The organism is Actinopolymorpha sp. NPDC004070 (assembly GCF_040610475.1).
GTDB lineage: Bacteria > Actinomycetota > Actinomycetes > Propionibacteriales > Actinopolymorphaceae > Actinopolymorpha.
This window is the reverse complement of sequence record NZ_JBEXMJ010000007.1, coordinates 286,544-341,754: the sequence shown is the minus strand read 5'-3', so window position 1 is coordinate 341,754 and position 55,211 is coordinate 286,544. Positions and strand designations below refer to the sequence as shown.

The window sequence follows — 55,211 nt, the reverse complement described above, 5'->3', positions numbered from 1 at the left end:
CTGCAGCTTCAGCGCGTCGAAGCGGGAGTCCTCGACCCCGAGTTCGCCGATCAGCGCCCCCATCTGGGCGGCTTCCACCGAGGTGGTCGGGGTGGCCAGGGCCTCGTCGAGTCCGGCGCGGATGGTGGCGACCGCAGCCGTCAACCGGGCGACGGCGCCATTGCCGCCTGCGCCGGGAAGATCCTGCGTCATCGAATACATGTTCGAACTCTACAGGCTGCCACCGACAGGTAACCCGTTGTCCACAACGCGACCCCGAAAACACGCCGATCCGCTACCTGTGGACAAAAACCCGGCAGAGGCTCAAGGGGTCTCCCGCGCCAGATCGAGGAGCCGCCCGAAGACACCCCCCAACCGCAGGCCGTCGTGCTCGTGCTCGTTGGTGATCCACGGGGTGAGGCGGGCGACCGTGTTGGCGGTGGCCAGCGAATGCTCGCGGGCGACGTACATGTCCTCGTAGTACACCGCGGCGTACGTCGGAACCTCGTTGTGAGCAAGGCGATCCAGGTCGTACAGCGCCGACCAGTCGTCCTTGGCCGCGAGCAGGTCGGCGGCCTCCCTCAGCGGAACGAGCGCCGGATCGGCGTCGAACACGAACGGGTAGATCATCTCGCCGGTGAACAGGAACGGCGTGTCCGCGTCGAGGGCGAACTCCGGCCGCTGCGCGTACAGGCGTTCGGCCGACCAGTCCGAAGCCTCGCCCTGGCAGTAGATCGACTCGTGCAGCACCGCGTACAGCGGGTTGGTCACAAAGCTCACCCCACCCGCAACTCCTGTCAGAAACGTGTCGGACAGCTCGGGCCCACGGACGCCGTCGACGAACGCCTCCTCAAGCAGGTAGTGCAGGCCGTCGAAGTTTCCACGCATGCCCAGCCCCATGCCCGCCGTCTGGAACCGTCGGGCGGTGAGGCGTTCACCGGTCGGCAGGTGAACCTCGTTGTTGCACAGGTGTTCCACGATCCGCGCACACAGGTCGCGGTCGCCGGGATGGCGGTCGAAGTAGCGTGCGTTCTTCTCCGCCGTGCGCTCGTAAGTGAGCGCGTACACGTCGTCCGCTCCCCCGTACAGGGGCGGCAGGCCGCCGGTGACGAACACCTCCTTGAGTCCTTCCGGCGCGAAGGAGAGGTAGGTGAGGGCGCAGAAGCCGCCGTAGCTTTGACCGAGCGCGCTCCACGGCTGGTCTCCCTGGAGTTCGCGGCGCAGGACTTCGGCGTCGGCGACGATGGAGTCAGCGCGGAAGTGGGTGAGGTAGTCCGCCTGGGCGCGGGCGTCGCCCCGTCGTGGCAGGGTCTGCCGGTTGGCCGGGGTGGACAGGCCGGTCCCCCGCTGGTCGAGGAGGACCACACGGTAGTCGCGCAGCGCGCGGTCGAGCCATCCGCTCCGGCCGGTCGGGCGCTGTGCCTTGCCGCCGGGTCCTCCCTGCAGATACACCAGCCGCGGCAGGTCGGCGTGGACCTTCGCCGCGTCCACGACCTCGCGCGCGTAGACCTCGATCCGCTCGCCGTCGGGTCGGGTGTGGTCCAGCGGTACGTCGAGGAAGTACTCGGTGCACGCAAGGTCTCGTTGACGGTAGGTCCGCGACCGCACGGACGCCTCCTTCGCTAGGTGGCCGGCAGCACCCGGCCGCCGGAGGTCGTCGACCGGCCCGGCGGGGCGCGCAGCACCCGGCCCCTCCGATCGCTCCCCGTCAAGATAGAGGGGCGCGCCGACGACGCACGGCCGGTAGGAACCCGCCCAGCCCGCCGACGGGTACGTTTCCCGGGCATCGCTCACCTCGGCCGTCGCACCAGCGCGTTCCGGTGCCGCTCCTGCCAGTGGCCAAAAGCGGTGGTCAGGCGGGGAAGGCGTGGCGAAAGATCGCCGGTCCGCTTACATATGCGGCATGACCATTCGGTGGGAGCGCCCCGGACCTGTGCGCGGCCGGATTCTGTTGGTGCACGGAGAGCTGTCCCAGTCCTCCACGTGGTGGTGGGTCGGCCCCGCACTGGCCGACCGGGGATGGCAGGTGAGCACGGTCGAACTGCCCGGCCACGGCGACAGTCCGCACGACGGGCGCCCACTGGACCTGCCGACGCTGGTGCAGGGCGTCGCCGAACGCCTGCCCGGCCGGGTCGACGTCATCGCGGGCCACGGGCTCGGCGCCGTCGTCGCCCTGGCCCTGGCGAACCGGTTCGTCGACCTCGCCCAGGCGGTCGTTCTGGAGGAGCCGCTCAGCTCCCGGGAGGAGGACCGCGGCGCCCTCGTCGAGGCGGTCGTCGCGGCGACCACGGTCGCGCGTTCGGACCCCGAACATCTAGAACTCCAGCTCCGCAGCAACCATCCCCAGTGGCGTCCGGAGGACATCGCGCACGCGACCGAGGCGATCGCCGCCGCCGACGCCGAGCAGCTCCTCGCCGGTCTGCGTCAGCCGCGTCCGTGGGACCTGCCGGCCCTGGTGGGTACGCTGCGTGTCCCCGCGCTGTTCCTCGTCGCGCCCGACGAACCCCACCCGTCCGGTACCGGCCGCCTGAGCACGTTGCGCGGCCTGGACCGGCTGGCAGCGGAGCGGTGCGTACCCGCCGACCGCTTCGTCGTCCTCTCCGGCGGACACCACCTGCACCGCGACGTCCCCGAGCAGTGGCTGCGTGCGGTGACGAGCTTCACCGACGAGGTGTGCCCGCCCCGGGAGCGCTGAGTTCCTGAGCCGTCCGAGACGGTGTCATTCGGGCGGTCGGTCCCAAGGGCGGTCGGTCGTACGGGCCGGTCGGTCGTACGGGCCGGTCAGTCGTACGGGCCGGTCAGTCGTGCGGGTCGTTGGCGCGCAGCCGTAGCGCGGTCACCGCGGCCGACCGCCCGGTCTCGCTCAACAGGTGAACACCCTTGTCCTCGGCACCGTCATCGTCGTCACTGCCATCGGTGTCACTGCCATCGGTGTCATCGGCGTCATCGGCGTCGGCTTCGTAGGCGTCGTCGAGGTCGGAGCCGCTCCGGACGGAGCCGCCGCAGTCCGGGCAGATCTCGTCCTCCGCGGTGTCCTCCCCCAGGTCGCCTCCCCAGCCCTCCGGGTCGTACGTCACGAAACCGAACATCGCCCCGCGCCGAAGCCAGATCCAGATCGCCGCCTGGGTCAGCCGCCAGTGGACCGGCTCCCCCTCGAGGGTGCGGAACATCGGTGAGACCATCTCGTGCGCCGCCGCAGCCATCTGCACCCAGTACGTGGGCTTGGTCAGCAGCATCGCTGCGGCGACCTCGTTCACCGCCTGGTCGTACGGCGAGTCGCCGAGCCAGGCCCGCGCCGCGAGCTCCCACAGCTTGACCGGCTCCTCCAGCGCGGCCCGGCCCCGCGCCGACAGGCGGAGCATGCCCTGCCGCTTGACCACCAGCTTGTGGCGGCGGACCAGAAGGTGGAGGTCACGCAACTGCGGCAGGTCCAGCTCACGGCTCACCCGGCCGGGCGTCGGCTTCCAGCCGAACAGCTCGTCGGCCTCGCGCGCGATCTCCGGCGGGATGTACCCGCGCTGGGTGAGGCGCACGCCGTCGCCGATCCGGGAGAGCAGCCACACCAGCGGCTCGGGCTCGGCGGAGGGCACCGTCACCGGGCGGTGGATCAGCGGCTCGACCAGACCGAGGACACGACCGCGGATCTGCGGGCCCGCGTCGATCCAGGTCTGCCGGCGGTCCTTGTGGATGACGTCGAGGGGACGCTCGTTGTGGAAGTACCGCGACGGCGTGGTGAGCCAGCGTTCGGTCAGCGCCTGCTGCCGGCGCCGCCAGCCCGGCCGGCCGGGTTCGTACTCCCCGGCGATGATGGCCGTCTCCAGCACCCGCTGCAGTTCGTCGTAGGCGCTCGCCTCGGCGCTGCTGACACTCCGGCGCCAGGTCAGCAGGTCGGTGTCGGGTGGGTTGGTGCCCGTGCGCTCGATCGCGGCGTTGGCGGCCTCGATCCCTTCCTCGCGCGACCGGGCGTACGCCGCGAACACCTGCCGGGTCTCCTCCGAGCGGGCGTGCCCGGCGAGGGTGGGCCGGCTGGCGAGGTCCAGGAGCTGGGCGGCCGCCTCGGCGACCCGGGGCCACTCCTGCGAGGGCAGGCCCCACGTGACCGGAAGCAGGATCCAGAGGAACCGCTGGATCTCGATCTGGCCGACCTCGCTGAAGTCCCGGAGATCGCCCACGAGGAGGTCGACGACGTTGCGGGCGTCGTCGACGAGGTCCTCGGGCATCCGCGCCAGCAGCATGTCGTGGCGACCCATCCGGCAACACCCTCTCCAGCTGATGATCACTGGCGTCTCCAGGATCACACAAGGCGCCGAGCGAGGACGAGACGATCTCGGGCAGTTCCCCAGGTCGATACTGGACCATGTCGCGGACCCGTCACGAGATCGACCCGAGCACGTTGACGACCGGCGCCCTGTCGGCCGGCCGACCCAAGGGCCACCAGTTGCGCAAGATACTGGAGGACCTGGCCGGACGCTTGCCGCCGGGCGCGCTGTTGCCGTCCGAACGCGTCCTCGCCGATCACTTCGAGATCTCCCGAACGACCGTACGCCAGGAAATCCAACGACTCGTGACGGACGGTGTCCTGTTCCGGCGGCACGGGCACGGGACCGTCGTCGCCGAACCCCGGCCCGCGCACACCGACCTGCTCACGTCGTTCAGCCGGGACATGCGGGCCCGCGGGCTGTCCCCCGGCTCCCGGGTGCTGTCCTCGTCGGTGGAGCCGGCCGGCCCACGGGTGGCCGCACGGCTGGAGGTCGAGCCGGGTTCGCCCGTCCTGCACCTCGTACGACTGCGGACGGCGGACGGGGACCCCATGGCCCGAGAGAGTACGGACGTGTCCCTCGCCAGGTTTCCGGGCCTGGACGAGGTGGCGTGGGAGCACCAGTCGCTGTTCGACACGCTGGAGGAACGCTTCGGCGTACGACCGGCCACCAGCGAGGCCCGCATCCTCGCGGTGCTGCCGGAGCCGCACGACGCCGAACTGCTGGAGGTCGCCATCGGCCAGCCCTGCCTGCTGATCGAGGCGGTGACCCGGGACGGCGCCGGCCGGGCGCTGGAGGCCGAACGCTCCCTCTACCGCGGCGACAGGTACGACGTCCTGGCCCGCGCCAGGCGCGGTGCCGACCACCACGACCACGCCGACCACCACGACCACGCCGACCACGCCGACCCGGCGGCCGGGAACGGTCGCCGGGTACGACAGAAAGCAACATGAAGATATCCACCTGTGGAAAACGACTCACCTGGGTGGTGAAAATGGCGCACTATCAGGTATGGCCACTTCCAGGTCGGACCTTCGCGATCCGGCCGCGGCTCTCGCCGGGATCGCCCGGCGCCACCAGCTGCGGCCCGGCATGGTCATCATCGGGCTGGTCGAGCACCCCAGCACGATCCAGCACCTGCTCGACACGACCGTCCTCTACGACGCCGCGCAGGCGCCGGAGCAGGCCCGCCACTGCGGCGTCCTGATCCAGCGGGCGGCGGAGCGGCTGTTCGGGCCGCGGCTGATCCTCGGGCAGCCACGACATACCTTCCTGACCGTCGTCGTACGCCGGGGTCCGCTGGTCGTCACCAGCGAGGACCAGCGATGGTTCGACGGCTGGCGAGAAGCCGAGCACCGGCTTCCGGTGCTCGACGGAACGCTGGTGCTGCTGACCGACCAGGGCTGGATGTGCGCCGGCAACAAGCGCGTTGGGTTCCTTCCCGCGTTGGTGGCCTGAGCTCCGTAACGCCGGGAGATCTGATCCGGGCATCCATCATGTGACCGATGGCCTGCGGCCGGCCGCGCGAGGCTCTATGCTCGCGATCGGTTTGGTCGGAGGAGTACGTCATGCCCGCACGGTTCAACGCGCCGCCCAACTGGCCGGTCCCGGCAGGCTGGACTCCGCCTCCCCACTGGAAGCCGGACCCCGCATGGGGACCACCGCCCTACGGCTGGCAGGTGTGGGTCGAGGAGTCGCCGTCGCGCTCGGCGTGCCGACGTCGTCAGGTGCTGGTCGCGTTCGGGGTGGTCGCCGGTCTCGGCAGCGTGCTCGGCTACGTCCAGGCCTTCTCCGCTCCCGAGCCCCAGCCGGCGACGACGTTCACCACCAACACCGAGGACGCGGGGAGTCCGGCCGCCGAGCGCCCGGCGCCACCCTCCCGTAACGGCGTCGGTCCGGCTGCTCCCGGCGCCGAGGTCGACATCTCCCGCCGGGACCCGGCGCCCTACACCGTCTCACCGCCGGACGTCGACACCCCGCCGCCTGCCCGGAAGCCTCGGACGCCGGCCTCGCAGGGACGGCGCCCCGGAGGAGCCCCGGACGAGCCGACGGCGTCCCCGACCGTGACGCCCCCGGCCGACACGGCGGACGGGCCGGCCAGTCGGTCCCCCGGCAAGCGACCGCCCCACACGCCCGATCCGCAGACCGGGCCCGGCTACGAGGCGGACAGGCACCCGCACCGTCTCGGCGACGACCGGACGCCTGGCCAGGACAGCTCGCGCCAGCGCCCGCGCTCCGAGCCTCCCGTGGAAGCCCTCCAGCCCATCCGGTCCGCGACGCCGGCCACGCCGGCACCAGCCACGCCGGCACCAGCCACGCCGGCACCGGCCACGCCGGCACCGGCCATGGCCACACCACCACCGGCTCCGGCACACAGGTCGTCGCCGAAGTCCCCACCGCTGTCGGCGGCGGGCTCCACTGTCGGCGGTCGCAGCCGCGGTCACGGCCAGGGTCACGGCGGGGGTCATGCCTCATGACGGCCGGCTCCGGAGCGCCAACGCCCGGGATCGACCTCGCGGGTGAGTGGACGCGGGACCGCATCCTGGCCGCCGCCGCGGACTGGGTGTGGGTGCCCGACGGCGCCATGGAAGTACGCACCGACGACTACCACCTGATCGGCTACCCCGAGTGGTTCTCCTCCGGCACCCAGGTCGCCTGGTGCCGCTCCGATCGGCCCGCGGACGCCCTCGTCCAGGAGGTCGCCGGTCAGGTACGCAGGTGGGGCCGGGACCAGGTGAGCTGGTGGCTGTCGTCCGCGAGCCGGCCCACGGAGCTGGAGCCCTGGCTGCGCACGGCCGGTGCGGCGCTCAGCGAAACCGTGGACGTCCTCGCGTACGACCTGACCGGCCCGCTGCCCGACGTCGGCGCGGTCGACATCCGGTGCGTGCCCGTCGACGACGCCCAGACCCTGGCCGACGCGCACCTGGTGTCGCGGGAGGTGTGGGGAGGCGAACCGCCGCCGGCCGACCAGCTCGACCACGAACTCGCCGACTGCGCGCGGCCGATCAAGGAGCGCGGGGAGTTCCGCGTGGTGGCGTACGCCGGGAACGAGCCCGCCGCCACGGGCGACTGCACCCTCGCCGAAGGGGTGGCCCAGTTGTGGGGTGCGGCGACCCGGACCGCGCTACGTGGCGGCGGCGCCTACCGCGCGGTCCTGGCGACCAGACTGGCGATCGCCCGCGACCACGGCGCGACCCTGGGCCTGGTGAAGGGCCGGGTGGCGACGTCGGGTCCCATCCTGCGCCGGGCCGGCTTCACCGCGTACGGACGCGAACGCAGGTACCTCCTGCCGGTGTGACCCGTGGGCTACCGCCCTCGCGGGCCGTCGGCGCACCCCCCAGGGTCAGGACTCCGCCTGCTCGGCGAACTCCGCCCGCACTCCCAGCAGCCGGACCGCCCGGTCACCGCCGTGCCGGTTCGTGCGCTCCTCTACCGAGAACCTGTCCAGCGCCGCCAGCGCGCCCGCCTCGATCGCGGCCGGGTCACTGGTCGGCGCGGGCAACCGCACGCTGCGGGTCAGCGTCACGAACGGCGCGAAGCGCACCTTGATTCCCACCCGCGCCGCCGGCCGGCCCTCAGCCCGTACGTCCTCCGACACCCGCGCGGCGAGCAGGACGACCTGGGCGTGAACGGCGGCCCAGTCGGTGAGGTTCTCCTGGAACGTCGTCTCCCGGCTGCGTGAGCGTGGCACGTACGGCGTACCGACCACCGGCGAGGTGTCCGCACCACGGGCGAGCCGGCGATACCACGGGCCCATCGTCGGCCCCAGCCGGTCCGCGAGCAGGTGTGGATCCGCGGCCGCCAGCCCGCGCACACTGCCGATCCCGAGGTCGGCGAGCTTGCGGGCGGTCTTCGTCCCGATCCCCCACAGCGCCTCGGTGGGCAGGTCGCCCATCACCGGCCACCAGTTGTCCTCGGTGAGCCGGAACACCCCGGCTGGCTTGCCGAAACCGGTGGCCAGCTTCGCGCGAAGCTTGTTGTCCCCGACGCCGACCGAGCAGTTCAGCCGGGTTCGTTCGCGTACCGCCTGCTGAATCTCGCGGGCCACCGATTCGGGATCCTCGGTGTGCACCTCCAGGAACGCCTCGTCCCAGCCCATCACCTCGACCACGGCGGGAAACTCCCGCAGGGTGTCCATCACCCGCGCCGATGCCTCTTCGTACGCCGGGTGGTCGGCGGCCAGGAACACCGCGTCCGGGCACCGCTTCGCGGCCGTGCGCAGCGGCATCCCCGACCGCACCCCGAACTCGCGGGCCTCGTACGACGCGGTGGCCACCACCCCGCGCTGGGTCGGGTCGCCGGAACCACCGACCACTACCGGACGGCCGGTGAGTTCAGGACGGCGAAGCACCTCGACGGCGGCGATGAACTGGTCGAGGTCGACGTGCAGGACCCAGCGCCGGATGGTCACGGCCCTCAGTCTGCCCGCCTGGCCGCCGGTCAGTGCGGGAGCGGCGCCGCCTGCTCGCGCTCCATCGTCGTGGCGATCCCCTCGTCCACGACCGTCGCGCCGTCGGTGGATCCCCCGCCGGACCCGCGGGTGCGGGGCTCGGACGGAGCGAGCACGAGCGCGATCGCGAGGACGCCGAGCACGCCGGCCGCGATCACCCCGGCCATCGGGACCGCGGTGTCGGAACCGAGCGAGCCGATGAACGGGCCGGCCGCCGCGCCCACGATGAACTGCGTCATCCCGACCATGGCCGCGGCGGTGCCCGCCGACTCCGGGTGCCGGTTCAGAGCGAGCGCACCGGCGTTCGGCAGCACCAGGCCGATACTCGACATCAGCGCGAACAGCGGCACCGCCAGCCCGGCCAGCCCGAACGCGCCGGTCGTCGCGGTGAACACCAGCGCCATCGCCGCGGCGACGCTGAGCCACAGCGCCCTCCGCAGGATCTGGAACGGCGGGATCCGCAGCACCAGGCGCGCGTTCCATTGGCTGGCGGCGACCATGCCGATGGAGTTCATGCCGAAGAGCAGGCCGTACGTCTGCGGGGACACCCCGTGTACCACCTGGTAGGCGAACGGCGAGCCGGACACGTACCCGAAGATGGCGAGGAAGCCGAAGGCCGACATCCCGGCGTACCCCACGTAGCGCCGGTCGCGCAGCAGCCTGCGGTAGGTCCGAAGCGTCCCCACGACCCCGCCCGAGCGGCGGCGTTCGGCGGTCAGCGTCTCGCGCACGAACAGCGCGACGACACCGGTCATCACCAGTCCGAACACCGCGAGCAACCAGAACAGCCCGCGCCATCCGGTGAGGCCGAGCAACTGGCCGCCCAGGGTCGGCGCGATCACCGGCGCCACGCCCATCACCAGCATCAGCCGGCTCAGGATGCTGGCGACCATCGGGCCGTCCACCAGGTCACGCACCAGCGCCTGGGCGAGCACCGCGCCGGCGGAGCCCGCCAGGCCCTGCAGGAAGCGGCCGGCGGCCAGCGCCTCCACGTTGGGCGCGAGTGCGCAGAGCACCGAGGCGACGGCGTACCCGGCCATACCGATCAGCAGCGGCCGGCGGCGGCCGATCGCGTCCGACAGTGGGCCGATCAGCGCCTGGCCGACCGCCAGACCCACCAGGCAGGCGGTGAGGGTGAGCTGCACCAGGGGCTCGGTGGTGTGCAGGGAGCGGGCGAGCTCGGGAAACGCGGGGAGGTACAGGTCGATCGACATCGGGCCGATCGCGGTGATCGAGCCGAGCAGCAGGACCAGCACAGGCATCCGGGGCACGCCGGCAGTGCCGGCGGAGGTACGCACAGTGGACTCCGAAGCAGTTCGTGGGTGGTACGGGCGAGCGGGTGCACGCAGGCCGAGCGTCGGGTCACGGCACGCCATCCGAACGAGAAGCGCGGGGCGTGGTCGACGACGGGACGATCGGCGAAGTGGAAGGCGAGGCGGATCGGCCGGGCGACGCTGCCCTACATCGTGCCTCAGCTACATCGATACCCGCAGCATTCCACGTCGTCGAAGTGACTCACGTCACAAACGAGTGGCTCAGGCGTAGCGGGTCGGAAGTTTTCACATCGCGTTCACCGGAGTTGACGCCGGACGCGGGATTCCAGCGGACCGGACTCGGCCGGAGTGAGCGCGACGCACGGTCCGGTGTCGGTCACTGGTGTCGGCGGGAGCCCTCTCGGGCCACTCGCGCCACCGCGTCCTCGATGGGCTCCTCACCGCTGACGAGTTCCAGCACCATACCGGCGGTCGCCGGGCTGTCCAGCAACGCGGCGAGGACGGCGGCCACGTCGTCGCGGCTGACCGACCCGCGGTCGACCCGTGGCGCGAGCCGGACCAGGCCGGTACCCGGGTCGTCGGTGAGGATCCCGGGTCGCAGGATCGTCCAGTCCAGGTCGCGGTGGCGCAGGTCCTCCTCCGCGGCGAGCTTGGCCCGCAGATAGGCGACGAACACCTCGTCCACGCCTTCGGGAGTGGCCCCGTCGCGGACGGACTCCACTCCCATCGACGACACCTGGAGGAATCGCCGCACCCTGGCCTGCTCGGCCGCAGTGGCCAGCAGGACTGCCGCGCCCCGGTCGACGGTGTCCTTGCGGGCGATCCCGCTACCGGGCCCGGCCCCCGCGCTGAAGACGGCGGCGTCGGAGTCGGCCAGGAGGTCGGACACCTCGTCGGCGTCGGCGTGCTCCAGGTCGAGCACGGCCGGCCGAACGCCGATGGCCTCCAGGTCGGCGGCGTGAGCGGGGTTGCGGATGATCCCCACCACCTCGTCCCCGCGCCGGGCCAGCAGGGTCCCGAGCCGAATCCCGACCTTGCCGTGGGCACCAGCCACTACGACGCGCATCGCCGCCGCCTCCTCGTGTGTCGTCGTATCGTCGGTCAGCTCTGCTGCTGGTCGCGCACCTCGGTGGCGATGTTGCTCAGCGTCTCGGTAAGCCCGGTGTCGATCGCCGGGTCGTCGGCCCGCTCGGTGTGCAGTGTCATCCACCCCCACCTTGTTGCCGCCCTCGACCTCGGCGCGGGTCATCGAGTGGAAGTACCGCGGCAGGTGCGAGACGTCGGAGAAGTAGCCGAAGGCCACATCGGAGGCGGCATGGACGGTCGTGCTGGCCTGGTGGGTTCCCAGGTCGCCCACCTGACCACGGCCTGGAACTACCCGCAACCGGGCGTCCCCGAAACCGGAGTTTCGGGGACGCCCGGTGCTACCGATGGCTGGTGCGCGGACTCAGCTGCAGCCGCTGGTGCTGCCGCACCCCTCGCAGACGAAGCAGCTTCCGGCCGGGCGCATCTTCGTACCGCAGGTGAAGCACAGCGGCGCGTCGGCGGTGGTGCCCTGGATCGCCTCCAGCAGCTCGGTCGAAGTGTGCGCCTCGACCGGCGCCGGCTTGGCGGCCGGTTCGGACACCGCAGCCTTCTCGGCCTCCTCGACCCGGCGGAGCGAGGACGCGTCACCGGTGTCCGTGGGCACCTCGGCCGGCTCGTACGATCCCGTTTCGAGCTGGCGCTGGCGCTCGTCGGCGGAGTAGATCCCGAGTGCGGACCGCTTCTCGAACGGCAGGTAGTCCAGGGCCAGCCGGCGGAAGATGTAGTCCATCATCGACTGCGCCATCCGGACGTCGGGGTCGTCGGTCATCCCGGCCGGCTCGAAGCGCAGGTTGGTGAACTTCTGGACGAACGTCTCCAGCGGAACGCCGTACTGCAGCGCGATCGAGATCGCGATCGAGAAGGCGTCCATCACCCCGGCCAGGGTCGAACCCTGCTTGCCGAGCTTCAGGAACACCTCGCCCAGCCCGTCGTCGGGGTAGGAGCCGGCGGTCATGTACCCCTCGGCACCGCCCACGGTGAACGACGTGGTGCGCGACGGGCGCGACTTCGGCAGCCGCTTGCGAGTGGGGCGGTACTCCACCACCACCTGCGGCGAGGTCCCCTCCTCCTCCTTCGCCTCGGCCTTCTTGGCCCGGGCGTCGGACAGCGGCTGGCCGACCTTGCAGTTGTCGCGGTAGATGGCGAGTGCCTTCAGGCCCAGCTTCCAGCCCTGGAAGTAGATCTCCTCGACTTCCTCCACGCTCGCAGTCTCCGGCATGTTGACCGTCTTGGAGATCGCGCCGGACACGAACGGCTGCACCGCGGCCATCATGTTCACGTGGCCCATCGGGCGGATCGCCCGGGCACCCATCGCGCAGTCGAACACCTCGTAGTGCTCGGGCTTGAGGCCGGGCGCGTCGATGACGTGGCCGTGCTCGGCGATGTACTCGACGATCGCCTCGACCTGCTCCTGCTGGTAACCGAGGCACGCCAGCGCCCGCGGGACGGTGTTGTTGACGATCTGCATCGACCCGCCGCCGACCAGCTTCTTGAACTTGACCAGCGCGAGGTCGGGCTCGATCCCGGTGGTGTCGCAGTCCATCGCCAGGCCGATGGTGCCGGTGGGCGCGATGACCGACGCCTGGGCGTTGCGGTAGCCGTGCTTGGCACCGACCTCCAGCGCGCGCTGCCAGGCCTGCCCGGCAGCGGACAGGACCGAGCGGTCGAGCTCGCCGACCGAGCGCACGGCGTCGTTGGCCGCAGCGTGTTTGCGGATCACCCGCTGGTGCGGCACGGAGTTGCGGGCGTAACCGGCGTACGGGCCGACGATGCCGGCCAGCTCGGCCGAGCGCTTGTAGGCGGTGCCGGTCATCAGCGAGGAGATCGCCGCCGCCATCGCCCGGCCGCCGTCGGAGTCGTAGCCGTGGCCGGTGGCCATCAGCAGCGCGCCGAGGTTGGCGTAGCCGATGCCGAGCTGGCGGTAGTCGCGGGTCGTCTCCCCGATCGCCTCGGTCGGGAAGTCGGCGAAGCAGATCGAGATGTCCATCGCGGTGATGACCAGCTCGACGGCCTTGGCGAAGTTCTCCACGTCGAACTGCCCGTCGTCCCGCAGGAACTTCAGCAGGTTGAGCGAGGCGAGGTTGCACGAGGAGTTGTCCAGGTGCATGTACTCCGAGCACGGGTTGGACGCGGTGATCCGCCCGGTCTCGGGGCAGGTGTGCCAGTCGTTGATGGTGTCGTCGTACTGCAGACCCGGGTCGGCGCAGCCCCACGCCGCCTCGGCGATCCGGCGGAACAGCTCCTTGGCGTCGACGTCCTCGAGCACCTCGCCGGTCTGCCGGGAGCGCAGGCCGAACGACGTGCCGCCCTCCACCGCACGCATGAACTCGTCGGAGACCCGGACCGAGTTGTTGGCGTTCTGGTACTGCACGGAGTGGATGTCGGCGCCGCCGAGGTCCATGTCGAACCCGGCGTCGCGCAGCGCACGGATCTTGTCCTCCTCGCGCGCCTTGGTCTCGATGAACTCCTCCACGTCGGGGTGGTCGACGTCGAGGATGACCATCTTCGCCGCCCGGCGGGTGGCACCGCCGGACTTGATCGTCCCGGCGGAGGCGTCGGCGCCGCGCATGAACGACACCGGGCCGGAGGCGGTGCCACCGGAGGAGAGCAGCTCCCGGCTGGCCCGGATGCGGGAGAGGTTGACCCCCGCGCCGGAGCCGCCCTTGAAGATCAGCCCCTCCTCCTTGTACCAGTTCAGGATGGAGTCCATCGAGTCGTCGACGGCGAGGATGAAGCACGCCGAGACCTGCTGGGGCGAGGGCGTTCCGACGTTGAACCACACCGGGCTGTTGAAGCTGAAGTACTGGTGCAGCAGCATCCAGACCAGCTCGTGCTCGAACACCTCGGCGTCGGCCGGAGTGGCGAAGTAGCCGTGCTCCTCACCGGCCGCGCGGTAGGTCTTCACCACCCGGTCGATGAGCTGCTTCAGGGTCCACTCGCGCTCGGGGGTGCCGACGGCGCCACGGAAGTACTTCGTGGTGACGATGGTGGACGCGTTGACCGACCAGAAGTCGGGGTATTCGACACCGCGCTGTTCGAAGACGGTCTCGCCGGTCTTCCAGTTCTGCTGAACGACGTCCCGGCGCTCCCAGGTCACCTCGTCGTACGGATGGGTGCCGGGGGTGGTGAAGATCCGGTTGACCTTCAGTCCCTTCGCCGAGCGCCCTTTCGCGCCCCCGCGAGTGCTGGGACCGCTGACCGTCTCCGTCATGCTGGTTCTCCTTGTCCTGCTGATCGTCTGCCCTGATCAGCCTCGTGGTCCGGGCGGGACGCTTCCCCTCGTCCGCCCCGGGCAGGTCGTGGACTTCTCGTGGACTTTCTTCGTGTTCCGTCGTCGTGGGCGGCCGGCGTGTCCGCGCCGGGTGCGTCCGGGGCCGCTCGTCCGGGGCCGCTCGTCTAGGGCCGGGTGGGTTGGTGCCCCGGCCGTGGCTCGGGCACCGTCTCGTCGTGTTCGGCACGCAGCACCGCGATCTCGGCCTCGAAGTCGGCCAGGGTGTCGAAGCTGCGGTAGACGCTGGCGAAGCGCATGTAGGCCACCTCGTCCAGCTCTCGGAGCGGACCGAGAATGGCGAGCCCCACCTCGTGCGAGGGGATCTCCGCCGAACCGGTGGACCGGATCGCCTCCTCCACCCGCTGGGCCAACTGCGCGAGAGAGTCCTCGGTGACCGGGCGGCCCTTGCACGCCTTGCGGACCCCGGTGATGACCTTCTCGCGGCTGAACGGCTCGGTGACGCCGCTGCGTTTGACCACCGCGAGCGTGACCTGCTCGACCGTGGTGAACCGGCGCTCGCAGTCCAGGCACTGGCGCCGGCGCCGGATGGCCGCGCCGTCGTCGGCGGTGCGGCTGTCGACCACCCGACTGTCAGGATGCCGGCAGAACGGGCAGTGCATCGCCTCGTGACTCCCCTCGCCGCCGGCGGGCGCGACGCCCGGCCGATCTCCGTCCGACACCCGCCGGCACCCTCTCCCCTGGGGACGAACCTGTGGATGACCTGGGGAGAACCTGTGCCTTGCGAATCACAACCTGTGGATGACTTACAGGTCTGTAACTACCACATCTAGGGGTACGCTACGTCGGTCCCGCCGGGCACGCAAGGCGCCCTGCGTGTCGCCGCGCACACGTGTCGGCGTCCTTGCAGGTCAGGCTCGCGGGGCGATTCGAAAGCAAGTTTCCGGCTCGGCGTGTCGGCCCGGAGATGTCGCGAATGGGCGACCTGTTCCTCCGCCGGTGGGGGCACGGAAGCGCACGGGACATGCCGGCACACGGCGCCCACGCCTGCACCGGCGGCCGGCGAGAGGCACAGGTCGGCGAGAGGCACAGGTCCGCGAGAGGCAGGTCGGAGGCAGGTCGGGGGATGGGCGAACAAGCCGCGGGACGGGCAGACACCCGGGCGGCAGCGCAACCGTGCACGTACGCAGTCGGACAGGCCGGCGGAAGGGACCTGGACAGACTGGCCGAAGGCGGGTCAGCGGGCCTGAACGGGGACGATCAGCCGCTGGCCGGCGCGCAGGTCTCCGGCGCGGGACAGGTCGTTCAGCCGGGCGATCTCGTCGACGGTCGCCCGCGGGTCGGCGCCAGGGGTGAGCTGGGTGGCGATCCCCCACATCGTCTCCCCGGGCTCCACCGTGATCGTGGTCGTGGCAGTCGGACGCTCCGCCCCGCCGGCCGCGGCATCGAACGCGGCCTGCGCCAGGAGCCCGAGGACGGCAACGAACGCCAGCGCCGCCATGGCCGTCAGCGTGGTCAGCGCCAGCCGGCCCCGCCGGGTCAGGCGCAGAGTGGAGGCGCCGTCCCGCCCGTCGTCCGGAAGCACGCACGACCGGACGCCCCGCGGTCGCGGGGGACGTCGGCGATCGGCCGGCGACCGCCGGGTGGGGCGCACCTGCCCGGGCGCCACCTCGCGCGGATCGACGTGAGGGACGGCAGGAACCTCCGCCCGAGCCCCGCCCATCCCCTCGTGCGGAACGCGGAGGAACGGGTGGACGCCGCGGGACGGGACGCCGTCACGCCGCACGCCATCGGCACGGCCGGCGCCCGGGTCCACCGGTGGCGCGACCGGACTGAGGTGCCGGCGGCCGCGCTCGGGAGCACCGCCGGCCCGACGGGACACGAAGTCCTCGAGATAGACCACCGACGCGCTGTTGCTCATCGTCCGACCTCCCACGAACACCGATTCACTTCCGTCACGTCGTCGCCCTCCGCCGTGTCGGCGCCGGCCGCTTCCGCTTCACACGTCCGCGTCTCCACTTCCGGCATCGGCGCTCGAACGACTGTTCGACGTACTTACTGATGGATTTCTACACCAGCCCACCGACAAGCACCAGAGTTCGCTCGAAAACACGTTCGACGCGGCTGTCCGGACGCTCCCTTACCTGGTGTTTCGTGGTTTCGTAAAACAATCGCGACACGCGTCGAACAGATGTTTGAAAGTGCTCTGACCAGGCTCTAGGCTCACTTCCGAGGGTCGGCAGAGTCGCGACCCGAAATCTGTGGAAGGAGACAGCCGCTATGCCCAAGCGGAAAAACACAGCGACCGAGTCCCCGACGGCGACCGTCCGGGAGCTCCCCGACGGACCACCCGACGCGACCGGGCTCACTCCACGCCAGCGACGCATCCTCGAGGTGATCCGCGACTCGGTGGAGACGCGCGGTTATCCCCCGGCGATGCGTGAGATCGGTGACCTCGTAGGGCTGACGTCGTCCTCGTCGGTCGCCCACCAGCTAAGGGTCCTGGAGACCAAGGGCTTCATCCGCCGCGACCCCAACCGGCCCCGGGCGCTCGAGGTGCTCGCACCGTCCACGTCCACCCGGCGGCCCCTGGCGGGAGTGCCGGCCTACGACGAGACCGACAGCGGCGAGGACCGCCCGGCCCCCGCGTTCGTGCCGGTGGTGGGCCGGATCGCGGCCGGTGGCCCGATCCTGGCCGAGCAGTCGGTCGAGGAGATCATGCCGCTGCCGCGCCAGCTCGTCGGCGAGGGTGAGCTCTTCCTGCTCCGCGTCCGAGGCGACTCCATGGTGGAGGCGGCCATCTGCGACGGCGACTGGGTGGTCGTGCGCCAGCAGCCCGAGGCGGAGTCGGGGGAGATCGTCTCGGCGATGATCGACGGCGAGGCGACCGTCAAGACCTATCGGCCCCGTGACGGCAAGGTGTGGCTGGTGCCTCACAATCCGGCGTACGAGCCCATCCCTGGAGACGATGCCGTCATTCTCGGTAAGGTCGTCGCCGTTCTACGTCGCGTCTGAGCAGGATGCGACGCTCGTCACAGGAGTCATCACCGGGAGCGACATGTCCGACCCAGCGGCTGAGACCGGCACCACGCCCGGATCCGATCAGGCACCCGTCAACATAGGTGTTGCCGAGTCCGGGCGTCCGGGACCTCCTCCGAAGGAGCCGCTGGACCCCAACGCCGGGAAGAGTCTGACCATCGAGGTGGACGGGACGCGATGGGCACGCGTCCCGATCCAGACCGACCTGTTCGGCCGGGGTGACCCGGTGGCGGACAAACTCAGCGACTACGTGGTCAAGACGGTCCGGCTCGCCGAGGACGACAGCAGGTTCGAGGGCGCGTTCGACGAGCCCTGGTACGTCGTGGTGAGCGAGAAGATCGTGGCGATCTCCCAGGGACGGTCCTACTTCACCTGGGAGATCAACCCGACTCCGGCGGCCCGGGTGCTGTCGAAGTGGGTGCAGCGCACACCGCACGGCATCGGACTCGGCAGCCCGTGGACCATGCAGCTGGCGATCAAGGAGGCCGGGCTTCCGCGCATCATGGTCGCGGCCGGGGCGAGCGTCGTGGGCAAGGCACTGGGCCGGCGCGGCTGGTTCTACCGGGTCGCCGGTCACCGGGTCAACGCGATCGACGGCCCGACGCCCTACTCCGCGTTCCCGTCCAACGTCTCCGCGAAGCTGCCGCCGAAGGCCCCCGACAAGATGGCCGCCGAGATCACCGCGACGCTTCGCAAGGTGCTCCCGCCGGGTCCGGCCGGCACGCTCGGCGGCACCGTGGTGATCGATTCCAACGACCTGGGCCGGGATGTCCTGGGCCACGACACCAGCCGGCCGGCCGAGTTCTTCGCCGAGCTCTTCCGCGACAACCCGTTCGGCCAGGGCCGGCAGCAGACCCCTGTCGCGGTGTGCGTCCACCGCCCCTGACCCGGCCGGCGACCAGCTGACGCCGGCTGTGCTCGCGCGGTCTCAGCTCTCGCGGGCCGACCGCAGCCGGCGCAGCGCACCGAGCGCGACGTCGCGGTCTCCGGTGAACCACATCGGCGGCAGCGACGCCCGCAGGTAGTTGCCGTATCGCGCGGTGACCAGCCGCGGGTCGAGCACCGCCACCACTCCACGGTCGGTCGACCTGCGGATGAGGCGACCGACCCCCTGCGCGAGCAGGAGCGCGGCGTGCGTGGCCGCCACGGACATGAAGCCGTTCCCTCCCGCCTCGTCGACCGCGCGCTGACGCGCCGACATCAGCGGGTCGTCCGGGCGCGGGAACGGAATCCTGTCGATGATCACGAGCTGACAGGCGTCCCCCGGCACGTCGAGGCCCTGCCACAGGGACAGCGTCCCGAACAACGACGTGTCCGGCTCGGCGGCGAACCTCCGGTGCAGCTCACTCAGCTGCCCCTCGCCCTGGCAGAGCACCTCCGTTCCCAGCCGGTCCCGCACCGCCGCGGCCGCCTCCTCCGCCGCCCGGCGGGACGAGAACAACCCCAACGTCGCACCGCCGGCCGCCTCCACCAGCTCGCCGACCTCCTCCAGGACACGCGGGGAGATCCCGCCACGACCGGGCGGAGCCAACCTGCGGGCGACGTAGAGGATCGCCTGCCGCTCGTAGTCGAACGGCGAGCCGACATCCAGAGCGCGCCATGGCAGCGGCTCCACGACGTCCTTGCCGCCCTCACCCGCCGGTTCGCGGTCCTGCTTCCCGGTCTGTTCGGGCGTACCCCCGCCGGCCCGGCCGTCCTCCCCGTCCGGGATCCGGTCGACCGGGCGCAGACCCACCGACCGTGCGGCGGAGTCGAAGTCCCCGCCCAGCTTCAGTGTTGCCGAGGTGAGGACGCAGGTCCGCTCGGCGAGCAGCTTCTCCCGTAGCAGGCCCGCGACCGACAGCGGCGCGACCCGAAGCTCCGGACCACCCCGCTCGCGTTCGGCCACCCACACCACGTCGTACGGCGACAACGCGCTGACGCGTTCGGCGACGTCGCGGATCTGCTCGACGTAGGAACGCGCCTGCCGCCGGCCCGACTCGGCGTCGGAGTCCTTCTTCTCGCTGGGGAACGCCGACCAGGCCGCGCGCGCGGAGTCACGGACCAGTGCGACCGCGGCGGCCAGCTCAGAGCTGGGTGTCTCCACCCTGCCCAGCGGGGCGGACGCCAGCGCCGAGCGCAGCGCCTCCCCCGCGTCCTCCAGCGGGTCGGCCTCACCGCCCTCGCAGAACGGGGTCGCCCTCCGGGCGGCGCGCTCGATCATGCCCGGGCTGAGCTCGGCCGAGGCGGTCCCGGTCACCCGGGCGGCGAGTTCGTGCGCCTCGTCGATGATCACCACGTCATAGTCCGGGAGCACCGAGATGTTCTCCAGCGCGTCGATGGCGAGGAGCGCGTGGTTGGTGACGATCACGTCCGCCGCGAGAGCGCGCTCGCGGGCGCGTTCGGCGAAGCACTCCTCGCCGTACGGGCAGCGCTGCGCGCCCAGGCACTCCCGGGAGGACACCGCGACCTGCGCCCAGGCGCGGTCCTGGTGGGTGGGCGCGGCGTCCCGGTCACCGTCACCGCCGGTCTGCGCCTGCTTCGCCGCCCACGACCGAAGCTCCAGCACCTGCCGGCCGAGCGGACCGCTCGGCACGCGTTCCAGCAGCGCGCCCTGCTCGTCGGGCACACCGTCACGGACGCGGTGCAGGCAGGCGTAGTTGTGGCGTCCCTTGAGGATGGCGTACGACGGACGGCGTTCGAGCCGCTTCTCGATCGCGTCCGCGAGCTGCGGAAGGTCGCGGCCGACCAGCTGGGCCTGCAACGCGAGGGTGGCGGTGGCGACCACGACGGGACGCTTGCCGCCGCCGGGGTTCAGGAACGCCGGGACGAGGTAGGCAAGAGACTTCCCGGTGCCGGTACCCGCCTGGACGACGAGATGCTCGCCGGTGGCGATCGCCCGGGCGACCGCATCCGCCATCACCAACTGACCGGGGCGCTCCATGCCGGCGAGGGCGTCGACGGCGTCGTGGAGCAACTCTCGCACGCGGTGGTCGGGACGTTGCTGGTCGGCGGAACCCCGCGCTGCGTCGGCCATCCCGCGAGGCTATACCGGGCCCGGTCCGGCCCGAACCGACGGCACCGCACGAGCCGCCCGGTCGAGCAGGGCAGGCCGGGGAGAGGCGGCACGCCGTGCTCGGACGGCAGGCAGGGCGGGCCGGGTGGCAGGCAGGGCGGGGCCGGACATCAGGGCAGGGCAGGACATACAAGCAGGGCACGGACGTCCCGACCTGCCGAATCTCCCCGGGATGTGGTGGGATCGCTGCATGACCTACGACGCCGTTCCGCTCATCCCCCGCGGGGTTCTGTTCGGGAACCCGACCTACGCGAGCCCCACGGTCTCCCCCGACGGCACGCTGCTCGGATTCCTGGCTCCCGAGGACGGCGTACTGAACGTCTGGGTCGGCCCGGTCGACCGCCCGCAGGAGGCGACGCCGCTCACCCACGACCGTGGCCAGGGCATCCGGGTCTTCGGCTTCTGCCACGACGACCGGACGTTGTTCTACCTCCAGGACGCCGACGGCGACGAAAACTGGCGGCTGCACCTGCTCGACCTCACCGACGGCCGCGAGCGGTGTGTCACGCCGTACGACGGCGTGCAGGTCCGGGTCCTCGGCCACAACCGCTGGCATCCGACCACGGTGCTGCTCGGCATCAACAAGGACCGGCCCGAGCTGCACGACGTCTACGAGCTCGACCTGGAGACCGACGAGCTGCACAAGCGGATCGAGAACCCCGGCTTCGTCGGCTGGCTGGCCGACACCGACCTGGAGGTGCGCGGCGCGGCCTCGATCACCGAGGACGGCGGCGCGGTCTACTACCTCGCCGACGAGGCCGGCGACTTCCACCCCTGGCTGGAGGTGTCGGCCGAGGACACCAACACGACCAGCCCGCTGGGCTTCTCCCGCGACGGCCGCACCCTCTACCTCGTGTCGTCGGTGGGGGTCAACGCCGCCCGGCTGGTCGAGGTCGACCTGGCCGCGGCTGAGCGGGAAGCCGAACTGGGCGGCGGGCAGAGCGACGGACAGGCGGGCGCGGACGGCAGCTCACAGAGGGTGCTCGCCGGTGACGACGCCTACGACGTCGGCGGGGTCGAGTTCGACCCACAGACCAGGGCGCCGCAGGCGGTGATCTTCGACAAGGACCGCGAGGTCTGGGAGTACATCGACGAGGACTTCGGCCGGGCGGTGGAGGAGGTGCGGTCCGCGCTGGGGCTCGACGGTGAGCTCGGGATCACCAGGTCCGAACGCACCGAACGCACCTGGCTGGTCTCGTTGATGCCCTCCGACGGCCCGGTGCGCTACTACTTGTACGACCGGCCGACGAGGAGCCTGAAGTTCCTGTTCTCCCACAAGCCGGACCTCGCGGGCTATCCGCTGGCTCCGATGGAGCCGTTCGCGTTCACCGCCCGGGACGGTCTGGAGATCCACGGCTACCTGACGTTCCCGCCCGACATCGAACGCCGTGACCTGCCGGCGGTGCTGAACGTCCACGGCGGCCCGTGGGCCCGCGACAGCTGGGGCTACAACGCCGAGGCGCAGTGGCTCGCCAACCGCGGCTACGTCAGCGTGGAGATCAACTACCGCGGCTCCACCGGCTACGGCAAGGCGTTCGGCAACGCCGGCGACAAACAGTGGGGCCGGTCGATGCACACCGACCTCCTGGACGCGGTCGAGCACCTGGTCGGCCGGGGTCTCGTCGATCGCGACCGGGTGGGCATCATGGGCGGCTCCTACGGCGGTTACGCGGCCCTCGCCGGCGCGGCGTTCACCCCGGAGGCGTTCCGCTGCGCGGTCGACCTGTGCGGGCCGTCCAACCTGCTCACCCTGCTCAGCTCGATCCCGCCGTACTGGAAGCCGCTGGTAGCGATGATGTACGCCAAGGTGGGAGACCCGGAGACCGAGAAGGACATGCTCTGGGAACGCTCTCCACTCTCCCGAGTCGACGACATCGCCATCCCGGTCCTGGTGGCGCATGGCGCCAACGACCCGCGGGTGAAGCAGGCCGAGGCGGAGCAGATCGTGGACGCGCTGAAGGCGAAGGGACTCCCCCACGAGTACCTCCTATTCCCCGACGAGGGACACGGACTCGCCCGGCCGGAGAACCGCGAGATCTACTACGCCGCGGCCGAGCGCTTCCTGGCCGAGCACCTCGGTGGTCGCACGGAGTCCTGACGGATCACGGCACACGCAGCCCGGCGGTCGGCGGGCGTACCCGGCCGGCCGCCCCGGACACCTGGTGACGACCGTGCCAGACGGGCCCTAGCCGAAGATCTGGACCAGGCCGACGGCGGTCGAGGCGACCCCGCCCACCGCCGCTACCACCGCCGCGATCGTGAACGCCTGTTGCCGGGAGTGTGACCTGGCGAGCAGTTCGGCCTCGGTGCGGGTACTCACGATCAGGGGATCGGTGATGGCGAGCTCGCCGGTACCGTCGCTCGCCTCGCCCAGAACGTAGGCCCGCCGGCCCGGGCGCAGGACCCACTCCTCGTACTGATAACCGTCGGTGCCGGAATCACCGGCCGGGATGCTCATGCGGAACTTCCCGAGCTGGAGGGTGGCCTGGCCACCGCCGGTGTCTCGCTCGAACCGGTCGAGCACCTTCTGCGCCCCGTCGACCGCGACGTCACCCGGGTAGACCGTCACCACACCGCTCGGGTCCTGCACGCGAAAGGGCTGCCCGGAGGAGTGCTGGGACACGACTTCGGTACGGCTGACCCGTCGGCTGCTCCCCTTTCTGTCGCGCCGGGTCTCCCAGTATTTCCGGGTCACCACGTGCCGGTGCCAGACGCAGTCGACCTTCGCGAGCTCCGACCTCAGGGGCCCGGCCTCACCGGCGCACAGTTGACCGGTCACCTCGACCCGGTAGCGAAAGGCACCCGGCCCGGCGGCCTGCACGGCGGCCTGCTGAAGGGCACCCAGCTCCTGTGCGCTCAGCGTGTCGGTGGTGATCATGGCGTGCTGCCTGGCACGCGCGCTCCGGGCGAAGTATGCGCACACAGCCCCCACGACCAGGACGACGATGCCCACGACGATCATTCGACTGCCCCCCGTGCGTTCTGTGAAAACTCGGACGATCCTAATGTCCGCGAGAGTCCACGGATACCGGCAGGATGCGGGATGCGACAAGGAATCCCAAACGAGACAAGGGAATCCCCGCGGTGACCCCGTGCTCCCCGCGGGGAGCACGGGGTCACCGGCGAACGCGGGCACCACGGAGAAGCGCGGGAATGAGAAGCTGCTGAGAATCAGGGGCGTCCACCCGCGCCCTTGCACCGATCAGGCATGGTTGGGATATGGCCTTCGAGACCTCCCGATGGTCCGACCGACGCGGATCCGGTCGGGCACCCGACCCCGGCGTCACGGGTCTGAAGGCGCTCATCGGGCTGATCGGCCTGATGTGGGTGAGCGAGATGGCCGACCTGATGCTCGGCCATCACCTGGACGGCTACGGCATCCAGGCGCGCGAGACCGAGGGGCTGCTCGGCATCGCGTTCGCACCGTTCCTGCACGCGGGCTTCGGCCACCTGATCTCCAACACCATTCCGCTGCTGATGCTGGGCGCGATCATCGCGGTGGCGGGCGCGGCCCGGCTCCTGCTGGTCACCGGACTGATCGCGCTGGTCAGCGGCCTCGGCACCTGGCTGACGTCTCCGCCGGGTTCGGTGACGATCGGTGCGAGCGGCGTGGTGTTCGGGTACGCGACATACCTCATCGCCCGCGGCGTGTTCAGCCGCAGCCTCGGCCAACTCCTGATCGGCCTGGTGGTCATCCTGGTGTGGGGCGGTGCGTTACTGGGTGGGCTTCTGCCCCAGGCCGGGATCTCCTGGCAGGGGCATCTGTTCGGTGCCATCGGCGGCGTGCTCACCGCCGGCCTGCTCAGCGAGGCCCGGCGCCATCCGCCGACCGTCGCGAGCTACCGCGGCTGACGAGCGCGAACGGGTGTCCCCGAGACCACCCGAGGACACCCGATCGCGCGGAACGTTCAGCCGTATGTGCGCGTGGTGCGCCGGCGCACCACGCGGCACTCAGGCGGTGGCGAAGCCGTTCAGCGTCGCCGCCAGACCGGGATCGACCCGGGCACGCAGCCGGGTGCCGTCGGCGGTGTGCTCGACCTCGATCACCTCGCCGTGCTCGTGCACCTTCGCCACCAGGTCACCGCGGGCGTACGGGACGAGCGCACTCACCTCGACCTCGGGGTGGGGCAGCGCGGCGCCGATCATCTCCAGCAGCTCCGGCACGCCCGCGCCGGTGCGCGCGGAGACCACGACGGAACGGGGCACCAGCGTCTGCAGCCGGGCCAGCTCGATCGGGTCGGCCAGGTCGGCCTTGTTGATCGCCACGATCTCCGGCAGGTCACCCGCACCGGCCTCGGCCAGCACCTCGCGTACGGCACTGATCTGGCCCGCGGGGTCGGCGTGCGCGCCGTCCACGACGTGCACGACGAGATCGGCCTCGGCAACCTCCTCCAGCGTCGACCGGAACGCCTCCACCAACTGGTGCGGCAGGTGCCGGACGAAGCCAACCGTGTCGGTCAAGGTGAACAGCCGCCCGTCGGGCGCGGTGGCCCGGCGGGTCGTCGGGTCCAGCGTGGCGAACAACGCGTCCTCGACCAGCACCCCGGCACCGGTGAGCCGGTTGAGCAACGAGGACTTGCCGGCGTTGGTGTAGCCGGCGATCGCGACGGAGGGCACGGCGTTACGGCGCCGCCGCTGCCGCTTGGTGCTGCGGCCGGTCTTCATGCCCTCGATGTCGCGCCGAAGCTTGGCCATCCGGGTGCGGATGCGGCGCCGGTCGAGCTCGATCTTCGTCTCACCGGGGCCACGCACACCGACACCGCCACTGGCACCGCCCGCACGGCCGCCGGCCTGACGGGAGAGGTTGCCACCCCAACCACGTAGGCGGGGAAGGAAGTAGGACAGCTGGGCCAGCTCGACCTGGGCCTTGCCCTCACGGCTCTTGGCGTGCTGGGCGAAGATGTCCAGGATCAGCGCGGTGCGGTCGATGACCTTTACCTTGACCCGCTCCTCCAGGTTGCGCAGCTGGGCGGGGCTCAGCTCGCCGTCGCAGATCACGGTGTCCGCGCCGGTGGCGATCACCTCCTCGCGCAGCTCCTCGACCTTTCCGCGCCCGATGTAGGTCGCCTGGTCGGGCCGGCTGCGCCGCTGGATCAGCCCTTCCAGCACCTCCGCGCCGGCAGTCTCCGAGAGCAGCTTGAGCTCGAGGAGGGAGTTTTCGGCGTCGGCGATGCTTCCACCGGTCCACACCCCGACGAGGACCACGCGCTCCAGCTGGAGCCGGCGGTACTCGACCTCGGTGATATCGGTGAGCTGGGTGGAGAATCCGGCCACCCGCCGGAGGGCCTGGCGGTCTTCCAGGTCCAGTTCGCCTGTCGCGGGGTCGTCCACCGGAAACTCCCGGTCGACCACCGTGATGCGCAGGCCGGCGTCATCCGCCGGTGCTGTCGGCGCCGTACGGTCGGCGTCGGTGTGATCTTCGCGTCGTAGTGTCATACAACTCCAGTCAACGCCACGGGTCGGCCGTAGCTTCCCCAATCGTGGCACCTCGCAGCCAGTCGTGCATCCGGATATGTCGCGGCTGCGCCGATTCGGTCCCGCGGATCTCCCCCGGATCGACGAGGCCGCGCCTGCGCTCCGAGCGCCGGTTGACCGAAACCAGCCCATCCCGGCCGACCCGGGTCGCTTCGGTGGCACCGGCCCGGGCGTACTTCTTAGGGTCGGCTGAGGCCCCCAGACTGGCCGCGGACCTGACGAACATTCGGACAGTACGAACAGAACGAGCCTTCGGACAGTACCAACCACAACGAACGAACCAGAACGAACCGGAAGGATGCCTGGTGACCTCGCCCGAGCACAGCCCCGAACCCCTCGCCGCCCCGCCCTGGCAAGCCCCCGGAAGCGGCGGGACGCGGATCACCAGGGTCCGGACCATCCTCACCGCGCCGGAGAACATCACCCTCGTCGTGGTGAAGATCGAGACCTCCGACCCCGGGCTCTACGGCCTGGGGTGCGCGACGTTCACCCAGCGTGCCCGCGCGGTCGCGGAGGCGGTCGACTCCTACCTCGCTCCCCAGCTGATCGGTCGTGACCCGGCCGACGTCACCGACATCGCCGGCTCGTTGTTCCTCAGCTCGTACTGGCGGTCGGGTCCGGTCCTCAACAACGCCCTGTCCGGTGTCGACATGGCGCTGTGGGACCTGAAGGGCAAGCAGGCCGGGCTGCCCGTCTGGCAGCTGCTGGGCGGCCGGTGCCGCAGCGCGGTCCCCGTCTACGGGCACGCCTCGGGCCGGGACGCGGCGGAGGTGGAGGACGGCGTACGCGCGTTCGCGGAGAAGGGCTACAGGTACGTCCGCTGTCAGGTGGCGGTGCCGGGTGCGCTCACCTACGGCGTGTCCGCTGCACCTGGTGCTCCCGACCGTGGACCGGTCGGCTCGGGCACCGGATCGACACGGGCCGCACTGGTGCCCGACGCCTGGGACCCGGACTCCTACCTGCGAGTCGTACCGGAGCTGTTCGCCCACCTGCGCGACCAGCTGGGCGAGAGCGTGCACCTGCTGCACGACGTGCACGAACGGCTGAACCCGACGCAGGCGGTCCGGCTGGCCAAGGCGCTGGAGCCGTTCGGGTTGTTCTTCCTGGAGGACCTGCTGGCACCGGAGGACCTCGGCTGGCTGCCGACGGTGCGCGCCCAGGCAGCCACGCCGCTGGCGATCGGCGAGTTGTTCACCAATCCGGCGGAGTACGTGCCGCTGGTACGCGACCGGCTGATCGACTTCGTGCGCTGCCACATCTCCGCGATCGGGGGGCTGACGCCGGCCTGGCGCCTCGCCAACGCCGCGGAGCTGTTCGGGATCCGGACGGCGTGGCACGGTCCGGGCGACGTCTCCCCCGTGGGTCATGCGGCCAACCTCGCCCTCGACCTCGCCGCGCCGAACTTCGGCATCCAGGAGCAGCACGTCTTCAGCGAGACCGCGGCGGAGGTGTTCCCCGGCTGCCCGCAGGTGCGTGACGGTCACCTGTGGCCGAGCGACACACCAGGGCTGGGCGTCGACCTGGACGAGGACCTCGCGGCGAAGTACCCGCCGGTGGAGCCGCTGGTCAGGGACGCCTGGACGCGCACCCGGCTGCCGGACGGCACCGTGCAACGTCCGTGACGATCGAGCGCCGACGAGCCGCGCGCTGACGAGCGAACGCTGGGGAAGAAGCCGCGGGGCTCTTCCTCAGCGTTCGTGGTAGTTGGCGGAACGCAGGAGCACGGCCGTCCGGGCGATCGCGGACCTCCGGGCAAATGCCGACGCCCGGCGGGCCTGCACCTGCCGCAGGACGGCCCGACGCCGCTGCGCACGCAGCACGTCCTCGCCGTCTGGGGAGCTGGTGGTGTCCATGTTCTTGACCGTATCCCGGGCCACCGACACGCCGCCTGAGTCACAGGTCGGGCGTCGACTCCGTCTTCGGGAGGAGAAAACCCGGCGGGATACCCAGGGTCGACCCGGACCGACCCCGGTGCGCACACTCAGGGTCTGGTATTCGCAGGACTCGGGAGCGGGGTTCGCGCCATCCAGGAGCAGCATCCCGAGGCGGCCCCTCTCGCGGCGCCGCGCTCACCCCAGGGTCAGGTCCAGCTCGCCGCGGGCGGTGAGGACGGCCGGGCCGGTCATCTCCACCGAACCGTCGGACAGCAGGGCGATGGTGAGCGTACCGCCGGGAACGTCCACGCGGTACGAAGCGGGGGCGGTCACGCCGTCGGCGCGGGCCACGCTGGCCGCCACCGCGCACGCGCCGGTGCCGCAGGACCGGGTCTCGCCGACGCCGCGTTCGTGCACCCGCATCGCCAGGTGGCGGTCACCCCGGCGCACGGCGAACTCCGCGTTCACCCCCTTGGGGAACACCTCGGCCGGCGTCCACACCGGCGGGTCCAGCAGGGCGCCGGGGTCGGCGAGGTCGTCGACCATCGCCACCGCGTGCGGGTTGCCCATGTCGACCGCCACCGCGTCCCACGTACGCCCGCCGGCTGCCATCACCAAGCCGCCGGACTCGGGGAACCCGGCCACGCCCATCCCGACCGTGAGCTGGCCGTCGGCCTCGAACCGCACCGGCCGCAGACCCGCCCTGGTCGCCACCGGCACCTCGCCGGTGCCGTCGACCAGGCCGCGGGTGCGCAGGAAGTGCGCGAACACGCGGACGCCGTTCCCGCACATCTCGCCCACGGAGCCGTCGGCGTTGCGGAAGTCCATGAACCACTCGGCCGTGCCGACGAAGGCCCGGCCGTCCTCGATCGCGTCGGTGCGTACGACTCGCAGGACACCGTCGGCGCCGACCCCGCGTCGCCGGTCACACAGCTGCCGCACCGCTGCGGCGTCCAGATGAGGGTACAGGGTGCCGTCGGGGTCGTGGACGAGCAGGAAGTCGTTCTCCGTGCCGTGGCCCTTGACCCAGGCCACCGTGGACGTGCTCACCCGCGGACGTTCCTTCCTCCGACTACGCCTGACGCCTGACGTCTGCCCGGCCCGGCCCCTCGGCGGGCCGGGCAGACGTACGTCCATCCCAGGCTACGGGGTCGTCCGCGTCACCGCGGCGCCGGAACGTGCCCCTGGTCGCCGTGCCCGTGGTGGTGTCCGCCCGTGGGCAGGACGACCATCGCCGCGCCGCCGCCGCGGCGGGTGGGCTCGGCCACCGCCTCGACCGCACCACGGTCCCCGAACTGGATCGCCGTCTCCGCACCGATCTCCGGCACGGACTTGAACGCGTGCCCCTTCGCGGCCAGCGCCTTCCCCTCCGGAGAGGCGAGGAATGCCGGTTCGGCCTCGAGTGCGGTGTTTCGCGACGAGGCGCGGGGAGCCGCCACCGCGTCCGGAAGGCTCATCCCAAGCTCGTAGCGGTTGACCAGGGTCTGCAGGACGGTGGTGATGATCGTCGCTCCGCCCGGGCTGCCCAGCGCGAGCACCGGGTCCCCCTCCCTCAACACGATGGTGGGCGACATCGACGAACGTGGCCGCTTGCCCGGGCCGGGCAGGTTGGGGTCGGGCGCGTCGCCCTGCGTCGGCTCGAAGTTGAAGTCGGTCAGCTCGTTGTTCAGCAGGAAGCCGCGACCGGGCACGACCATGCCCGAGCCGCCGGTCTGCTCGATGGTGAGCGTGTACGACACGACGTTGCCCCACCGGTCGGACGCGGTGAGGTGGGTCGTGGACGGCCCTTCGTGCGGGTCGGCCGGCGCGACCGCGGCCTTGGTGTCACAGCCGGCGGAGTCGCCGTAGTCGCCGTCGGGCACACCCGGTGCGACCGGCTTCTTCAGTACGGCGTCGGGCTTGATCTCGCAGGCGCGCTCGTCGGCGAAGCCCTGCGACATCAGCGCCGGCAGCGGCACGTCCACCTGGTCGCTGTCGCCGACGTAGCGGTTGCGGTCGGCGAAGGCGAGCGCGGACGCCTCGAGGTAGGTGTGCAGCACGCCCACCCTGTCCTGGTGGGAGGGGTTCGCGGCCTCGACGATGTTCAGCGCCTCACCGACGGTCGAGCCGCCCGAGGACGGCGGCCCCATGCCGAACACGTCCATGCCGCGGTAGTCGACCTTCGTCGGTGCCCGCACGGGCGCGTCGTAGGCGGCCAGGTCGTCGGTGGTCATGGCACCGGGACGGACCACCCGGTCGGCGTCGGGGGCGACCGGCGGGTGCTGCACGGTACGCGCGATCTCGGCGCCGAGCACGCCGTCGTACAACGGCTTCATGCCCTCGCGAGCCAGCATGCGGTAGGTGTCCGCGAGGTCGCGGTTGCGGAACACCGAGCCGGCCGCGGGCGGAGCGCCGTCGGGAAGATAGAGCTTCCGGGTGGAGGTGAAGTCGTCGAAGACGTCGGCGTTCTCCTGGATCTGGGAGCGGAACGTGTCGTCGACCACGAACCCGCGCGAGGCCACCTTCGTCGCCGGCGCCAGCGCCCGGCGCAGCGACCAGGTGCCCCACTCGTCCAGAGCGCGGTCCCAGGTCGCGGGCGTACCCGGCACCCCGACGGACAGGCCGCTCACCCGGGCGTCCTGGAACGGCAACGGCTTGCCCGTCTCCGGGTCGACGAACAGCTTGTCGGTGGCACTCGCCGGCGCGGTCTCGCGTCCGTCGATGGTGTGCACCTTGCCCGACTTCGCGTCGTAGTAGACGAAGAAGCCACCGCCGCCGACGCCCGCGGAGAAGGGTTCGGTGACACCGAGCGTCGCGGCCGCGGCCACAGCGGCGTCGACCGCGTTGCCGCCCTCGCGAAGTACGTCGATACCCGCCCGCGTCGCGTCCAGGTCGACGGTCGACACCGCACCGCCGTAACCACGGGCAACCGGTGTCTTGGCCGGCTCGTTCCTCGGCTGGTGGCCGCGCGGCTGATCGGCGGCCGCGACCGACCCCAGCGCGGCGGTGGCGACCAGCGCCCCCACCGCGGTGACGACGACGGATCGACGCATCGACTGCTCCCTTCTCGGCGGCTCGGTCCTGCGGACCGTCCATGCGGGAACGGCTGACCCCGAACCACGGTGGCGAAGGTGGTTGATCATGCCAGGGATCGGCAGACTCGCACGTCCGCCGCCGCGAGGGCCCGCCTCGTCCGCGGATGGCGCACCACCTCGAGCCGACACGGCGTCAGCCCAGGTCGGAGGCGTCGTCGCGGGTGCTGTCGGCCGTGGGGGCGACCGCCCCGCCGGTAGCACGATCGACCGCACGGTTGACCAGATCCGGCGCGTCGTACGGCAGCCAGTGGATCCGCGGGTCGCGGCGAAACCACGAGTCCTGCCGGCGCGCGAACCGCCGGGTCGCGCGGACGGTCTGCTCCTTCGCCTCCTGCTCGGTGCACTCGCCGGCGAGGTACGCCAGCACCTGGGCGTAGCCGAGTGCCCGGGCGGCGGTCAGGCCGGTACGCAACCCGGCCGCGTCCAGCCGGCGTACCTCCGCGACGAATCCAGCGTCCCACATCCGGTCCACCCGCTCGCGGATGCGTTCGTCCAGCACGTCCCGGGGCACGTCAAGGCCGAGTTGACACACGTGCGGGAAGGTGTACTCGTAGGCGGGCAGGCTCGCGGTGAACGGCCGTCCGGTGAGCTCGACCACCTCCAGCGCGCGCACGATCCGCCGGGTGTTCGTCGGCAGGATCCCGGCGGCCGCGGCCGGGTCCAGCTCGGCCAGCCGGGCGTGCAGGCGGTCGGCGCCGACCCGCGCGAGCTCGCTCTCCAGCCGTGCCCGGATCGCCGGGTCGGTGCCGGGGAACTCGAACCTGTCCAGGATCGCCCGAATGTACAACGCCGACCCGCCCACCACGACGGGCAGCACGCCGCGGCCGTGGCAGTCGGCGATCGCCGATCGGGCCCGCTGCTGGAACTCCGCCACGGTCGCGGTCTCCCCCACGTCGAGGACGTCCACCACGTGGTGGGGCACGCCGCCGCGCTCGGGCAGCGGCAACTTGGCGGTTCCGATGTCCATCCCCCGGTAGACCTGCATCGAGTCGGCGTTGACCACCTCACCGTGCAGCCGCTGCGCGAGCGCGACGGCGAGGTCGGACTTGCCGGCCGCGGTCGGTCCGACGACGGCGAGCACCGAGGGGCGGGTCACGCGTTCGGTCTCCTTCTCCGGTCGGGCGGGCTCTTCGCGAGGGCTGCTCGCGGTACGGCGTGGTGTGCGGCCGGTACGGCCCGGGTAGAACTCGCTCCAGTCCACCATTGCGGGAAGGCTCGCGAGCACCCGGCCACCGGCGTCCGGAGTGTCAGCCGAGCAGTCGCCAGTACGCGACGAAGTAGCCGACACCGTAAGGAGCCTCGTCCGCCAGCAGACGTGGTTCGAGCCGGCGACCGCCCGCCACAGCGGCCTCCACCGCACCGGCCAGCACCTGCCAGGCAGCCCGGCCGGCAACCAGCAGCTCACGCGCCAGGTCGGGTCGAAGCCCCCGGAGTCCGTCGAGGTCACCTCTTCCCAGCGCGGTGGCCACCAGCGCGTCCAGCTTCGGTGCGCGTGGATCGGCGGCTCCGGGGGCGTGCTGGTCCCGGCGCGCGGAGCCGTCGCCCATCACCAGGAGGCCGATCCGGCCCGCCTGCGCGGTGGAGGTGCGAACGAGCGCTGCGCCGAGGTCCGCGCATCGGGCGGAGTCGTAGATGTCGGGTACGCCGACGTAGCTGCGCTCCCCCGTGTGTCCGCAGCTGTCCAGCAGCCAGGCGCCGACCGTGTGCGCGACCGGCAGGTCCGGCTTCGCCGTCCCGGCGGACGCGCCGACTCGTACGTCGACGCCGTACGCGGCGAGCGATCCGGTCGCGGTGGTCCCCCAGGTGAGCACGGTGTCCGCGGCTGGCGCGGCGCCCACGCAGACCACCACGTCGGGCTCGGCGGCCACCAGCTGCCGAACGGCGGACCGGGCGGCCGACCGCAGACCGGCCAGCTCCTCGGCGTTCGCGCCGGCCAGTGCCGGGATCATCAGCGGCGGATGCGGGCACACGGCGGCGGCTACGACGACGGGCGCCGCGGGCAGGACGGGCACGGCGGGCAGCGTAACGTCGGCGCTTCCACCCGCGGCTCGACGACCCGGGCGCGATCCGGAGTCGTCCGTGACCGGCCGCCCCATGGGTCAGCTGATGCCGCGGCGCTTGAGGATCTCGTCGATGTCCTCGAAGCCCGCGAGCGGGTCCTCGTCGTCGTCCTTGCCCTTGCTCCGGCCCCTGCTCTGCTCGACCGGCTTCGGCGTGACGGAGGCCTTACCAGTGTTCGTCCGGCCGCCCGCTGCCCCTCCGGCCCCGGCATCGATGGCCTTCGAACCACCGGCCCTGGAACCACCGGTGCCCGAACCGGCGGCTCGGGTGCCCGCCGCGGTACGTCCCGTCTCCACCTCGCCGGCGCGGCTCGCCTGGCGCCGGCGCATGGCCGCGGCGACCGGCAGGCAGATCGCCGCGACCCCGAACAACGCGAGCCCGGTCCAGACGTACGGACTGAACACGAACCCGCTCACCCACTTGACCAGCGCAGCGCCGACGGTCCACAACAGCCGGACCATGCCGGTGAGGTAGATCGCCATCGGCAGCACGGCCCAGCCGAACAGCCGGATACCGGCGGCCGCGCCCCGGCGGCGGAACGCGAAGAACGCCGCGACCACACCCAAGGCGCTCAGTCCGGCGCAGACCGGGAACCAGGTCGCGTCGTCGTACATTCGCATTCACCTTCCGTCGCCTCGGCCCGATCAGCCCTCCGTCCATCCTGCACCGAAGCCCCCGGGGAAGCACGAGGGATATCCCCAGGCCGACCCGGAAAGTCCGCCGACGGTGCGGAACTCCCGCGCCGGCTCAGGCGAGCAGTGAGCGGCCTCCCCGGTCAGAACGCGACCGCGGGCAGCGTGACGTGCTCGGGCCGCAGCTCACCGACCTCGGCGGCGCCGAGCAGCTGCATGGTGCGGGTGATCTCGCTGCCGAGGATCTCCACGGCCCGCTGCACGCCACGCTCGCCGCCTGCCATCAGGCCGTAGAGGTACGCCCGGCCGATCAGTACCGCGCGCGCGCCGAGCGCGCAGGCGGCCACGATGTCCGCGCCGGTCATGACGCCGGTGTCGATGTAGACCTCGGCCCGGCCGGCCACGGCGTCCACCACCTTCGGCAGCAGCTGCAGCGGCACCGGCGCGCGGTCGAGCTGGCGGCCACCGTGGTTGGAGATCACCACGCCGTCGACGCCGAGGTCGACCACCTTGCGGGCGTCGTCGACGTTCTGGATGCCCTTGACGACCAGCGACCCGGGCCACACCTCCCGCATCCAGGCCAGGTCGTCGAAGGTCACCGAGGGGTCGAACATGTGGTTGATCAGCTCGGCCACCGTGCCCGGCCAGTCCGACAGGGACGCGAACGTCAGCGGCTCGGTGGTCAGCAGGTTCAGCCACCACGCCGGGTGCATGCCCATGTCGAGGATGGTCTTCGGGGTGAGGCTGGGCGGGATCGTCATGCCGTTGCGTACGTCGCGCAGCCGGGCGCCCGCGACCGGCACGTCCACGGTGAGCACGAGCGTGGTGTAGCCGGCGGCCAGCGAGCGGTCCACCAGGTCCTTGCCGGCGGCGCGGTCGGTCCAGACGTACAGCTGGAACCACTTGTCCGCCTCGGGCGCGGCCGCGGCGACGTCCTCGATCGAGGTCGTGCCCATGGTCGACAGGGCGTACGGGATACCGGTGCGCTGGGCGACGCGGGCCACCGCGGGCTCGCCCTCGTGCTGCATCATCCGGGTGAAGCCGGTCGGTGCGAACGCGAAGGGGTACGCCGACGGCCGGCCAAGGATGGTCGTGCTCGGGTCGACCCTGGACACGTCCCGCAGGATGCTCGGGTTGAACTGCAGCCGGTGGAACAGCGAACGCGCGCGGTTCAGGGTGACCTCGCCCTCGGCCGCGCCGTCGGTGTAGTCGAACGGCGCCCTCGGCGTGCGCCGCTTGGCCACCGCCCGCAGGTCCGCGATCGTCAGGGCGCGGTCCAGGCGCCGCTTGGTGGCGTCCAGCTCCGGCCGGCGGGTGCGCACCAGCGGACGGAGCTCGGAACAGCGGGGCAGTCGGCGTTGCGTCGTCATCTGGGGGTTCTCCCTTGTCCGGCGGGACTCTTCGGTCGGGGCGGATCACTGGGCGGGGCGGTCGGCTGGGCGGCCGGCGGATCAACCGGCGGGTCGGTGGGCAGGGCGAGCGCGCGGACCAGCCCCTGCCGGCCGACCTCCAGGTCGTCGGCGAGGGCACGCTGGGCCTTCTCCACGCCGCGGTCGAGGTTGGTCAGCAGCTCCCGGTGCAGGCGGGCGAGGCGACCGGGGGTGAACTCCGGCCGTGCGAAGGCGAGCAGGAACTGCAGCTCGTCCTCGCACGCGGAGTACGCGCCGAGGAGGCGGGGGTTGCCGGCCGCCGCGACCAGGGAGTGGTGCACGGCACGGTGTGCGGCGGTGACGTCGTGCCAGGCGGCGGGCGAGCCGCCGGGCCGGTCGACGGCTTCCAGAGCGGCGACAGCGGCCGCTACCGGAGCCAGGTCGCGCCCGCCGGCGAGGGCGAGCCGCAGCGCCCCGAGCTCGATGACGGCGCGGTAGCCGAACAACTCCTCCACCCGCTCGATGGTGAGGTCGGGGACGAACGCGCCGCGATGGCGTACGTGCGTGAGCAGGCCGGCGGTCACCAACGCCCGCAGCGCCGCCCGCACGGTGTAGCGGCCGACACCGAACTCCGTGGCCAGCTGCTCCTCCGACAGGTGCGCGCCGGGTGGCAGCGCTCCGTCGAGGAGCCGGGCGCGCAGCACTTCCGCCACCTGCTCGGCGGCCGTCCGGCTGGCCTCGCTCATGGGCGAGATTGTGTCACAACCCGGCCGACGGCCGGAAACGCCGATGGCCGGCCCGGGCGAACCCGGGCCGGCCACCTGCCGGCTCTGCTGTCGTACCTGTCGTGCTTGCCGTGCCTGTCCAACCGCCGGTGTGACCGGCGATCGAGCGACCCGAGCGATCAGGCGCGGGCGAACCTCAGGGTGAGGATCTGGAACGGCCGCAGCGTCACCTCGACCGCGCCGTCGACCACCTCGCGGTCGGCCAGCGGACGCTCGAGCAGGTCGGTCTCGGTGACCGACGCGGCGCCGAACGACGTGGACACCCGGCCGGTCGCGCGGCCGCCGTGTGCCTCGTACAGCCGGACGACCACGTCGCCGGACCGGTCCTCGGCGAGCTTCACGGCCTCGACCACCACGGCCGGGTTGTCCACCCGCACCAGCGGGGCGACGCCCTCGGCACCGGTCACCGTGCGCGCCGGGAGGTTGATGCGGTAGCCCTCCTCGACCGCCTCGGCGATGCCCGCCCCGGGCACCAGTGCGTACGACAGCTTGTGCACGCCCTGGTCGGTCACCGGGTCGGGCACTCGCGGCGCCCGCAGCAGGGACAGCCGCACCGTGGTGGTGGTGCCGCCGTCCTCGGTACGGACGTCGCGGGTCACGTCGTGGCCGTACGTGGAGTTGTTGACCACAGCGTGGCCGTACCCCGGCTCGCCCACCTGGATCCACCGGTGCGCGCAGAACTCGAACTTCGCGTTCTCCCACGAGGTGTTGGTGTGGGTGGCCCGGAACACGTGGCCGAACTGCGTCTCCGACGCGGACTGGTCGGCGCGAACGTCCAGCGGGAACGCGACCTTGAGGAACTTCTCCTTCTCGTGCCAGTCGATCTCGTTGTCGACGTTGACCTGGCACTCGCCGACCCCGATCCGGATCGTCTGCCGGATCGTGGAGCCGCCGAACGAACGGGTCACGGCCACCGCGGCCTCGGTGCCCGACTCCGACACGACCTCGATCGAGTCGACGTCGGTGAGGTCGCGCACCTTGTTGCGGTAGAAGGGGTCGACGTCCCAGGCGTCCCAGAGGTTCGGGGTGTCGACGTGCAGCTGCAGCAGGTTGCCCGCCGCGCCCGGGGCGATCGCCTCCCGGCCGGACTCCAGCTCCACGACGGAGCTGAGCAGGCCGCGCTCGTCCACGGTCACCCGGACCAGGCCGTTGTCGAGGACGACGGCGCTGCCCTCACGGCGTACCGACACCTCCGGCGCGTGCGAGGAGGCCCGTACGTCCGCGCCCATGGCCGGCACGCCGAGCCGGTCGTGCGGTGCGGCGTTGAAGACGACGGTGGCGTCGCCCTCGCCGGCCAGCGCCCGCTGCGCGCGCTCGATGATCGCCTCCAGCTCGACCGCCAGCCGGGCGTAGGTCTCCTCCGCCTCGCGGTGGACCCAGTGGATCGAGCTGCCCGGCAGGATGTCGTGGAACTGGTTGAGCAGGACGGCCTTCCAGATCCGGTCCAGGTCCTCGTACGGGTAGTCCGCCCGGCCGGCCACCGCCGCCGCGGCCGACCACAGCTCGGCCTCGCGCAGCAGGTGCTCGCTGCGGCGGTTGCCCTGCTTGGTCTTGGCCTGAGAGGTGAACGTGGCCCGGTGCAGCTCGAGGTAGAGCTCACCGACCCACACCGGCGCGTTGGAGTACTCGTCGTGGGCGCGCTGGAAGAAGTCCGCCGGGTGCTCGATGGTCACCTTCGGCGAGGCCTCCAGGTCGGCCAGCCGCTCCGCCCGGCCGAGCATCTCCCGGGTGGGGCCGCCACCGCCGTCGCCGTGGCCGAACGGCAGCAGCGACCAGGTGCCGCCGCCCTGGTCCTGGTAGTTGCGCTGGGCCCGGGCGAGCTCGTCGCCGGTGAGCTGGCCGTTGTAGGTGTCGGCCGGCGGGAAGTGGGTGAAGACCCGCGTCCCGTCGATGCCCTCCCACCAGAACGTGTGGTGCGGGAACTTGTTGGTCTGGTTCCAGGAGATCTTCTGGGTGAGGAACCACTTGTTGCCGGCGAGCTTCACCAGCTGCGGCATCGCGCCGGAGTAGCCGAAGGAGTCCGGCAGCCAGACGGTCTCGGTCTCGATGCCGTACTCGTCCAGGAAGAACTTCTTGCCGTGCACGAACTGGCGGGCCATCGCCTCACCGCCCGGCATGTTGCTGTCGGACTCGACCCACATCCCGCCGATGGGGATGATCTGGCCGGACTCGACGGCGGCCTTGAGGCGGTCCCAGACCTTCGGGTGGTGTTCCTTCATCCAGGCGTGCTGCTGGGCCTGGGAGAACGCGAACCTGAAGTCGGGGTGGTCGGCGGCCAGCGTGGTGACGTTGGAGACCGTACGGGCGACCTTGCGCACCGTCTCGCGCAGCGGCCACAGCCACGCGGAGTCGATGTGCGCGTGCCCGACGGCGGAGATCTGGTGGGCGCTGGCGTACGCCGGCTTGGCCAGCACCGGGGCGAGCTGCTCGCGGGCGAGCGCGGCCGAACCCGGGATGTCGTCGTAGTCGAGGGCGTCCAGCGAACGCTCGAGGGCGCGCAGGATCTCCGGGCGGCGCGGCAGGTCGGTCGGCAGCTCGTGCATCAGCTGCGCCAGCACCTCGATGTCGCGCAGCAGGTGGTAGACGTCGACGTTGAACACCGCGAGCTCGGCCCGGCGGATCTCGTACATCGGCTCGGTGCCGGCGGTGGACTTGTCGCCCAGGTTGGTGGGCAGGAAGCCGGACTGGATCACCGCGGGGTTGGCGGCGGCCTCGAGGTAGACCTGGAACGCCGCACCCCCCTTGGCCTTCGCATGCTCCGACGGCGAGACGCCACCGGCCGCGAGCCCGCTGACCGGGAGGTAGATGTTGTCCGGGTTGAGGCCCTTGATCGGGTCGCCGTCCGGGGTGTACGCGAGCCCCTCGGCGGAGAAGCCGGGGCCGCCGCCGAAGCCGAGGTCGACGACCGCCTCAACCCGCAGGCCGTCCCACTCCTGCGGGACCTGCGCGGTCAGCCGGAACCAGCTGGTCCCCCACGGCGGGCCCCACTTGTCGCCCAGGGCAGCCGGCTTGAAGTCGGCCGCGAGGGCGTCGGTGACCGGGACCGGCTCACCGGGGGCGTGCCACACCTCGATGTCGAGCGGAACGGTGTCGCCGTACAGAGCGGGGCGGAGCCGTTGCTGGAGAGCGCGTTCCAGCCGGGCTTCCACCAGCTTCTGGTCATCGTGCATGGGTCCTCCGAAGGAACCGGGTACGGTCACCCGAGGCCGACATATGGGAGCGTTCCCACATTCGGGCCGGCGGGCGAGGAATGTCTGGGGAGAGACGCTAGCCCAGCCCGCCCGCTCGGCCGCGCGGCGTCCACCGGCGACAACCCGGGCAGACGCGCAGCGACCCGGCGGACACGGAACGTGGCGGGTCGCCGGGATTCGCCGGAGATTCAGGAGACCGTCGGCGGGACCGGTGAGACCGCCGGCGCCGACGCGACGGGCTGGGTGGAGGAGCCGGAGAAGCCCGAGAGCCCGGACGGGCTCGGCCGAACGGGCGGGGTGGACGCGCCGGTGCTCTCCCGCGCGATCAGGCGGTAGTCGGCGTACACCTCCTGCGGACCGCCGTCGGCGTCGGCGCGTCCGGCCGCGCCGGTCAGTAACTGCCGGTGCAGCAGGTCGACGGCGCACCCGGCGATCCGGCGCTTGTCCGGCGAGATCGTGGACAGGGTCGGCACGCTGAACCGGCCGTCCTCGATGTCGTCGAACCCGATCACCGCCACGTCGTCGGGCACCCGCACGCCGCGCTCGGCGAGCGTGCGCAGCGCGCCGAGGGCGAGCAGGTCGCTGAAGCAGAACACCGCGTCGGGGCGGGCGCCGGCATCCAGCAACGCAGCCATCGCGGCGGCGCCCTCCGCGCGGTGGAACCGCGGCGTCGAGGCGACCAGCCGCTCGTCGTAGCCGACCCCGGCGGAGGCCAGCGCCGAGCGGTAGCCGCGCAGCCGCATCCGGGCGGTCACCCCGGCGGCGCTGCGCTGGGCGCCGATCGCGGCGACCCGGGTGCGGCCCAGTTCGAGCAGGTGCGCGGTGGCGTCCCGGGCGGCCGCCACGTTGTCGATGAGCACGTGGTCGGCCGGTCCGCGGTGGATCCGCTCGCCCAGCAGCACCATCGGCGTGGCGTCGGTGCGCTCGGCCAGATCGGCCGCGGTGAGGGCCAGCGGGCTGAGCACCAGACCGTCGATGAGCTGGTCGCGGATGCCGCCGATCACCTGGCGTTCGCGTTCACGTACACCGTCGGTCTGGTCCACCAGCACCGTCCAGCCGCGCGCGTCCGCGGCGGCGACCAGGTGGCGGGCCAACTCGGCGAAGTACGGCACGTCCAGCTCGGGCACGGCCAGCGCGATCACCCCGGTGCGGCCGCGGCGGAGGTTGCGGGCGGACAGGTTGGGCCGGTAGTTGAGGGTGACGATCGCCTCCTCCACCCGGACGCGGGTCTCCGCCCGGACGTGGAGATAGCCGTTGACGACGTTGGAGACCGTCTTCGGCGACACCCCGGCCAGCCGGGCGACGTCCCGCAACGTCGTACGCATCGCGTTCCTCCCGCCCGACCCGTCCGGTGGTTCGTCCGCTGGTCCGTCCACCGCCGCGGCTGTCGACCGCGCGTGGGGACCCCATTGTGCGGGAACGCGGGCGCCGGGGGAACCTAAGGTGCCGAGCGGTTCGCCCTGGCCCGGGCCAGCGCGTACAGCTCGTCGAAGTCGGCCAGCACCACCGGCCAGGTGCAGCGCACCGGCTCGGTCGACCGGTTGTACGCCGCGATGGTGCCGCGCAGGGTGTCGTCACCGGCCAGCCGGGCGACCGCGGCGGCGAGCTCGGCCGGCGAACCGCCGAGCAGGCCCTCCTTCTCCGAGACGACGAAGTCGGCCACGCCACCGCGGTCGTACGCCACGACGGGCACGCCGGCCAGCCGCGCCTCCAGCGCGGCGATGCCGAACGACTCCCGGATCGCCGGGGCGAGGAACACGTCCGCCGAACCCAGCACCGCGCGCACCCGGTCACGGTCCAGGCGACCGGCGAGCTCCACCCAGCCGGTCATCGCGTGGCGGCGGAGATAGCGCTCCATCAGCGGACGGGCCGGCCCGTCGCCGACGACGGTGGCGTACAGCGGCACCCGCCTGTCCAGCCCGTCCAGTTCGGAGCGGGCGGCGCGCAGGATCGACAGCAACGTCAACGGCTGCTTGCGCGGAGCCAGCCGGCCGACAGCGACCACGTGCACGCCGGGTCGGTGCCGGCGGTCGGCCGGGTCGGCAGGCTCGGGCCGGTCGGCAGGCTCGGCCGGCCGCCACTGCGCGGTGTCGATGCCGTTCGCGACCACTCGCACCGGCACCCGGTCGCCGACGACCCGCCGGATCGGGACGGCCGCCGCCTCGCTCACCGTCGACGCCACCGCCGGCCAGCCGGTCCAGGAGGCTGCGGCGTCCAGGGCGCGGTACATCGCGCAGGTGGCGGGATCCCACATGCTGTGCACGGTCACCACCGTGGGCAGCCGGCGGCGTGCCGCCGCGCGGACGGCCGCCCAGCCGAACGGCGACACCGCGCCGACGTGCACGTGCACGACATCCGGGCGCAGGTCGGCGTACAGCCGGCCGACGTGGCGGCCGGTGCGCGGATGAACCGGTAGCTCCCACGGAAGCGGCGCCACCACCCGGTGGACCGGCACGCCCGGGCCGCCGGACCGGTCCCCCGCCGCGGCCGCCCAGGCAGCGTCCCCGCCGGCACCGTCGGGCGTGGCGGTGACCACCTCGACCCGGTGGCCGGCGCGGTGCTGCATCCGGGCGAGCTCGGCGAGCTGGATCTCGATCCCACCCAGCCGGGGCAGGAAGCAGTCACTCACGTGTACGACTTTCACCACACGTCCCCCGTGTCGACGTTGGTCGGGGCGGTCCAGGCCGCCCTCGTTCCGGCTCGGGAGAGGACGCGGGTAAGCAGGTGTAGCGTGACGGGCCCCGCACCGGCGTGCGTTCGTCCCGCGCCGAGGTTCCCGTCGCCCATGTCGTCTGCGTAATCCACTTCGTCCACGTCGTCCAGCCCTGTGCGCCGATCCGAGCCGTCCATGAGTATCAGCACTGGCCCACCGCGTCGCCACTGGAGGATTCCCGGAGATGTCCCTGAGGACACGGCGGTTCCGTACCCGCTCGTGCGAGGGTGGGGGGATGGGCCGCACCTGCGTGTTCTTCCACGCTCATCCCGACGACGAGGCGTTGTTCACCTCGGGCACCATGGCCCGGCTCGCGGCCGAGGGGCACCGGGTCGTCCTGGTGGTCGCCACGGCCGGTGACCAGGGGCTGGCCGCGCCGGAGTCGATCACCGCCGGTGCGGCCGCCGGCCGGGGCACCGGCAGGGAGACCGCAGGCGGTCCCACCGCTCCTCGCCTCGGCGACGTACGTCTCGCCGAACTCCGCGCGTCCGCCGCGGCACTCGGCGTCGCCCGGGTCGAGCACCTCGGCTACGCCGACTCCGGTCTGGACGGGCGGGCCGAGCCCACGTGGGCACCGGCCTTCGTCCGCGCGGACGTCGACGAGGCGGCCGGCCGGCTGGCCGCGCTGCTGGCCGAGGAGCACGCCGACCTGGTGACGACATACGACCCGGCCGGCGGTTACGGCCACCCCGACCACGTACGCGTGCACCGGGTGGGAGCCCGGGCCGCCGAGCTCGCCGGCACGCCGACGGTGCTCGAGGCGACCGTCGACCGGGAGCTGCTGCTGCGCGCGCTGCGCCTGGTCGGCCGGGTCTACCGGTTCCCGCCGGAGTTCGACGTGCGCAGCTTCGAGCGCGCGTTCGCCTCCCGGGCCGAGATCACCCACCGGATCGACGTACGCCGGTTCACCGCGGCCAAGCGGGCGAGCCTGGCTGCACACGCGACCCAGGCCACCGGCGGCGACTCGGTGCGTACCGTCGCGGCGTTGCGCCGGCTGCCCGGACCGCTGTTCCGGCTGGTGCTCGGCACCGAGTGGTACGTCCAGCGTGACCTCGCGCCGGGCACCCGCCTGACGCATCCGCTCGCCGGCCTCGCCCCCTCCCGCACCCCCGGGAGTGCGCGATGAAGGTGACCGGATCGGCGTTCCAACGTCCGTGGGTGCGCACCACGGTGTCTTTGGCCTCGATCCTGATCGCGGTCGGGCTGGTGGCCGCCCTGCCCTACATCGTGGGCATCGACTGGGGCGTCATCTGGGCGCAGTTCGCCCGGTTGAACGGCTGGGCCGTGGTCGGCCTGATCGCGTTGTGGGGGCTCGGGCTGTGGGCGTACACCTGGGTGCTCACCGCTTCACTGCCCGGGCTCAACCACCGCCAGGCGCTGACCCTGAACGCCGTCGGCAGCGCGGTGAGCAACCTGATGCCGTTCGGCGGCGCCGCCGGCGTCGCGGTCAACTTCGCGATGGCCCGGTCGTGGGGTTTCCGCAGCCACGCGATCGCGGTGTCCACGGTCGCCTCCGGCATCGCCAACGTGCTGGCGCGGTTCCTGCTGCCGGCGGTCGGGCTGCTGGCGCTGCTGGCGGCCGGGCACCTCCCCGACTCCTGGCTCGCCGTCCCGGTCGCCACCGCCTCGGTCGGGCTGTTCGGGCTGGTCGCCGCCCTGGTGGTCGCGCTGCGCTGGGACCGCGCCGCCGACGTCGTGGGAAGGGCGGCCGACCGCGCGCTGCGCGTACTTCCCCGCCGCATCCGGCCCGCCGAGCACCAGGCCAGCGCCGCGCTCGCCCGGCTGCGGGTGACGACCTCGGGCCTGCTGAGGACGTCCTGGCTGCCGATGACGCTCGGGATGAGCTGCTACCTCGCGCTGCAGGCCGCGTTGTTCTGCGCCTGCCTGCTGGCCACCGGCGCTTACCTCGGCGTCGGTGAGGCCGTCGCGGCGTTCGCGCTCGGGCGGCTGCTCACCACGGTGGTTGTCACGCCGGGCGGGTTCGGGATCGCCGAGGCCGGCACGGCGGCGGTGATGATCCACCTGGGTGGGGCACCGGGGCCGGTCACCGCCGCGGTGTTGCTGTTCTCGATGTTCACGTTCGTGCTGGAGGTGCCGCTCGGGGCGGTGTTCTGGCTGCTGCGGTCGCTGTCCGGATCACCCGCGAGGAGCCGGCGACTGCGGCTGGTGCCGGCGCTCACGCTGCCCTCCTCCGGGGACGGCCGCCGCGCCGAGGGCATCGACGTCGAGCGCGTGGACGGCGTGGGCGACGTGGACCGCGCCGACCACACCGGCCACGTGGAGCAGACCGGCCACGCCGGTCACGCGGACCACGCCGGCAACGCCCGCCGCACCCCGCGACGGTCCGCCGCCGAGTACTGACCACGCCCGGCCGGATCGGCTCGGCAGCAGACCAGGGTGGGAAAGCGCTTTCGTACGATGGCTTCCGCGGGTGTGCGGCGCACCTCGCACGCCGGTACGAGGAGGCAACGTGAGCACGACACCCCCGGCCACCCCCCCGGCCACATCACCGGCCACACTTCCGGCCACCGACCGGCCCGGCCCGCGCGTCGGGCTGGTCGGCGTCAACGGCTACGGCCGTACCCATCTGCGCAACGCCGTCCGGCTGCAGGAGCAGGGGCTGCTGCGGCTGGCCGCGTACGCCGACGTCGCGCCGGACGCCGCCGCAGTGGTCGCCGAGCACCTCGCCGCCCGGGCGTACGCCGGTCCGTCACCGCGCGGTCACCGCACCCTCACCGACCTACTGGCCGCCGAGCGCCCCGACGTCGTGGTGCTCGGCACGCCCATCCCGCTGCACGCGCCGATGATCGAGGAGGCGTTCGCCGCCGGCTCCTCGGTCCTGGTGGAGAAGCCGCCGGTGGTGACAGTGCAGGACATGGACCGACTGCTCGCCCTGCAGGACTCCGGCGACCGGGCCGGCTCCGCGCCGCTGTGCCAGGTGGGCTTCCAGAACGCCCGCGCACCCGTCGTCCGCGCCCTGGCCCGGCTCGCCCGCGACGGCGCGCTCGGGGAGGTGGAGCACGTGGGCCTGGCCGGCCGCTGGTCGCGCGCCGACTCCTACTACGCGCGTACGAACTGGGCCGGCCGGCTGGTCCACGACGGTAGGTACGTCCTGGACGGCACGCTCACCAACCCGTTCGCACACGGCCTGATGAACGCCCTGATCGTGGCCGGCGACCACGACGACGCCCCGGCCACGCCCACCGCGGTGCGGGCGGAGCTTTACCGCTGCCGGGACAGTATCGACGGCGACGACACCGCGAGCGTCCGGGTCGACACCGCCGAGGGCCGCACCGTCGTCGCGGCGGTCACGCTGTGCGCGCCGGCGCAGGTGCCGCCGTACGTGTTCGTCCGCGGCACCAGGGCCACCGCCCGGGCGTACTACACGACCGGAGAGCTCACCCTGGAGTCCGGGCAGGCCGGGCAGGCCGGGCAGCAGCCACCGGCGGCGGCCGTGCGGGCGGTCGAGGCACTGGCCGCCGACGCCGCGCGCGCGGGCCGTGCGCCGGGCGACCCCGGTTCGCCCGATCTGCTCGCGAATCTGGTCAATGTCGTCCGCGGTTACGACGATCGGCTGCTGTGCCCCCTTAAGATGACCCGAGGTTTCGTCCTCGCCCTCAACGGCATGTACGAGTCCGCAGGCAGACCCGGTCCCGTCTCGCCACGCTTCACCACCGTCCATGACGAGAACGGCGAGCGCTGGGTGCACCTGGTGGGCGTCGACGACCTCATCGAGCGCTGCGCCCGCGACGGGCTGTTGTTCTCCGAGGCCGGCGCCGACTGGGCCTCGCCCACCCGCGCGTTCTCTCTCGCGAACTACCGGAACTTCACTTCGTTCTCATGCTGATGGACCGCTACCGCATCGTCGCGCGGCACAACGTCCGGCGGACCTCCGCCGACGCCCTGGAGCCGCTCACAGTCGGCAACGGCGAGTTCGCCTTCACCGCCGACGTGACCGGGCTGCAGACCTTTCCCTCGTTCCACGCCGACGGCATGCGGCTGGGCACCCAGGCGCAGTGGGCCTGGCACACCGCGCCCAACCCGGAGGGCTACGCGCTGGCGGAGTCCTTCGAGGACTACTCCACCGCGGCCGGTCGTTCGGTGCCGTACTCCACCACCGGCCCGGACTTCGGCGACTCGTCGGTGCACTCCCGCGCCAAGCTGGCCCGCCAGTGGCTGCGGGAGAACCCACATCGGATCGACCTCGGCCGGATCGGGTTCGTACGCCCCGACGGGCAGCCGGTGCGGCTGTCGGAGCTGGGGTCGATCAGTCAGCGGCTGGATCTGTGGCGTGGCCGGATCGAGAGCCGGTTCGAGCTGGACGGAACGCCGGTGGAGGTCACGACAGCCTGCGACCCCGAGCTCGACCTGCTCGCCGTCCGCGTGGAGTCGCCGTTGCTGGCGCGCGGCGAGCTCGCGATCGGAACCCGCTTCCCGTACGCCGTGGGCGACTGGAGCGAGCCGTGCGACTGGGACTCCCCCACCAGCCACCTGTCCGAGCTGCACCTGCGCGGCAACCGCGCCGACATCCGCCGGCTCCTCGACGCCGACGTGCACCACGTGGCACTCACCTGGTCGGCGGGTGCGGTACTGAAGCAGCTCGGACCCCACGAGTTCGCCGTGCACGCCGACGGCGTGGGCATCCTCGAGCTCACGGTCGGCTTCTCCCCCGCGCCGGTCGAGCAGGCGCCGACGGTGGCCGCGGTGCTCACCGCGGCCGAGGTCTCGTGGACGGAGTTCTGGTCCACCGGCGGGATCGTCGATCTGTCCGGCTCCACCGACCCGCGGGCCGAGGAGCTCGAACGCCGGGTCGTCCTGTCGCAGTACCTCACCGCCGTCAACTGCGCGGGCTCCACGCCGCCGCAGGAGACCGGTCTGGTCACCAACAGCTGGCGCGGGAAGTTCCACCTGGAGATGCACTGGTGGCACGCGGCCCACTTCGCGCTCTGGAACCACCCGGCCCTGCTCGAACGCAGCCTCGGGTGGTACGACAAGGCGCTGGCGGCCGCCCAGGAGACCGCCCGGCTGCAGGGCTACTCCGGAGCGCGCTGGCCCAAGCAGGTCGGACCGGAAGCACGGGAGAGCCCGAGCGACATCGGCGCGCTCCTGGTGTGGCAGCAGCCGCACCCGATCTACTTCGCCGAGCTGGTCTGGCGGCGCCGGCCTTCCCGGCGTACGGCCGAGCGGTTCGCCCGGCTGGTGTTCGAGTCGGCGGCGTTCATGGCGTCGTACGCCACCTGGGATCCGCGGCGGGAACGCTTCGACCTCGGCCCGCCGGTGGCGTCGGCGCAGGAGAAGGCCTACCCACTGCGCCGGGAGGCCCGCAACCCCGCGTTCGAGCTGGCGTACTGGCGATGGGGACTGCAGACCGCCCAGGTGTGGCGCGAACGCCTCGGCCTGGCCCGCGTACCCGCGTGGGACGCGGTGGCCAAGCACCTCGGTCCACTGCCCGAACGCGACGGCCGCTACGTCGAGCTCGAACACCCGGTGACCGAACGCGAGGGGCACCCGACGATGGTCGGCGCGTTGGGCTTCGTGCCCGACGTGGGCCTGGCCGACGCCGACCGGATGCGGGCCACGCTGCGCGACGTGCTCGACCGCTGGGAGTGGTCGGACACCTGGGGCTGGGACTACCCCCTGCTGGCGATGACCGCCTGCCGGGTGGGCGAGCCCCGCCTCGCCGTGGAGGCGCTGCTGCTGGACACGCCGAAGAACCACTACCTCGGCAACGGCCACAACTTCCAGCGCCCGGGCACGTTGCCGCTGTACCTCCCCGGCAACGGCGGCCTGTTGTACGCCGTGGCGATGATGGCGGCCGGCTGGGACGGCGCACCCGAAGGGCCGGCGCCCGGGTTCCCGGACTCCGGCTGGCAGGTGCGCTCGGACAACCTCGCGCCCGCACCCTGAGGCCGGCCGGCCGTCGCCCCTGGAGTGGCGGCAGGCCGGTGCCTTGCTGCGGTGGTGTCGGTCAGCGGCGGACGGTGGGCATCCCGAGCAGCACACCGGAAGGCGCACCCGACCCGTCCGCGGCCTCGGTCGCGCCCGCCTGCCGGGCCTGCCACAGGTCACCGGCCCGGGTGCGCCGGACGTCCAGCAGCGGGCCGTCGGCGACCAGGTGGTGCGGGGCCGCGTAGGTCACCTTGACCGTCACCAGGTCACCGGGGCGTACGCCGGACAGGGCCGCGCCACCGGGCCGGCCGCCGGAGAAGTGCACCAGCCGGTTGTCACGGGCCCGGCCGCTCATGCGGTCGGTGGCGGCGTCCTTGCGGCCCTCGCCCTCGGAGACGAGCACCTCGACCTGGCGGCCGACGAGCGCGCGGTTCTCCGCCCAGGCGATCTCCTCGACGAGCTCGACCAGGCGTTCGTACCTCGCCTGCACGACCTTCTTGGGCACCTGGTCCGGCAGGGTCGCCGCCGGCGTGCCCGGCCGCTTGGAGTACTGGAACGTGAACGCCGCGGAGAACTTCGCCTCCCGCACGACGTGCAGCGTCTCCTCGAAGTCCTCCTCGGTCTCGCCCGGGAAGCCGACGATGATGTCGGTGGTGATCGCGGCGTCCGGCATCGCCTGCCGTACCTTCGCCACGATGTCGAGGTAACGCGCCTGGCGGTAGGACCGCCGCATCGCCTTCAGCACGCGGTCCGAGCCCGACTGCAGCGGCATGTGCAACTGGTGCATGACGTTCGGTGTCCGCGCCATCGCGGCGATCACGTCGTCGGTGAAGTCGCGCGGGTGCGGGGAGGTGAAGCGCACCCGCTCCAGCCCGTCGATCTCCCCGCACGACCGCAGCAGCTTGCCGAACGCGAACCGGTCGCCGAACTCCACGCCGTAGGCGTTGACGTTCTGGCCGAGCAGGGTGACCTCGAGGACGCCCTCGGCGACCAGCGCCTTCACCTCGGCGAGGATGTCGCCGGGCCGGCGGTCCTTCTCCCGGCCGCGCAGCGCGGGCACGATGCAGAACGTGCACGTGTTGTTGCAGCCGACGCTGACCGCGACCCAGGCCGCGTGCTGGGACTCCCGGCGTGAGGGCAGCGTGGACGGGAACGTCTCCAGGTAGTCCTTGATCTCCACCTGTGCCTCGCCGAGCACCCGGGACCGCTCCAGCAGGGCCGGCAGCGAGCCGATGTTGTGCGTCCCGAACACCACGTCGACCCACGGGGCCCGGCGGACGATCTCGCCCTTGTCCTTCTGGGCCAGGCAGCCGCCGACGGCGATCTGCATGCCGGGCCGGCCGGCCTTCACCGGCGCCAGGTGGCCGAGGTTGCCGTACAGCTTGTTGTCGGCGTTCTCCCGGACGGCGCAGGTGTTGAGGACGACGACGTCGGCGGGGTCGCCGACGGGCGCGCGGACGTACCCCGCGTCCTCCAGCAGTCCGGACAGCCGCTCGGAGTCGTGGACGTTCATCTGGCACCCGAAGGTGCGGAGCTCGTACGTGCGCGTGCCGGAGACGTCGACGGCAGCGTCGGGTGCCGGGGATTCGATACGGTGCGTCATGACCGTCCAAGGGTACGGCGCGCCGTACCCGAGGAGCGGGGGCAGGCGTCCCTCACCGGGGGAAGTGCTCAGAACTGCCCGGCCCTGCGCACAACTGCCGTGAATTGCCCGGATTGATGGCCAAAGCGACATGGGGTCCGTTACGTCAGGGCCGGCCGGAGCAGCCGGAAGGGGTCCGCGGAGCGTCCCCGGACGACCACGGTCAGCGACACCATGATCGTCATGTTCCAGTCGGGCTACAGACCGCCGGGCGGTCTCGCGTCAGAACTCGAAGGAAGGTACCTTCCCCGCATGACAGACACGAGCGAGCGACCGCCCTCTCCCGGCGCGGCCTCCGCACGTCCGCTGGTCACCATGGAGCACGTCGACAAGCACTTCGGTGACCTGCACGTGCTCCAGGACATCAACCTCACCGTGCACGCCGGTGAGGTCGTGGTGATCATCGGGCCGTCGGGGTCGGGCAAGTCGACGCTGTGTAGGACGATCAACCGACTGGAGCCGATCGACTCCGGGGAGATCCGGCTCGACGGCCAGCAGCTGCCCGAGGAGGGCAGGAAGCTCGCCCAGCTCCGCGCCGACGTGGGCATGGTGTTCCAGTCGTTCAACCTCTTCCAGCACAAGACCGTGCTGGACAACGTCACTCTCGGCCCGATCAGGGTCCGCAAGATTCCCAAGGCGGAGGCCGAGACCCGGGCCCGGGCCCTCCTGGACCGGGTGGGTGTGGGCAACCAGGCCGAGAAGTACCCCGCGCAGTTGTCCGGCGGACAGCAGCAGCGGGTGGCGATCGCCCGCGCACTGGCGATGGAACCGAAGGTGATCCTCTTCGACGAGCCGACGTCCGCGCTCGACCCGGAGATGATCAAGGAAGTACTCGACGTGATGGTCGACCTCGCCCGCGGCGGCATGACGATGGTCGTCGTCACCCACGAGATGGGGTTCGCCCGCAGCGCGGCCGACCGGGTCGCGTTCATGGCCGACGGGCGGATCGTCGAGGAGCGCACACCCGAGGAGTTCTTCACCAACCCCCAGTCGGCACGGGCGAAGGACTTCCTCTCCAAGATCCTGCAGCACTGAATGTCTGAATGCCCCATCCCCGCACCGCCGAGCGCCGCTCCCTTCGGACCCTGCCGGGACCACACGCAAGCTGGGGTTGCGGGCCACCATCCAGAAAGGGACGTCATGCGTAAGAGCAGTCTGCGGTTGCTCGGAGCCGGCCTGGTAGCCGCGCTGGCCCTCACCGCCTGCGGAGGCAGCGGCGGAGGCCAGACGGACGTCAAGGTCGCCGAGAACCCCAAGTTCCCCGCCGGTTCGTCGATGGCGAAGTTCGCCAAGGCGAAGAAGATCAAGATCGGCATCAAGTTCGACCAGCCGGGCATCGGCTACAAAAAGCCCGGCACCGACACGCCGACCGGCTTCGACGTGGCGATGGCCGAGATCATCGCCGGCGGCATGGGCATCGAACCCAAGAACATCGAGTGGGTCGAGACCGTGTCGAAGAACCGCGAGCCCTTCCTGCAGAAGGGCACCGTCGACCTCGTGCTCGCGTCGTACTCCATCACGCCCGAGCGGCGCCAGGTCGTCGGCCAGGCCGGTCCGTACTTCGTCACCGGCCAGGGCCTGCTCGTCCGGAAGGACGACAAGTCGATCAAGTCCGGCGCGGACCTGAAGGGCAAGAAGGTCTGCTCGGTCACCGGGTCGACCTCCCTGAAGCAGGTCGAGGAGAAGTACGGCGCCAACCCGGCTCCGTTCGGCTCCTACTCCGAGTGCGTGACCCAGTTGAAGAACAAGTCCGTGGACGCGGTCACCACCGACGAGGCGATCCTTCAGGGCTACGCCGCCGAGGACAAGGATCTCGTGACGGTCGGCAAGCCGTTCACCGAGGAGCGTTACGGGATCGGCTTCAAGAAGGGCGACACCGCAATGTGCAAGTACCTCACCGACAGCATCAACAAGGCGGTGAAGGACGGCGACTGGAAGAAGGCGTTCGACGCCACGCTCGGCAAGGCCACCGATGTGAAGGCACCGGCCGCGCCCAAGCCGGACCCCTCCTGCCAGTGAGCACCGACCTGCCCGGCGCGCGGCCTGCCGGCCCGCGCCGGGCAGGTCCGTGTCGCCCACCCGTCCGCTTCTTCGGGCGCCGACCAAGGGAGACCAGCCCGACGTGAACGTGCTGATCGACAACCTGCCGAAGATCGTCTCCGGCTTCTGGCTCACGGTCCAGTTGCTCGTCGTCTCCGGGGTGGTCGCGACGCTGCTCGGCATCGTCCTGGCAGGGATGCGGGTCTCCCCGGTGCCGGTGCTGCGGCGTGCGGGCACGGCGTACGTCACGGTCTTCCGCAACACCCCACTGCTGATCGTCTTCCTGATCATCGTGACCGGGCTGCCGGCGGTCGGGCTGCAGTACAGCTTCTTCGTCCGGGCGATCATCTCGCTCTCGCTCTACACCGCCGCGTTCGTCTGCGAGGCGCTGCGCTCGGGCATCAACGCCATCCAGGCAGGCCAGGCGGAGGCGGCCCGGGCCATCGGCATGACGTTCGGGCAGAGCCTGCGGCTGATCGTCCTGCCGCAGGCGTTCCGCGCCGTCGTGCCGCCGCTGGCGAGCATCCTCATCGCCCTGACCAAGAACACCGCCATCGCCGAGGTGTTCGGCGTGACCGAGGCGAGCTACCAGCTCGACTCGCTCGTACGCGACTTCCCGACCGCCCTGTGGTGGCTGTTCGCCGGCATCGCGCTCGGCTACGTGATCATCGTGTTCCTGATCGCCGGTGGCGCCTCCCTGCTCGAACGACGTTGGACGGTGACCCGATGAGTACAGTCCTCTTCGACGTACCCGGCCCGGTCGCCCGGCGCCGGCACCTCATCGGCGGAGTCATCGGCTCGGTCGTCCTGCTGGCCCTGCTCGGGTTCGTGCTGTGGAAGCTGTGGGCCGCCGACCAGATCACGCCGAAGGCGTTCGAGCCGTTCACCGACCCCGACATCCTGCGTGGGCTGGGCGAGGCGATCCTCACCACGCTGACCGCGGCCGCGGTGGCGATCGTGCTGGCTCTGGTCTTCGGCGCGGTGTTCGCCGCCGGCCGGCTGTCCGACCACGCGATCCTGCGCTGGCCGTCGATCGCGGTGATCGAGTTCTTCCGCGCCATCCCGCTGGTGTTGCTGATCCTCGCGATGTTCCTCGGCTTCGGTGACGTGACGGGCCGCTTCTGGGCCTTGGTGCTTGCCCTGATGCTCTACAACGGCTCGGTGCTCGCGGAGGTGTTCCGCGCCGGCATCAAGGCGGTGCCGCGCGGGCAGTCGGAGGCGGCGTACGCGCTCGGTCTGCGCAAGAGCAGCGTGATGTTGCTGATCCTGGTTCCGCAGGCCGTCACCACGATGCTCCCGGCCATCATCAGCCAGTGTGTGGTGGCGCTGAAGGACACCGCGCTCGGCTACATCATCAGCTCCCAGGAGCTGGCGTCGTTCACCAAGCAGGTCATCTCCGGCTACAACAACCCGATCGCTGCCGGTGCCGTCGCGGCGGCGGTCTACATCGTCATCAACTACACGCTGTCCCGGGTCGCGCAGTGGCTGGAGGCCAGGCAGCGCCGGCAGGGCCGCACGGTCGTCCCGCTGGCCAGCACCCCCGCCGGTGATCCCAGTGGCGGCGTGTCCGGCGGTGTGCCGGGCGATGGCTCCGGCCCTGCTCGCTGAGCCGGCAGGCCCGCGTCGGGGCGGCGCGGTCAGAGCGCGGTCTCGGTGGCGCGGGTCTCCCGGATCACGGTGACCCGGATCTGCCCGGGGTAGGTCAGTTCGGTCTCCACCCGCTTGGCGATGTCGCGGGCGAGCACCTGCGCCTGCACGTCGTCGATCTCGGCCGGGAGCACCATGACGCGGACGTCCCGGCCGGACCGCATGGCGTGCACGGCGGCCACGCCGGGATAGGAACGGGCGATCTCCTCCAGCCGCTCCAACCGTTGGACGTACGCTGCGAGCGCCTCGCGCCGGGCGCCGGGCCGGCCGCCGGAGATCGCGTCCGCCGCCTGGGTGAGGACCGCCTCCACCGTGCGCGGCTCCACCTCGTCGTGGTGTGCCTCGATCGCGTGCACCACCGCGGCGCTCTCCCCGTGCGAGCGCGCCACCTCGGCGCCCACCAGGGCGTGGCTGCCCTCGGCCCGGTGGGTGAGCGCCTTGCCGATGTCGTGCAGCAACCCGCAGCGCTTGGCCGGCGCCGGATCGAGCCCGAGCTCGGCGGCCAGCAGGGCAGCGATGGACGCCGACTCGACCAGGTGCCGCAGTACGTTCTGGCCGTACGACGTCCGGAACCGCAAGGTGCCGAGCAGGCGGACGAGCTCGGGATGCAGGTCGGTCAGCCCGGTCTCCGCCACCGCGTCCTCCCCCGCCCGCAGGCAGGTCTGCTCGACCTCGCCGAGGCTCCGGGCGTACAGCTCCTCGATCCGGCGCGGATGGATCCGGCCGTCGAGCACCAGGTGCTCCAGCGTCCTCCGCCCGACCTCTCGGCGGACCGGGTCGAAGCAGGACAGCATCACCGACTCCGGCGTCTCGTCCACGATCACGTTCACGCCGGTGATCTGCTCGAAGGCGCGGATGTTCCGCCCGTCGCGGCCGATGATGCGGCCCTTGAGCTCGTCACCGGGCAACTGCAACGTGGTCACCACCGACTCGGCGGTCTGTTCGGTCGCGAGTCGCTGCACCACCGTGGTGATGACGGCCCGGGCGCGCCGCTCGCCCTCCTCGCGTGCCTGGTGCTCGAGGTCGCGGACCGTCAGTGCCGCCTCGCGCTTGGCCTCGTTCTCGATGGAGCTCACCAGCTCGGCCCTGGCCTGGTCGGCGGTCAGCCCGGCGGCTCGTTCCAGCACCCGCCGGCGCTCGGTCTCCAGGTCGGCGAGCGCGGCCTGGCGAGCGGCCAGCGCCTCCTGGGCCGCCGACACCGTCCGGGTCCGGCTCTCCAGTTCGCGTTCGGCCAGGTCGAGCCGTGACTCGCGGTCGGTGAGGCGGCGTTCGCGGCGGTCGAGGTCGTCGGACCGTGCGCGGAGCTCCTGCGGCAGGGGGGACGCGGCCTCACCGATGGCAACGGCGGACGGTGCTCCTGGCCGGGCACGGGCAGCGGCCCACCAGGACCACGCGGGACGAACGAGGGCACCGAGGAGTACGAGGACGGCGAGCCCGACGAGCAACAGGGCGACCTGGACGAGGGAAACCATCAGGGCAGCGCTCCCTTCCCCGACCACCACCTCGGCAGAACCCGCCGGCGGAGGTCTGGCTCGGAAGGGATCGATCCGCGCGCACGTACCGGCGGGCGGCGACCTTGCCGCGGCCCCGGAGCCGGCAGATCACGTCTTCACCGCCGCCCGGTCTCAACCTGCGCGAGATTCGGTGACGCAGAGTCGTCACTGGTGCGGCTCTTCGAAGCCGCTCGGCAGCGATGTCGCAGTGGTCTCGAGGAACGTGCAGGTGAAGCTCCGTTCGGCCGATGCGAGTGGCAGCGCCGGCGACTGACGCAGAGTGATCTCTTCCTGCTCTGGAGGCTAAGTCGCCGTAGGGGGCCGGTCAAGGACGGTGGACAAGGGCGGCCGTCCGCCCCGCGTGCGCCTGAGCGAGCCGGTCGGGCCGGCCTTTCAGGGCCTGTCCTGCGGACCCTAGAAGAAGTCGCGGGACCAGGGCAGGCGACCGGTGAACACGCGGTCCAGGGCGGCGAGGTCGGCCTCGTCCGCTCCGGAGACCAGCCCGAGCCGGGCCAGCCGGTGCGGGGACGCCCAGCCGGTGTAGAGCGAGGCCAGCCGGCCGATGCCGAGGCGTACGTCACCTCGTCCGCCCGGCTCCAGGTGGCCGGCGCCGTCCTTGACCCGGAGTACGTGCGGGCCGGTGTTCCACCTGGCCACCGGGTCGTCGAGGTGCAGGTGGACCTCGGCGGTGACGTCCGGGGCGTAGCCACGCGCGGCAACCGCGCCGGCCGCGTCCACCAGGCGGGTCATCCAGCACCAGCCCCGGTCGGCCGGGCGCAGATCGCGTTCGCCGACCAGCATCGCCAGCGCGGACTGGGGCGGCGTCACCAGTGTCACCGTGCCCGCCACGGGATACTGCGCGGCGAGGACCCGCAGCAGCGCGAGCTCACTGGCCAGGTCGGCGGCCAGCGACTGGAGCACGTTGATGGTGTAGAAGCCACGGTCGCCGGCCGG

Annotated in this window: 44 protein-coding genes (1 of these 44 cut by a window edge); 18 read left to right on the top strand and 26 right to left on the bottom strand. The window is 71.8% G+C overall.

Annotation, left to right across the window (positions count from 1 at the left end):
* Both ABZV93_RS15555 and ABZV93_RS15550 read right to left on the bottom strand, forming a co-directional pair.
* Positions 1-201, bottom strand: a 201-nt coding sequence (locus tag ABZV93_RS15555) for a hypothetical protein (protein WP_354935648.1), incomplete at its 3' end; no start/stop codon positions are given.
* A 102-nt stretch (positions 202-303) separates the two neighbouring features.
* A complete protein-coding gene (locus tag ABZV93_RS15550; RefSeq protein WP_354935645.1) occupies positions 304-1,587 on the bottom strand; it encodes an alpha/beta fold hydrolase in 1,284 nt (427 codons plus the stop codon).
* Between the two features lie 295 nt (positions 1,588-1,882).
* On the opposite strand from ABZV93_RS15550, the gene ABZV93_RS15545 reads away from it, so the two are divergent.
* Positions 1,883-2,674 carry an alpha/beta hydrolase gene (locus ABZV93_RS15545; protein ID WP_354935642.1) on the top strand — a complete coding sequence of 264 codons (792 nt, stop codon included), beginning with the start codon at positions 1,883-1,885 and terminating at the stop codon, positions 2,672-2,674.
* Between the two features lie 103 nt (positions 2,675-2,777).
* Here the strand turns inward: ABZV93_RS15545 and ABZV93_RS15540 are convergent, their stop codons facing one another.
* Positions 2,778-4,229 (bottom strand): hypothetical protein, encoded by a 1,452-nt coding sequence (locus tag ABZV93_RS15540; protein WP_354935640.1) that lies wholly within the window; start codon positions 4,227-4,229, stop codon positions 2,778-2,780.
* A gap of 107 nt (positions 4,230-4,336) precedes the next feature.
* Here ABZV93_RS15540 and ABZV93_RS15535 point away from each other — a divergent pair, with 107 nt between their 5' ends.
* From ABZV93_RS15535 to ABZV93_RS15520, 4 genes are all read left to right on the top strand, one after another.
* Complete coding sequence (locus ABZV93_RS15535; RefSeq protein WP_354935639.1) at positions 4,337-5,191, top strand: GntR family transcriptional regulator; 855 nt, start codon at positions 4,337-4,339, stop codon at positions 5,189-5,191.
* Between the two features lie 58 nt (positions 5,192-5,249).
* The gene (locus ABZV93_RS15530) at positions 5,250-5,696 is read left to right on the top strand and encodes a hypothetical protein (protein ID WP_354935637.1); all 447 of its coding nucleotides are present in this window, start codon (positions 5,250-5,252) and stop codon (positions 5,694-5,696) included.
* Positions 5,697-5,806: 110 nt separating this feature from the next.
* Positions 5,807-6,715: a hypothetical protein gene (locus ABZV93_RS15525; RefSeq protein WP_354935635.1), complete on the top strand. Its 909-nt coding sequence runs from the start codon at positions 5,807-5,809 to the stop codon at positions 6,713-6,715.
* On the top strand, positions 6,712-7,536 hold the full coding sequence (locus ABZV93_RS15520) for a hypothetical protein (protein ID WP_354935632.1): 825 nt from the start codon (positions 6,712-6,714) through the stop codon (positions 7,534-7,536). The genes ABZV93_RS15525 and ABZV93_RS15520 overlap by 4 nt, the downstream gene beginning before the upstream one ends.
* Positions 7,537-7,581: 45 nt before the next feature.
* On the opposite strand, the gene ABZV93_RS15515 is transcribed toward ABZV93_RS15520, so the two are convergent.
* From ABZV93_RS15515 to ABZV93_RS15490, 6 genes are all read right to left on the bottom strand, one after another.
* Positions 7,582-8,649: a DNA polymerase IV gene (locus ABZV93_RS15515; RefSeq protein WP_354935629.1), complete on the bottom strand. Its 1,068-nt coding sequence runs from the start codon at positions 8,647-8,649 to the stop codon at positions 7,582-7,584.
* Between the two features lie 29 nt (positions 8,650-8,678).
* Complete coding sequence (locus ABZV93_RS15510; protein WP_354935626.1) at positions 8,679-9,950, bottom strand: multidrug effflux MFS transporter; 1,272 nt, start codon at positions 9,948-9,950, stop codon at positions 8,679-8,681.
* 388 nt (positions 9,951-10,338) lie between these two features.
* Positions 10,339-11,028, bottom strand: coding sequence for an SDR family oxidoreductase (locus ABZV93_RS15505; protein WP_354935623.1), 690 nt, complete (start codon positions 11,026-11,028; stop codon positions 10,339-10,341).
* Between the two features lie 381 nt (positions 11,029-11,409).
* Positions 11,410-14,259 (bottom strand): vitamin B12-dependent ribonucleotide reductase, encoded by a 2,850-nt coding sequence (locus ABZV93_RS15500; RefSeq protein WP_354935620.1) that lies wholly within the window; start codon positions 14,257-14,259, stop codon positions 11,410-11,412.
* Positions 14,260-14,444: 185 nt separating this feature from the next.
* A complete protein-coding gene (nrdR, locus tag ABZV93_RS15495; protein ID WP_354935677.1) occupies positions 14,445-14,939 on the bottom strand; it encodes a transcriptional regulator NrdR in 495 nt (164 codons plus the stop codon).
* 575 nt (positions 14,940-15,514) lie between these two features.
* Positions 15,515-16,198 carry a LysM domain-containing protein gene (locus ABZV93_RS15490; RefSeq protein ID WP_354935617.1) on the bottom strand — a complete coding sequence of 228 codons (684 nt, stop codon included), beginning with the start codon at positions 16,196-16,198 and terminating at the stop codon, positions 15,515-15,517.
* A gap of 359 nt (positions 16,199-16,557) precedes the next feature.
* Between ABZV93_RS15490 and lexA the strand changes: the two genes are divergently transcribed.
* Entirely contained in the window at positions 16,558-17,292 is a 735-nt protein-coding gene (lexA, locus tag ABZV93_RS15485) for a transcriptional repressor LexA (protein ID WP_354935614.1), read from the top strand.
* A 43-nt stretch (positions 17,293-17,335) separates the two neighbouring features.
* Entirely contained in the window at positions 17,336-18,202 is an 867-nt protein-coding gene (locus ABZV93_RS15480) for a hypothetical protein (protein WP_354935611.1), read from the top strand.
* Between the two features lie 42 nt (positions 18,203-18,244).
* Here ABZV93_RS15480 and ABZV93_RS15475 read toward each other — a convergent pair whose 3' ends face one another.
* Positions 18,245-20,332 (bottom strand): ATP-dependent DNA helicase, encoded by a 2,088-nt coding sequence (locus tag ABZV93_RS15475; protein ID WP_354935608.1) that lies wholly within the window; start codon positions 20,330-20,332, stop codon positions 18,245-18,247.
* Positions 20,333-20,561: 229 nt separating this feature from the next.
* On the opposite strand from ABZV93_RS15475, the gene ABZV93_RS15470 reads away from it, so the two are divergent.
* Positions 20,562-22,469 (top strand): S9 family peptidase, encoded by a 1,908-nt coding sequence (locus ABZV93_RS15470; protein WP_354935605.1) that lies wholly within the window; start codon positions 20,562-20,564, stop codon positions 22,467-22,469.
* An 87-nt stretch (positions 22,470-22,556) separates the two neighbouring features.
* On the opposite strand, the gene ABZV93_RS15465 is transcribed toward ABZV93_RS15470, so the two are convergent.
* The gene (locus ABZV93_RS15465) at positions 22,557-23,324 is read right to left on the bottom strand and encodes a GIDE domain-containing protein (protein WP_354935602.1); all 768 of its coding nucleotides are present in this window, start codon (positions 23,322-23,324) and stop codon (positions 22,557-22,559) included.
* Between the two features lie 266 nt (positions 23,325-23,590).
* Here ABZV93_RS15465 and ABZV93_RS15460 point away from each other — a divergent pair, with 266 nt between their 5' ends.
* Positions 23,591-24,223, top strand: a complete 633-nt coding sequence (locus tag ABZV93_RS15460; RefSeq protein WP_354935599.1) for a rhomboid family intramembrane serine protease — start codon at positions 23,591-23,593, stop codon at positions 24,221-24,223.
* Positions 24,224-24,322: 99 nt separating this feature from the next.
* On the opposite strand, the gene hflX is transcribed toward ABZV93_RS15460, so the two are convergent.
* Positions 24,323-25,807 carry a GTPase HflX gene (hflX, locus tag ABZV93_RS15455; protein WP_354935596.1) on the bottom strand — a complete coding sequence of 495 codons (1,485 nt, stop codon included), beginning with the start codon at positions 25,805-25,807 and terminating at the stop codon, positions 24,323-24,325.
* A gap of 344 nt (positions 25,808-26,151) precedes the next feature.
* Between hflX and ABZV93_RS15450 the strand changes: the two genes are divergently transcribed.
* Positions 26,152-27,468 carry an enolase C-terminal domain-like protein gene (locus ABZV93_RS15450; protein ID WP_354935593.1) on the top strand — a complete coding sequence of 439 codons (1,317 nt, stop codon included), beginning with the start codon at positions 26,152-26,154 and terminating at the stop codon, positions 27,466-27,468.
* 66 nt (positions 27,469-27,534) lie between these two features.
* On the opposite strand, the gene ABZV93_RS15445 is transcribed toward ABZV93_RS15450, so the two are convergent.
* The 11 genes from ABZV93_RS15445 to ABZV93_RS15395 all read right to left on the bottom strand — a co-directional run bounded on the left by ABZV93_RS15445 (position 27,535) and on the right by ABZV93_RS15395 (position 41,462).
* Positions 27,535-27,699, bottom strand: a complete 165-nt coding sequence (locus ABZV93_RS15445; RefSeq protein ID WP_354935590.1) for a hypothetical protein — start codon at positions 27,697-27,699, stop codon at positions 27,535-27,537.
* Positions 27,700-27,915: 216 nt separating this feature from the next.
* Positions 27,916-28,770, bottom strand: a complete 855-nt coding sequence (gene dapF / locus ABZV93_RS15440; RefSeq protein ID WP_354935587.1) for a diaminopimelate epimerase — start codon at positions 28,768-28,770, stop codon at positions 27,916-27,918.
* Positions 28,771-28,880: 110 nt separating this feature from the next.
* On the bottom strand, positions 28,881-30,752 hold the full coding sequence (ggt, locus tag ABZV93_RS15435; protein WP_354935584.1) for a gamma-glutamyltransferase: 1,872 nt from the start codon (positions 30,750-30,752) through the stop codon (positions 28,881-28,883).
* Positions 30,753-30,927: 175 nt separating this feature from the next.
* Entirely contained in the window at positions 30,928-31,890 is a 963-nt protein-coding gene (gene miaA, locus ABZV93_RS15430) for a tRNA (adenosine(37)-N6)-dimethylallyltransferase MiaA (RefSeq protein WP_354935674.1), read from the bottom strand.
* A 151-nt stretch (positions 31,891-32,041) separates the two neighbouring features.
* Positions 32,042-32,806 (bottom strand): class III extradiol dioxygenase subunit B-like domain-containing protein, encoded by a 765-nt coding sequence (locus tag ABZV93_RS15425; protein ID WP_354935581.1) that lies wholly within the window; start codon positions 32,804-32,806, stop codon positions 32,042-32,044.
* An 87-nt stretch (positions 32,807-32,893) separates the two neighbouring features.
* Entirely contained in the window at positions 32,894-33,469 is a 576-nt protein-coding gene (locus tag ABZV93_RS15420; RefSeq protein WP_354935578.1) for a hypothetical protein, read from the bottom strand.
* Positions 33,470-33,630: 161 nt separating this feature from the next.
* A complete protein-coding gene (locus ABZV93_RS15415; RefSeq protein WP_354935575.1) occupies positions 33,631-34,857 on the bottom strand; it encodes an alpha-hydroxy acid oxidase in 1,227 nt (408 codons plus the stop codon).
* Positions 34,854-35,603 (bottom strand): GntR family transcriptional regulator, encoded by a 750-nt coding sequence (locus ABZV93_RS15410; RefSeq protein ID WP_354935572.1) that lies wholly within the window; start codon positions 35,601-35,603, stop codon positions 34,854-34,856. The genes ABZV93_RS15415 and ABZV93_RS15410 overlap by 4 nt, the downstream gene beginning before the upstream one ends.
* Positions 35,604-35,761: 158 nt before the next feature.
* A complete protein-coding gene (locus tag ABZV93_RS15405) occupies positions 35,762-38,812 on the bottom strand; it encodes a glycoside hydrolase family 38 C-terminal domain-containing protein (RefSeq protein WP_354935569.1) in 3,051 nt (1,016 codons plus the stop codon).
* A gap of 209 nt (positions 38,813-39,021) precedes the next feature.
* On the bottom strand, positions 39,022-40,158 hold the full coding sequence (locus ABZV93_RS15400) for a LacI family DNA-binding transcriptional regulator (RefSeq protein WP_354935566.1): 1,137 nt from the start codon (positions 40,156-40,158) through the stop codon (positions 39,022-39,024).
* Between the two features lie 113 nt (positions 40,159-40,271).
* Entirely contained in the window at positions 40,272-41,462 is a 1,191-nt protein-coding gene (locus ABZV93_RS15395; protein WP_354935563.1) for a glycosyltransferase family 4 protein, read from the bottom strand.
* 319 nt (positions 41,463-41,781) lie between these two features.
* Between ABZV93_RS15395 and ABZV93_RS15390 the strand changes: the two genes are divergently transcribed.
* The 4 genes from ABZV93_RS15390 to ABZV93_RS15375 all read left to right on the top strand — a co-directional run bounded on the left by ABZV93_RS15390 (position 41,782) and on the right by ABZV93_RS15375 (position 47,453).
* Positions 41,782-42,672, top strand: a complete 891-nt coding sequence (locus tag ABZV93_RS15390) for a PIG-L family deacetylase (protein WP_354935561.1) — start codon at positions 41,782-41,784, stop codon at positions 42,670-42,672.
* Complete coding sequence (locus ABZV93_RS15385) at positions 42,669-43,907, top strand: lysylphosphatidylglycerol synthase transmembrane domain-containing protein (protein ID WP_354935558.1); 1,239 nt, start codon at positions 42,669-42,671, stop codon at positions 43,905-43,907. Before ABZV93_RS15390 ends, ABZV93_RS15385 begins: the two co-directional genes overlap by 4 nt.
* A 109-nt stretch (positions 43,908-44,016) precedes the next feature.
* Positions 44,017-45,393 (top strand): Gfo/Idh/MocA family oxidoreductase, encoded by a 1,377-nt coding sequence (locus tag ABZV93_RS15380; protein ID WP_354935555.1) that lies wholly within the window; start codon positions 44,017-44,019, stop codon positions 45,391-45,393.
* Positions 45,387-47,453, top strand: coding sequence for a hypothetical protein (locus ABZV93_RS15375; protein WP_354935552.1), 2,067 nt, complete (start codon positions 45,387-45,389; stop codon positions 47,451-47,453). Before ABZV93_RS15380 ends, ABZV93_RS15375 begins: the two co-directional genes overlap by 7 nt.
* Before the next feature lie 61 nt (positions 47,454-47,514).
* Here ABZV93_RS15375 and miaB read toward each other — a convergent pair whose 3' ends face one another.
* Entirely contained in the window at positions 47,515-49,038 is a 1,524-nt protein-coding gene (gene miaB / locus ABZV93_RS15370; protein WP_354935549.1) for a tRNA (N6-isopentenyl adenosine(37)-C2)-methylthiotransferase MiaB, read from the bottom strand.
* Positions 49,039-49,383: 345 nt separating this feature from the next.
* Between miaB and ABZV93_RS15365 the strand changes: the two genes are divergently transcribed.
* From ABZV93_RS15365 to ABZV93_RS15350, 4 genes are all read left to right on the top strand, one after another.
* On the top strand, positions 49,384-50,112 hold the full coding sequence (locus tag ABZV93_RS15365; RefSeq protein ID WP_354935671.1) for an amino acid ABC transporter ATP-binding protein: 729 nt from the start codon (positions 49,384-49,386) through the stop codon (positions 50,110-50,112).
* A gap of 105 nt (positions 50,113-50,217) precedes the next feature.
* Positions 50,218-51,096, top strand: a complete 879-nt coding sequence (locus ABZV93_RS15360; protein WP_354935546.1) for a glutamate ABC transporter substrate-binding protein — start codon at positions 50,218-50,220, stop codon at positions 51,094-51,096.
* Positions 51,097-51,199: 103 nt separating this feature from the next.
* Positions 51,200-51,847 (top strand): amino acid ABC transporter permease, encoded by a 648-nt coding sequence (locus tag ABZV93_RS15355; protein WP_354935543.1) that lies wholly within the window; start codon positions 51,200-51,202, stop codon positions 51,845-51,847.
* Positions 51,844-52,725: an amino acid ABC transporter permease gene (locus ABZV93_RS15350; RefSeq protein WP_354935540.1), complete on the top strand. Its 882-nt coding sequence runs from the start codon at positions 51,844-51,846 to the stop codon at positions 52,723-52,725. Before ABZV93_RS15355 ends, ABZV93_RS15350 begins: the two co-directional genes overlap by 4 nt.
* Before the next feature lie 29 nt (positions 52,726-52,754).
* On the opposite strand, the gene rny is transcribed toward ABZV93_RS15350, so the two are convergent.
* Positions 52,755-54,236, bottom strand: coding sequence for a ribonuclease Y (gene rny, locus ABZV93_RS15345; protein WP_354935537.1), 1,482 nt, complete (start codon positions 54,234-54,236; stop codon positions 52,755-52,757).
* 435 nt (positions 54,237-54,671) lie between these two features.
* Positions 54,672-55,211, bottom strand: the final stretch of a protein-coding gene (locus ABZV93_RS15340) for a GNAT family N-acetyltransferase (protein ID WP_354935534.1). The gene runs 657 nt beyond the window's last position; 540 of the gene's 1,197 nt are visible here — the last part of the coding sequence; its start codon lies beyond the right edge, outside the window; it ends in the stop codon at positions 54,672-54,674.

Excerpts from the sequence above, each read along its gene's own strand:
- ABZV93_RS15545 (WP_354935642.1), top strand. The coding sequence starts at position 1,883 with ATGACCATTCGGTGGGAGCGCCCCGGACCTGTGCGCGGCCGGATTCTG.
- ABZV93_RS15540 (WP_354935640.1), bottom strand. The coding sequence starts at position 4,229 with ATGGGTCGCCACGACATGCTGCTGGCGCGGATGCCCGAGGACCTCGTC.
- ABZV93_RS15535 (WP_354935639.1), top strand. The coding sequence starts at position 4,337 with ATGTCGCGGACCCGTCACGAGATCGACCCGAGCACGTTGACGACCGGC.
- ABZV93_RS15530 (WP_354935637.1), top strand. The coding sequence starts at position 5,250 with ATGGCCACTTCCAGGTCGGACCTTCGCGATCCGGCCGCGGCTCTCGCC.
- ABZV93_RS15525 (WP_354935635.1), top strand. The coding sequence starts at position 5,807 with ATGCCCGCACGGTTCAACGCGCCGCCCAACTGGCCGGTCCCGGCAGGC.
- ABZV93_RS15520 (WP_354935632.1), top strand. The coding sequence starts at position 6,712 with ATGACGGCCGGCTCCGGAGCGCCAACGCCCGGGATCGACCTCGCGGGT.
- ABZV93_RS15510 (WP_354935626.1), bottom strand. The coding sequence starts at position 9,950 with ATGCCTGTGCTGGTCCTGCTGCTCGGCTCGATCACCGCGATCGGCCCG.
- ABZV93_RS15505 (WP_354935623.1), bottom strand. The coding sequence starts at position 11,028 with ATGCGCGTCGTAGTGGCTGGTGCCCACGGCAAGGTCGGGATTCGGCTC.
- ABZV93_RS15500 (WP_354935620.1), bottom strand. The coding sequence starts at position 14,259 with ATGACGGAGACGGTCAGCGGTCCCAGCACTCGCGGGGGCGCGAAAGGG.
- nrdR (WP_354935677.1), bottom strand. The coding sequence starts at position 14,939 with ATGCACTGCCCGTTCTGCCGGCATCCTGACAGTCGGGTGGTCGACAGC.
- ABZV93_RS15490 (WP_354935617.1), bottom strand. The coding sequence starts at position 16,198 with ATGAGCAACAGCGCGTCGGTGGTCTATCTCGAGGACTTCGTGTCCCGT.
- lexA (WP_354935614.1), top strand. The coding sequence starts at position 16,558 with ATGCCCAAGCGGAAAAACACAGCGACCGAGTCCCCGACGGCGACCGTC.
- ABZV93_RS15480 (WP_354935611.1), top strand. The coding sequence starts at position 17,336 with ATGTCCGACCCAGCGGCTGAGACCGGCACCACGCCCGGATCCGATCAG.
- ABZV93_RS15475 (WP_354935608.1), bottom strand. The coding sequence starts at position 20,332 with ATGGCCGACGCAGCGCGGGGTTCCGCCGACCAGCAACGTCCCGACCAC.
- ABZV93_RS15470 (WP_354935605.1), top strand. The coding sequence starts at position 20,562 with ATGACCTACGACGCCGTTCCGCTCATCCCCCGCGGGGTTCTGTTCGGG.
- ABZV93_RS15460 (WP_354935599.1), top strand. The coding sequence starts at position 23,591 with ATGGCCTTCGAGACCTCCCGATGGTCCGACCGACGCGGATCCGGTCGG.
- hflX (WP_354935596.1), bottom strand. The coding sequence starts at position 25,807 with ATGACACTACGACGCGAAGATCACACCGACGCCGACCGTACGGCGCCG.
- ABZV93_RS15445 (WP_354935590.1), bottom strand. The coding sequence starts at position 27,699 with ATGGACACCACCAGCTCCCCAGACGGCGAGGACGTGCTGCGTGCGCAG.
- ggt (WP_354935584.1), bottom strand. The coding sequence starts at position 30,752 with ATGCGTCGATCCGTCGTCGTCACCGCGGTGGGGGCGCTGGTCGCCACC.
- ABZV93_RS15420 (WP_354935578.1), bottom strand. The coding sequence starts at position 33,469 with ATGTACGACGACGCGACCTGGTTCCCGGTCTGCGCCGGACTGAGCGCC.
- ABZV93_RS15415 (WP_354935575.1), bottom strand. The coding sequence starts at position 34,857 with ATGACGACGCAACGCCGACTGCCCCGCTGTTCCGAGCTCCGTCCGCTG.
- ABZV93_RS15410 (WP_354935572.1), bottom strand. The coding sequence starts at position 35,603 with ATGAGCGAGGCCAGCCGGACGGCCGCCGAGCAGGTGGCGGAAGTGCTG.
- ABZV93_RS15405 (WP_354935569.1), bottom strand. The coding sequence starts at position 38,812 with ATGCACGATGACCAGAAGCTGGTGGAAGCCCGGCTGGAACGCGCTCTC.
- ABZV93_RS15400 (WP_354935566.1), bottom strand. The coding sequence starts at position 40,158 with ATGCGTACGACGTTGCGGGACGTCGCCCGGCTGGCCGGGGTGTCGCCG.
- ABZV93_RS15390 (WP_354935561.1), top strand. The coding sequence starts at position 41,782 with ATGGGCCGCACCTGCGTGTTCTTCCACGCTCATCCCGACGACGAGGCG.
- ABZV93_RS15385 (WP_354935558.1), top strand. The coding sequence starts at position 42,669 with ATGAAGGTGACCGGATCGGCGTTCCAACGTCCGTGGGTGCGCACCACG.
- ABZV93_RS15375 (WP_354935552.1), top strand. The coding sequence starts at position 45,387 with ATGCTGATGGACCGCTACCGCATCGTCGCGCGGCACAACGTCCGGCGG.
- miaB (WP_354935549.1), bottom strand. The coding sequence starts at position 49,038 with ATGACGCACCGTATCGAATCCCCGGCACCCGACGCTGCCGTCGACGTC.
- ABZV93_RS15360 (WP_354935546.1), top strand. The coding sequence starts at position 50,218 with ATGCGTAAGAGCAGTCTGCGGTTGCTCGGAGCCGGCCTGGTAGCCGCG.
- ABZV93_RS15350 (WP_354935540.1), top strand. The coding sequence starts at position 51,844 with ATGAGTACAGTCCTCTTCGACGTACCCGGCCCGGTCGCCCGGCGCCGG.
- rny (WP_354935537.1), bottom strand. The coding sequence starts at position 54,236 with ATGGTTTCCCTCGTCCAGGTCGCCCTGTTGCTCGTCGGGCTCGCCGTC.